The following is a 57,671-nucleotide window of genomic DNA, read 5'->3' on the forward strand; positions in this document are numbered from 1 at the left end:
CATTGGTTTTCCCTCCGAAATGGTCTGTTTGAACATAGTATGTCCCATTTTGATTCATTTCAAAGGTTCCACCTTTCATTTTACAGACCCATATTTTGCAAATCCGGCCGATGGGCTTCAAATTACGGCTGCAAAAGGCTCTTATTTTGGCTGAAACCCAATTTCGCGAGGAATAAGAGCTGCAAAAGACTGCTATTGTCCGCTGCTTTGCACTTGTCCGTGCATTCGCTGTTACTCCTGCTGCACTTGCGCCTACGCCTACACTCCTGTTTTGTTTCTGCTACAGTATTTCCTGATTACTCCTATTTACCTCCGACAACTCCAACTGCTGCCCGCCTTACCCCAATTCGCCGCACCTCCGCACTCCCGCTCTAGTCAATTTGCCAAACTCGCCGACCGCGCCGACTTCCCGACCGCCCCAAACTCCCCAAACTCCCCAAACTCCCCAAACTCCCCAAACTCCCCAAACTAGCCGTACTCTCCGCGTTCCCACCCGACCTGCACTAGCCTCACCCCCATTCCCCAGGCACCTCTCCTGCCCAACCGAAGTCAAGTTAACCCCTAACTTGATCAAAAGCCCGTGCTCCCGTGGCGGCACAGGAAAACTGTACCGCCCGGCTCCCTATGACAGCTCTGCCCCTCACCGCATAGCCCGGAAGTGGTCGCCCGGACCAGCCTCCGCGCATATCCCGGTAGAGATTTTTATCCCCCGATTCGAGAAATGTCCGTCTACTGGAAATTTGGTATCCTTCCTATAATTTGAATTGTAAGCGAATCCAAATTGGACGCTCGAACGAGGAGGTCTCTTCTAATTGCGGTGGCTTCCGGCTCGGCCGGCCTATGCCGGAATTGAGGAGGCCGCCATGAACAAAGTGCTGCGCAACCCGCTCGCTTATGTATTGTTTGTCGTCCCGGCGCTGGCGCTGTACATGACGTTTTATGTCGTCCCGATGCTCAGCTCGCTGAAATATTCGGTGACGAGCTGGAACGGGATCAATGAAGCGACGTTTAACGGCTTGGACAATTTTATAAAGGCGTTCCGGGACGAAAAGTTTCTGATCGCACTGAAAAACAACATCATCTTCGTGTTATTTTCCGTTTTCATCCAAATTCCGGCTATCGTAGGTTTGTCGATTCTCGTCAGCGGCGTGCGGCGGTTTCTCGATTTTTACAAAACGACGGTGTTTATGCCCAGCGTGCTCTCCACGGCTATCGTCGGGGTCATATGGAAGTTTATTTACCATCCGGATGCCGGACTCATCAACCAGGTGCTGCGCACGGTCGGACTCGAATCGTGGGCGCTCGGCTGGCTCGGGGAAGAAAATTTCGCGTTCCTTGCCATTCTCGTGACGAACGCTTGGCAGTGGACCGGTTTTTATATCGTGCTTGTGCTCGCGGCCATCTTCGCCATTCCGAAAGAGATGCAGGAGGCCGGTGAGATCGAAGGCGCCGTCGGTTGGCGCAAAGCGCGTTACTTGACGATCCCGCTCATCCGTCCGGTCATCCTCGTCATTATGCTGTTGTCGATTACGGGGGCGATGAAGGCGATGGATATCGTGATGATCATGACATCGGGCGGACCGTTCGGCAGCTCGGAGGTTATGGGCACCTATATGTACAAGCAGGCGTATTCGATGTCGCAGTTCGGTTACGCCAACGCGATCTCGATCCTCATTTTCCTCTTCACCTGCGTACTGACGCTTATTTTTCACCTGATCACGAGAAGGAGCGAGGAGGTCGAATACGGATGACGCTGCAGCGGACCAAATGGATCTCGCATCTTGTGCTGCTCGTGTACGTCGCTGTCGTGCTGTATCCGCTGCTGTTCGTGTTTAACTCGTCGTTCAAAGGCAACTCCGAAATTGTGCTCCGCCCGTGGAGCTTGCCCGGGACGTTCCAGTGGGACAACTACGTCAACGCCTTTTCGAGCTCGCATATCGGTACTTATTTTCTGAACAGCTTGTACGTCAGCGGACTGTCTACGATTATCGGCATTTTGCTCGCGACGGGGATCGCTTACGCAGTCACCCGAATGAAATTCCCGAACGTCAGCAAGCTCGTGTACGGCGCCCTGCTGCTGTCCCTGCTCATTCCGCCGGTATCTCTGCTGATCCCGTTGTATATTATGATTAAAGACATGGGGCTGTATAATACGCCGTTCGCGCTGCTCGTTCCTTATACGGCGTTCGGGATTCCGCTGTCGGTGTTCATTATCGCGGCGTTTCTGAAATCGGTGCCGAAAGAGCTGGAGGAGGCGGGCATCGTGGACGGACTGACGGTATACGGCTTGCTGGGCCGGATCGTATTGCCGCTGACGACGCCTACGCTCGTGACGGTGTTTATTCTTAATTTCATGAACCATTGGAACGAATACATCATGGCCAACTTGTTTTTGTCCAGCCAAAGCCTCCGGACGCTTCCCGTGGCGGTCGTGCAATTCATGGACAAATTCAATATGAACTACGGGGCGCTGTGCGCATCGGTGATGATCAGCTGCATTCCGGTAATGATCGTCTACGCCGTTTTACAGCGTAAAATTATCGAGGGCGTGACGGCCGGCAGCGTCAAAGGGTAGAGCGCCGGGAGGTTGTCTGTTTACCCGTCACCGGCTCTTTCGGGGTTGCTGACCGCGGGGAGGGGCGGACTGACAACGAGCGGTGAATCGGCTATGATAAAAGGAAAAGAAGCGGCAGGGGGGATCGATCGTATGAACCGGAGAGCGTCCGTCCTGCTGTCCTGCATACTCGGTCTCGCAGCCGTTGGTAGCGCTTGCAGCTTCGAAGGCGGGAGGAAGTCCGGAGATCAGGCGCAGCCGTTCACGATCTCGCTGCGTCATGTGCAGGTGCGCGACGATGCGCGGCCGAGGCTGAAGATGCTGGAGGACGTCGCTTCCCGGATGGAAGCGGCTGTTCCCGGCTTAAAGGTGGAGATGGAAGGGCTGGAGGACAAGGTGCACCGCTTCGAGAAGCTGCCGGCCGAGATGGCGGCGGGCGCGCCGCCGAAAATATTCGATCTGTTCGGCGGGGCCGATACGCACAAATACGCGAAGGCAAACCGGCTGCTCGACCTGACGCCGATTTTAAGCGAGCTCGGCTTGAAGGAGCAGTTTTTCAATCTCGACGAATTTACGGTCAATGGTAAAATTTATGGATTGCCCACAGCCGGCTTCGTCGAAGGAGTTTTCTATAACAAGCGGCTGTTCCGCGAGCTCGGCGCCCGGGTGCCGGGGACATGGGAGGAACTGATGTCCGTTGCGGAGAAGGCGCATCACCAAGGCGTCACTCCGTTCGCCCTCGCCTCCGCCGACGCCTGGGTGATCAATATGATGATGAATACGATGTGGGTGCGTATGGCGGGAACCGAGTCGGTGCGGGGCTTCGTGGACGGCACGAGGAAATGGACCGATCCGGACGTAGCCGAAGCGTTCAAGCGGTATGAGACGCTCGTCCAAAAAGGATATTTTCCCGAGCAGAGTCTGGGCTTGAAGTATGCGGATCAGCAGACCGCGTTCCGTCAGGGAGAGGCGGCGATGGTGTTCGACGGCAGCTGGGCGAATTCGGGGCTCGCGGCTCCGGGCAGGTCGGTCGTCGAGGACGATGTCGGCTTTTTTAACTTTCCGAGCATGGGAGGGCCCGGGGACGGGACGATCAATGCAAGCTACTCGAACGGGTACGGCTTCTCCGCCCATCTGAACGCCAAGGAGCTGGAGGCCGTAAAAGCGTTTATCCGGATCATGTTCAGCGAGGAGATGCAGAAGCGGCAGCTTGCCGAGGTCGGCATCCTGCCGGCGATGAAGCTGGCCGATCTGTCCGGCGTCCGTCCGATCGTCGGCGAGCTGCTGAAGGCGGCTGACACACGGACGTTTCCGGCGTTCGACTCGATCGTGCAGGCGAAGGTGCGGGAAGCGCTCGAAACCGGGATGCAGGAGCTGATCGGCGGCAAAACGACGGCGATCCAGCTGCTGGAGCGTGTGCAGCAGGCACAGGACAACGCCAACCGGGAGCTGCATAAACCGGTTCAGGACCGGTACGGCGGCGGCACAGGACCGTCCGCACGGTTGGAGACATCCCCGGGTTCGTCAGGCGGAAGCAGGGTGATCGGATGAATCTCCGCAATAAAGTATTAAAGGCGCTGCTCGTCGACGACGAAATCAACATTATGCGCAACTTGCAGACGGTTATTCCTTGGGAGGAGCTGAACTTCGGCGTCGTCGGAATGGCGACGAACGGGGTGAAGGCGATGGAACTGGTCGGGGAGTTTGCTCCCGACCTCATCCTGTCCGATATCCGGATGCCGGTAATGGACGGGATTGCGCTGCTGAAATGGCTGCAGGAGCAAAAGTACGAGGGCGAAGTCGTGATGCTGACCGGTTTCCAGGAGTTCGACTACGCCCGTTCAGCGGTCAAATACGGCGCCAAAGACTTCATTCTGAAGCCGATCGACTACGAGGAGCTCCGGCAGATCGTGGAAAGGCTCGCCCTGCAAATCCGGGAGAAGCGGATGGAACGGCTGAAGGAAGAGAAGACGTGGAAGCGGCTGTCCAGCCTCGCTTATGAGAAAATGCTGCATGACGTTCTGCTCGACTATACGTCGGTTTGCTCGCTGCATCTGCTTCCCGAGGAAGGCGAGCTGCCGGACCAACCCGCTTATACGCTGCTCGTCGCCGATCTGGACGGCTATTCGCAAATCGCCCGGCCGTGGAGCGAACGGGAGCGGAAGCTATGGAATTTCGCGGTCCGCAACGTGCTGCAGGAGGCGCTGGTTCCTGATGAACAGGCTTACGCGGTGCTGCAAACCCGCGAAGGCGAATGGTGTCTGCTCCTCGAGCATCGTCCGGACCGCGCGATTCCCGGAACGGAACAGATCCGTGTCTGGTCGCACTCGCTGCAGGCCGCTGTCGAACAGTACGCCAAGCTGACGGTCAGTATCGGCATCTTCGCGTCGCCGGTACCGATGGAGCGTTTGGCGGAAGCTTATAAATGCGTACAGCGGTCCCTTCAACTGTCGCCGGGGAAGCAGCATGTGGTGTTTGTAGACGGAGCCGGAGACGGAGGCGAGACGAACGAGCCGCTCTGGAGCGTGCTCGACGAGCTGGTAGCCGGGCTGAAGCAGAAGGACAGAGCCAAGGTCGAGCAGGCGACACAAGGGCTGCATGCCAGCGTGAAGGCGATCCTCGCATTTTCGGTGCTGCGCGGCGAGCAGATGCTGCACTTCGTCGTGCTTCATCTGATGCGGGAGATGCGGGAGATCGGGCTGCTTGAGGGCGAACAGGAAGAAGCGGTATGGGCGAAGCTGGAGAAAAGCGTCTGCGTCAAGGAGCTGCTCGATACGATCGACGGGCTGACGAGCGCCTGCATGAACGCCGGGCTGGCGAAGAAAACGGGTGAAGTGCTGATGGTGTCGGCCAAAAACTATATTCAGCGGCATATGTCCAGCGATCTCGGAATCGAAGAGGTTGCCGACTATCTCGGCATCAGCTGCAGCTATTTCAGCCTGCTGTTCAAGCAGCAGTTCGGGGAGACGTTCGTCGAATATTTGACCCGGCAGCGGATGGAACTGGCGAAGTCGCTGCTCGTCATGACCGGCAAAAGCGTTACGTCGATCGGGAATAAGGTAGGGTATGCGGAACGCCGCTACTTTACGAAGGTATTCCATAAATACGAGGGAATGACGCCGACGGAATTCCGGGAGCGCCATGCGGCAGGCGAGGCGGATGGCTGACGGCCGATGAACGGAAGGATTCAAGGCTTTATGTCAGCCATTCTTCCGCCTGCACCTCCTGCCTGTAGCCGCAGCTCTCGCAATAGGTCTGGTGCACGCACAGCCGGCGGTCCAGATCGGGGTATCCGTTCGTGAGCTTCAGGTCGTCGATGGCGCGATAAGGCGAATACGGGCCGAGGTAGTCGTCGAGGCGGCCGCCGTCGAACAAACGGTTTCCGCATTGCGGGCATTGCAGGTTGAGAGTGGTCATTCCGTTGCAGTAAGGGCATAACGAGGACATCTGCCATTCTCCTTTCCGGTTGGGACATCTTGATCGCGCATGATCAACGTCCCGCTATCGGAAAATCCCGATCCTAATCCGCCCATAGGTTTCCTCCGCACGGCGAAACCTATTCGGGCGGATGCGGAACGCCAAAAAAAGCGCCCGCGCGGATGGCCGCGGAGCGCTTCTATGCGTGCTATATTAAAACTTCATGTTGCTACTGTGGCCCGGGGAAAGCTTCGCATCCGGATCGATGTATACCTTGGCGTTGTTGATCGCGGTAGGGGCTTCTCCGAATCCGACCGCAATCAGTTTCAGCTTGCCCGGATAAGTGGTAATGTCGCCTGCGGCGAAGATGCCGGGAATCGACGTCTCCATACGGGAGTCGACAATAATCGAGCCGTTCTCGATCTCGAAGCCCCATTCGGCAATCGGTCCGAGCGAGGAGACGAAGCCGAAGTTGACGATGACCGCATCGACCGGGATGACGCTGGCTGCTCCGGATTTTACTTCCTTGATCGTAACCGATTCGATTTTGTCGGTTCCGTTCAAGCTTTCGATCTCAACTGGCGTAACCACCTCAACCTTCGACTGCTTCAGCAGCTCGACACTATGCTCGTGAGCGCGGAACTTGTCTCGCCGATGAATAAGCGTCACTTTCTCGGCGATCGGCTCGAGCATCAGAGCCCAGTCTACCGCGGAGTCGCCGCCTCCGCTGATCAGCACCTTTTGTCCGGCGAACTTGTTCAGATCGCTTACGAAGTAGTGCAGGTTTTTCTTCTCGAATTTGGCCGCTTCCGGCAAGTCCAGCTTCCGCGGCTCGAAAGCGCCGACGCCGGCCGTAACGATGATCGCCTTGGATTGGTGGACGCCCTGATCGGTCTCGACCTCGAACAGACGCTCGTCCTTCTTCGTCACTTTCAGAACCTTCTCTTCCAGCCGGACATCAACCGGAAAATGGCTCATTTGTTCGTTCAACCGGTTCACAAGCTCCTGTGCAGTCACCTTTGGAAATCCCGCAACATCATAAATATATTTTTCAGGATAAAGCGCTGCAAGCTGTCCGCCTAGCTGCGGCATGCTCTCGATGATTTTTACGGAAGCTTGGCGCATTCCTGCGTAAAATGCCGCAAACATCCCGGCAGGCCCGCCGCCGATGACGATAATATCCGTCACGCCTTGATTTTGTACATTCGCTGACACGAAAAGACACCTCCATAGCATTTTGTACAGCCTTGTTACATTTTCTCACACCACTTATTATAAACAAAGGAATGTGCAGAAGGGAAGCGATTTTGTCACAAATAACGACAAAATTTAGACAGTTTGTCGCTTGATATTTTCAATAGGAAGATATATGATTGCAGGTAACAAATATTGATAAGTATTGTCGAATATTGTACGAGCGGCCTTGCCGCTGCGGCAATTTGGGTCATATAGAGAGAGCTTGACGGTGTGCGTGAGGTTGCATGAACAGTCGGTGTCTGGAAAGCTTGAACTGAGCTTTGTCTGACAACGCTTGTGTAATTTTTCACAGCTATCGGACAGCCAACAAACCGGATATGGAAGGGATACGAAGATGAGTACAGTTCCAAGAATCGTCATATTGGGTGCAGGCTATGGTGGGGTGCTGACCGCTCTTAGACTGCAGAAAGAGCTCAATTATAACGAGGCGAATGTCACGCTGGTCAACAAGCACGATTATCATTATATCACAACTCATCTTCATATGCCTGCGGCAGGTACGGACAATCCGGAAAATGCCCGAGTCAGCATATCGAAGCTGATCGATGAGTTCAAGATTGATTTCGTCAAGTCGACCGTCGTTCAAATTAAGCCCCAGGAGAAAAAGGTCATTCTCGAAGACGGCACGCTGTCCTACGACTATCTCGTCATCGGCTTGGGCGGAGAATCGGAAACGTTCGGCATCCCGGGACTTCAGGAGTTTGCTTTCAATATTCGCAGCATCAACAGCGTCCGGCTGATCCGGGAGCATATCGAATACCAGTTCGCTAAGTTCAAGCGCGAGCCGGAACGCAAAGATTATTTGACGTTCGTCGTCGGCGGGGCCGGGTTTACAGGCATCGAATTCATCGGCGAGCTGGCCGACCGGATTCCGAAGCTGTGCAAAGAATTCGACGTCGATCCGTCGCTTGTCAAAATCTACAATATCGAAGCGGCTCCGACCGCTCTCCCGGGCTTCGATCCGGAGCTGGTCGAATACGCGATGCAGGTGCTTGCGGACAAAGGCGTCACGTTCAAAATCGCTACGGCGATCAAGGAATGTACGCCCGAGGGTGTCATTCTGGCCAGCGGAGAGACGATCAAATCGTCCACCGTCGTCTGGACGGGCGGCATCCGCGGCAACCGGCTCGTCGAGCAAGCCGGCTTCGAGGCGATGCGGGGCCGCGTGAAGGTCGATTCGTATTTGCGGACGGAACAGTATGAGAATGTATCTATTATCGGGGATTGCTCCCTGATCCTGAACGAACAGGGCAGGCCTTACCCGCCTACGGCCCAGATCGCGATGCAGCAAGGCGTGACGTGCGCTTACAATCTGGTCGCTTCGATTCGCAACCAGCCGCTGCGCGAGTTCAAGTTCGACAACAAAGGCGTCGTCGCCTCGCTCGGCAAAGGCGAAGCGATCGGGATCGTCTTCGGCAAGAAGCTGAAGGGCGGCACCGCCGCAATGATGAAGAAGCTGATCGACATGCGGTATTTGTACATGATCGGAGGCATCTCGCTCTTACTGCGCAAAGGAAAGTTCTAATCGTTAGGGACCGGGAGGCGTTGGCCCGTGAGACATTGCAGCGTTCAGGTACGGGGGTTGCTCACCCGTGAGGAATTGGACCGGTATAACGCGCTGATGGAAGTCGGATCGTATCTCGAGTCGCAAAACCGGTACGATCTCGCCTACACCGTGCAAAAAGAAGTCGACTTGCTCATCATGCCAGCCATCGAACGGCTTAAGGAAAAAGGCCGCGCCCGCGACAGGGCAGACGAAGAATATTTGCGCCGGCTCGCCGAGGGTGATGACGAGGACGACGATTAAGAATCAGCCAGTCTGTTGAAGCTCCAGCAGGCTTCCATACGTACCGATAACCTTCATCTTCGATGAAGGTTATTTGCTTTGCAGACGCCCATCAACATCCCGCGGACATATCCCGGCAGCCCAGCCTCGCTCCCGGCACTACGGTCGGCGATACTCCTGCCAGTCGGTTTCACGGAACGCTGTGGCGAAGTCGATCCGGTACGCAGACGGGGAAACGCCGCCATGATGCTTGAAAAATTTCGTGAAATAGTCCGGTAATACCCCGACCCGGTCAGCAATCTCGTTCATATTCAGGTTGGTTGTCCGCAGCAGCGTGCAAGCGCGGTCGTAGCGAAGTTTGGCAATATATTGCATGGGGGAAAAACCGGTCATCGATTTGAATACCGTTATGAAATAACGGGGATGAAAATGGGCCAGCTTCGCAAGCTCGTCTACGGACAATTTTTGCGCCAGATGCAAGTTGATATATTCCAGCACCCGGGTAATCCGCTGCACGTCCAGATGACCGGAATCGTTAATGATCAGCTTCGGACTTTTCTCTATACAATAACAAATCAGTTGCAATAACGTCGCTTTGGCGCGCAGAAGAGAGGTCATGCCATTGCCGTTATGCGATTCGTTCAGCTCCCGGAACAGCTCCCCCATGAGCGGTTTATCCTCCACATCGATCAATAGCGACAGCTCCAGCAAATCGAACAGGCGGGTTTCGCCGATCGTGGATGTAAAGTGGCAATAATACTTTCCGAAAACTTCCCCGTTATACGATGAAGCGGAAATCGTAGCACCTGCCGGCAGCAGAACGAGCTGTCCGGAAGTGGGCGTGATGACCGATCCGTTCACCCATATCTTGCATCTCCCGGAAACCATGTAATACAACAGGTTGAAATCGTATGTCAAATTGGAATGACTCCACTCTGCACCTAACATCCGATAAGAAGATCTGAGAATAGCGGTCTGTACATTGGCAAGATAGCTGGAAAAGTTCCCCTTTTGTCTTTGCGCGCTTTGCATAAACCGTTCCCCCCTTGATCGATTTTGGGTTACAGCGGTCGTGAGCGATCTGTGTCTGATTATAACCCACTTGTTCCGGCAGCGTATAGGGACGATGGGGACGGAAAGTCGGATCTGAGTTTTTTACAGATTGGCCTGACTGTTTTCCATTCCGATTCCGGCTTGAATTCTTATAATTCATAGTAAGAATCGAGTTAAAGGAGCGATCGGGATGACCAAACGAGTGCGATTGGCTGTCGTAGGCGGAAACCGCGGTTTTGCCTACCACAAATGCTGCGATTTTTTACCCGAACTTGTCGAAGTGAGCGCCATATGCGATCTGAATGAAGAGGTGTTTGCCAAATGGAAGCGGCAGTATCCGGCTATCCGCACGTTCACAAGCTTCGAGCATCTGCTCGACGATGGCGATATCGATGCGGTGCTGCTGGCCACGCCGATGGAGGTTCATGCCAGCCAGTCGATTCAAGCGATGAATGCCGGCAAGCATGTGTTATGCGAAGTTGCATCCGCGCAAACGATAGAAGAATGCTGGGAGCTGGTCCAGACGGTCGAGCGGACGGGGGCCGTCTACATGTTAGCCGAAAACTTCTGCTACACCCGGACGAACATGATGGTGCGGACGATGGCCGAATCCGGGGCCTTCGGGGAGTTGACCCATGCGGAGTGCGGTTACATCCATGATGTCCGGACAGCCACTCACGATGACCGGGGGGAATTGAAGTGGAGGGGGGAGATGATGCGCAAGTTCAACGGCAACAATTACCCGACTCATTCGCTCGGACCAGTATCGCAGTGGCTTGGCATCAATAGGGGGGATACCTTTGATTATATGACGACCATCGTGTCGAAGCCGGCGGCGCAAAGCGACTATTTCAAGGAAGTGTTCGGTCCGGATCACCCCGGCGCCCGGATGGATTATTGGCAGCAAGGCGATTCCTGCTTGTCGCTTATACGCACCAAACAAGGAGCCGTTATTTATTTGCGCAACGATTTTTCGTCCCCGCGGCCTTTCAACTACTTGTCCTACGAGCTGCAAGGAACGAAGGGAGCTTTCGTATCCGGCCGCGACACCGTGGAGGAGCCCCTGATCTGGCTCGATGGCAGCACACCCGGAAAATCGTACCTGGGCAATGTATCCTGGTCCAAGCTGTCCGAATACGCCGGGACTTTCGAACACCCGTGGTGGAGTAACGAGACCGACCGGGAGCAGGCCGTGCAGGCCGCCCGATTCGGCGACTATTTTGTCATGAAAGAATTCGCAACCGCTGTTGTGGAGAAGCGCCGGCCCGACTTCGATGTGTACGATTCCGTTGCCGTCAGCTCCATCATGCCGCTTTCGGCGCAATCTGCATCACAAGGCGGAAGTCCGGTCTATTTCCCCGATTTTGCCAAAAACAAGCGGTTGCAGTAGGAAGACAAAGGAGAGAAGCAAGCTTATGAAATTGGGGATCAGTTTGTATAGTTTGAAAGGTGCGATCGTATCCGGAGAAATGACTGTGACGGATGCCATCGAGTGGATTGCGGAAGTTGGAGGGGAGCATGTCGAGATCGTTCCGGTCGGATTCGATCTGCTGGAGCAGCCGGAGCTTGCAGACCGGATTCGGGACAAGGCGGGGCAGGCCGGGATCGAGGTGTCGAACTACTGCGTCCGGGCGAATTTCATTGCGGCCGATGAGCAGGAATATGAGCGGACGATCGACAGGGTGAAACGCCATGTTGAGATTACCCGGCGGCTTGGCGCGAAACGGATGCGTCATGACGTGGCCTCGCGTCCTCTCGGCGACATTTCCGTCCGCAACTTCAACCGCGATCTTCCGAAGCTGGCGGAAGCGTGCCGCACGATTGCCGACTACGCCGCTCCGTACGGAATTACGACAAGCGTAGAGAACCACGGCTATTACGTTCAGGCCAGCGAAAGGGTGCAACGTTTGATCCATGAGGTAAATCGCGACAATTACCGGACTACGCTCGACATTGGCAATTTTCTATGTGTCGACGAGTTGCCGCTTACCGGCGTCAGACATAATATAGCCCTTGCGTCCATGGTTCATCTGAAAGATTTCTATATCCGTACGCCGGACCGAAGCCCCGGCCCGGCTTGCCCCGGCTGGTTTCCAACGGCGGGAAGCAATTGGCTTCGCGGTGCGATTGTGGGCCAAGGCGACATCAACTTGCGCGAAGTGCTGAGGTTGATCAAGCAGTCCCGATACGACGGTTGCATGTCGATCGAGTTCGAAGGCGTAGAGGAATGCCGAAGCGCCACAAGGCAAGGATTGGAGTACGCCAGACGGGTGTGGGACGAAGTATAGAAGAACCGGCCTTAGCCGCACCAAATAAAATCTCTCCCGATTGGCAGTGTCCCTTTCTCGAGCTGTAACTGGGCCCTTAATGGAACAACGGAATCGGAGCCGGAATGGAGGTGATGGCTCATAGGACATGAGCGCTGCGGGATACGCCTATCGCGATTGTGAAGGAAAGCGGGTCTCACTATGAACAACGGGAGGAATACGGATGGTTAGAACATCGACGTCAGTGTTATTGTCTCTTATTCTAGTGGTGGTAACGATGCAAAGTTTCACGTTCGCGGCACCCGACTCTATGAACGGACAGGGGAACCAGATGATGCTGGCGAGCAACGGAAAAGGGAAATACGGGGTCTTCGTCAGCTCCAATGCCGATGCTCTTGAGCGCCATGCCGCTCAAGAGCTGGTAAATTACTTGACCCAGGTCACCGGAGCGCCTTTTCAGCTGTCCGAAGGTACGACTCCGCCGGCCGGTCCGCTATTTGTCGTCGGGAGAAACGCGTTGACCGAGAATCTCGTTCCGGAGCTGGCGGGAAATTCGCTTGGGGAGGACGGCTTTGTCATCCGCGCCGCGCAGCGGTACATCATCATTGCGGGCAGCGATCCGCGCGGAACGATGTATGGCGTCAACTATTTTCTGGATTATTATGTCGGGGTCAAATGGTATTCGCCCTCCTATACGTTCGTGCCGACCAACCCGAACTTGCGTCTCCGTGTCACGAACGACGTGCAGGTGCCGCGCTTTGAATACCGCGAAATGTACGTCAATGACGGCAATAATGAGCAATACCGCGCCCATAATTTACTGAACGGGAAGTATCGCGACCGGTCTATCCATGTTCCTCAGTCGGAGCCTTGGCTGGACAGCTGGTCCTCCTATTGGCCTTATGACGTGCACAACTTCAAAAAGATCGTGCCGCAAACTCCATATCACCACGGAAACCAACTGCTGGCGATGAATGAAAGCGTTCGCAGTATCGCGGCCGGCAATCTGGTCCAGCTCATTACCCAAAGGGTCAGTGAGGGAAAAGACGCTTCCTTCGGCTTCAGCCAAGAGGACACGACCTGGAATCCGGACCCGGACTCTCTGGCGTTCGCCAACCAGCATGGAGGCTCGCTTGCCGCGCCAGTTATGGATATGGTCGGCGATATTGCGACCCGGGTGAAGACGGAAATTCCGGATGCGCGGATCGGTACGCTTGCTTACATGTTTACAGAAGAGGCCCCGACCGGTATGACTTTGCCGGATAATGTGGTCATTACGTTCGCCCCGATCTATAAAGATCACGGCCGGGCGCTGAACGATCCCAAGAACAGCTTTTCCAAAGCGAATATCGAACAATGGGCGCAAATGTCGGACGATATTTTGTTTTGGGACTATATCATGGACTTTTCGGGCGGCGGCTATCTGATGCCTTATCCGAGTCTATATGCGATGAGCGAAACGATCCAGTATTTGGCGACTCTCCCTTCGGTCAAAGGTTACTTCGGAGAGCATATTGTCGGCAATACCGCACCGATCAGTACGGGACTTACCGATCTGCGCGCATGGGTCGGCGCCCGGCTGCTCTGGAATCCCGATCAGGATTACCGCGAGCTGATCGACGAATTTGTTAACGGGTATTACGGAGACGCCGCGCCGTACATCAGCCAGTACATTACGCTGCTGCATGAGGCGTTCGAGCAAAGCGATTCTACGCTTACGATCTCCACACCCATCACGTCTCCTTTTCTTTCGTTTGATCTGATGCGTCAAATCGACGGATTATTTGACCAGGCTGTGGCAGCGACGAACGATCCGGTATCGTTGAATCATGTGCAGCGGACGCGCATTGAGGTGGACTATACGATCCTGATGCGATACGTTGATTATAGGAGCGAAGCGCGCAAACGGAATATCCAATGGGACCCCGATTACGATAACCGGTACGCCCGGTTTAAAACGTACACGGCCGATATTATCAATTACAAGAGCAAGGGTACGATGGAATCGTTGTACCGCCTGATCGATATACGCCGGACGCTTCCGACGATCCCGGACTTTGTCAGCGGGTTGCCCGATTCGGATTGGATGGACTTCCAGGATCATATGTTCTGGCTATACGAACCTGCAGGGACGACGCTCGTAAGCGATGCGGCCGCTTCCGATCAAGCAGCGGCCAAGGTGAAGGGGAGCACGAATCAGTGGGCCATTCAATTGCACGATACGGTCCTGCCCCGCGAAGGCCAGTGGAAATTGTACGCGAACGTCCGTGTAGATCCGGGTACCGGCTCGCCCGGAACGACCGCATTTAACTTCGGCTTCAATTCGCCTTCGGGTGGAGGCCGGACGTCGATGGATTATGCGCATGTAGCCGACGGTGCGTACAGCTTCGTGGAATTTCCGTGGGTATACGAGTACAATCCGAACCAGCCCAACCGTTATTTCTGGCTGGCTCCGCCGAACTCCAGCGCCATCGCCAATCTGTACGTGGACCGGATCATCGCGGTCAGGCAATAAACGACGGAGGCAGCCGCAGGTAAATTTGCAGGCGCTTTCATAGTATCCAAGGGGGAAGCACAATGAAAATAAGAAAAGGCGCAGTTCTGCTGTCGCTATGCATCTTGGTGCAGGCAGGTCTGGTCGGTTGCTCGGGAGGCAGCGGCGGCAAGGCGGGAAACGAACAGCCAGGCAAGGGGGGGGAGCCGGCTGTTTCCCACGAACCGGTCACTCTTTCATTCAAATTGAACGTAGGGTCGATCACTTCGAAGGAAGGTTTTATGGCTGTATTCGGTGATAAAATCAAGGAGAAGTTTCCGCATGTGACACCTGAATTCATCGCGCCGGATATCACGCTTAAAGCGATTTTGGAAACTGGACAGCAACTGGATATTTATTACGACTCCTTCGCAAATACCCCTACGAATCTGCTTCAAAACGGGCTTCAATACGATCTGACTGGTCTGATGAAAGAGCACAAGTATGATTTGTCCCCGCTAGAGAAAACTTCTGTAGATGCGCAGCGCCAACTGGCGAGCGGGGGGATGTACGGACTTCCGGTTTCGATCGATTCGGTTGCGCTGATCTATAACAAAGGACTCTTCAATCAGTTCGGCCTTCCGGTTCCGAAGGACGGCATGACGATGGAGGAATTATACGACTTGACCCGCAGGATGAGCCGTCTGGTGGACGGCGTCCATTATTATGGTTTCGGCACTTCACTCGGCTTTGTGATGTCTTTGGACCCGCTTGCCCCGTCGTTTATCGATCCGGTGACCAATAAAGCGACGATGTCGTCAGAGAAATTCAAGCTGATCTTCCAGTCTTTGACCGGCTTATTTCAAGTACCGAACAACGAATACGACAAAACCACGCTGACTTATTCGGCTCAATTGAAGCTGTTCGGCGAACAGCGACTAGCGATGCTGCTTGGGCCCAATGCTTTGGGTACGCGATACTTCGCCGATAAGGACAAGACGCTGGACTGGGATTTGACCACCTATCCTACTTACAAGGAGGCGGCCAATACAGGACCTCAGAATGCGCCCGGCTATTTCTATGTGACATCCAACAGCAAGCATAAGGATGCGGCGTTTCAGGTTGCGGCCTACGTGACTTCACCGGAATTCCAGAAGCATCTGGCCCGTAAAGGATATGTGCCGGCGCTGCAAAACGCGGACACGGTGAATGAATTCGGCAAAGACCTTCCCTTTCTGAAAGATAAAAACGTGAAAGCCTTGTTTACGGCGAAACCGGCGCCAATAACGAGTCTGACGCGCTTCCAGGCAATAGCGCTGGCGGAAGTTCAGACAGCCTTCAACGACCTGCAGTGGAACGGAAAAGACATTAACACCGTACTTCGTGAAGCGGATGAACGCACGGATCAGAAAATTGCCGCCGAAATGAGTAAAAGCAAGTAACGGCTCTCTTTGCGGAGCGGCATGATTTTCGGTTTTCAGGATGGAGGAACATCATAAGATGGACAACACCACCGTTATATATGAGGCGGCGAAGGTAGGGGCCGCTCCGGCTCGCAGCCTGCCGGAACGAAAAAGGGTTCCCGCAGGCTGGTCGGCTGTACCGATTGGAGGTGCAGGCCACGAATTGAAATTAACGTGGGATGGCCCGGTCATGCAGCGGTTTCTGGACACCCTGCACCTGGCTGCAAGGCTGCGCATTACAATCGCTGTGGAAATGAGAGAAGTGTTGTTTGTTGAAGCGTACTTGCTCGATTCTGGAGAACGGCTGGGATCTTACGACATTCGCTACGCCTACGTATTTCAACCCTTTGAATTGCCGTTAACTCGTACACAGGTTCAAGCAGCGCTGCGGCAGGGCATCGGACTGCGGATCATCGAGACCGATTCGACTTTATGGGTGTTTGACGGCTTGAGTGCCGACGATAGCCGAAAGTTTTTCTCTCCTCATCTGATGCTGGCGGAGGAAGATCAGCGTATCCGGCAGTTCCGGCAACGGATGATGTCTCTGGACAGTTTGCAGCCTTTTGGCTGGCTGGAAGGATGCGTTCTCGACGGATTGTACGATATGCGCAGGGTGGGGGAAACGAATCGGGCCGAGCAAGTGATCGCCGGTCATTTGGATCAATATGTGAACGGTAACGGCCAATTGATTTACGAGGATCTGCACGGACTGCCGTCAGACGGGAGTTTTTCCGGAATCGAAAGCACCCTGCCGATCGCCGTTATCGCGAAGCTGACACCGGATCATCCGCTTGTAGGGCAGCTGGTTTCGTACTGGAACTCCCATCTTGTCGAAGAGAAAGGAATCCTCTCCGCGGAGACTTCCCTTACGGCGGAAGGCGCCTATACGATGGGGTATCCGATGGCGGTCATTGCGTCGAGACTCGGGAACGATCAGCTTGCGCAGACGGCTCTACGGCAGCTTTTGCTTCGCCGGAAGGCGCTTACGGACGGTCGCGACTTGTACGGCATCGTCTCAAGTAGCGGGCAAAAGCGGATTATGCGGAACTGGGCACGCTCCTACACCTGGTACATGCTCGGATTCGTCCGGACCTTTATGGAGCTTCAAGGTTCGCGGCGTTATGCCAAGCTGGCCGGTATGGAAGAGGTGTCGGCGGAATTCAGGCGTATGTCTGAAATTGCTTTATCACGGCGGGAGCCGGGAGGGCTGTGGTCTTGCTTTCTCGGGGAGCCGGAGACGGGCATCGAGACTTCCGGCTCGGCAGGGATTGCCGCCGCTTTGGCGCTCGGGGCGCGAGCCGGTGTGCTGCCGCACACAATGCTTGACGCAGCCCGGGAAGCGATGCAGGCACTGGAGACGTATTTGACGCCGGACGGGGTATTGCAGGGCGTCTGCCAGCATAATTGCGGGGGACTCCAGCTGCAGCGAGGGGGATACCGGGTTTTGTCGCAGATGGGGATGGGGTTGATGGCGCAGCTGTATGCGGCGGTTTACTCCGAACCCGAGCGGGGGACTGCACAACGTTAACCCTTCCCGAATGAATAAAAAACGAACTGCTGACGGGTAGCAGTTCGTTTTTTTTGTTGTCCGTTCAAGATTCGGCGTCCGTGGAGCGCTCGCTCCATGTTCTCCGGTATACCGAAGGGGAGACGCCCTTCAGATCGTTAAACACGCGCGAGAAGCTGGCGAACGAACGGAATCCGACCTCCATCGCGATGTCGGTTATCGTCATCCGGCTCGACTGGAGCAAGCTGCAAGCCTGGCGAATTCTCAGCTCGTGGATGAAGTCGATGAAGCTCGTGCCGAGATGACGCTTTAGCAGTTTGCTAAGATTCGGCACGCTGAAATGAAACAGCTTCGACAGCTCGGCGAGCGTTAACGGCTCCTGATAGTGCTGGTGGATGTAGTGAATGATTTCCCATATTGTCGAATGATCCGATCTGCGGGTTATGGCTGCCTCTATGGACGGTTCCGCCTGACAACGAATCCGGTCGAATCCGGCCAGCGCCTCGAACAGCATCGAGGTGAGCATCAGCCGTTTCCATCGCTCGTTCCGGCTATACTCCAGCTGCATCCGGTCGAACAAGGCGAGCATATCCCGGTACTGCTCGCGGCTGATCTGAACGAAAGGCGCGAGCTTCGTCTCGTCGTCATGCAGCAAGCAGTGGCCGAGCTCGCGATCGGGTGCGTTCAGCAGCAGTCCCATGTCGAAGTTGCATACGTAGAGCAGCAGATCCAGACCCTCTTCTGCATGAATCTCGTGGATTTGGTAGGGGAGAAGAAAGGTCATCGTCCCCGGTTCCAGCGTATGCGACACTCCGTTTACGAACTCGGTTCCTCTTCCTTCGACGACAAGGCAAAGCTCCAGGAAGTCGTGCCGGTGAGGGGGGATGTTATTATTTATTTTTTGGATAATGTAAAACGGAAACCCGTCTTTGTTCGGATAATCGGTTAGCACCGGCGGGAATACGGACGGCATGGGGGGCCCCCTTTGCTGCGTAATCAGTCTAGCTTCTGGTAGAATAAGAAGTTCGGTTTACAAAACGTACAGTGAAAATAATGAGAGGAATCGAAAAAATATAGGACGTATTCCAAAGTTAATCAAGTTATTCTGAATATAGCAAGAGGGAAAGCGCTTTAACAGGAGCTGCTATCTATCATAACACAGGGGGTTTTACTATGAAAAAAAGCTTATTAGCCGCCGCTGTCGTTCTGGCCGCCGCATCGGTCTCCGGCTGCGGAACCGGCGGAACAAGCGGGGAGCAGGGGCAGCAGTCGGCGGCGGTACCCGGCGATAAACCGGTAGAGCTTGTATTTACCGGTATCCCGATCACGGAAGAAGAGTTCCAGGAACAATTCGGCAAGCCGATTCGCGAGAAATATCCGCACATTTCTACGAAATACATTGTGCCGGGGAAAGGCACGGAATTGAAAGATCTGGTAGCCGCCGGGACGATTCCCGACGTGTATATGACCGCCAGAGTTAATTTGCCGATGTTTCTGGATTTGAAGCTCGGTCAAAATCTGGACGAATGGATTAAGAAGTATAATTTCGATCTGAACAGGCTGGAACCGAATGCGGTGCAGGCCATGCGTGATATGACGGCGGATCAGATGGTTTTCGGGATTCCTTACCAAAATGCCTCCTTGGGTTACGTGCTTTATTACAACAAAGACATTTTCGATAAATTCGGAGTTCCGTATCCGAAGGACGGCATGACCTGGGACGAGACGTACGAGCTCGCCAAAAGGCTTACCCGGGTCGAGGACGGCGTGCAGATCAGGGGATTAAGCGCCAACTGGTCGAATATTTTCGTGATCAATAATCAGCTTTCCTTGCTGGCATTGGATGGCAACGATAAGGCGGTCATCAACACGGATTCCTGGAAAATGGTGTTTAATAACGTGAAACGGTTTTATGAAATTCCGGGCAACCACGTCACGAAGGACACGCTCTCGGATCAGATTCAAGAACGCGATTTCCTTACCGGAACCGTAGCGATGACGGTAGGCGGTGGAGCGGCTGCAGCCGCGGATAAAGCGATCAACTTCGATTACGTGGCGCTTCCGACTTATCCGGAGGCTCCGGGTATGGGCACGAAGACGTCGGGAAGATACTTGTTGCCCACGAGTACGAGCAAGCATAAGGAAGATGTGTTTAAAGCGATCACCGTCATCACCTCCGACGAGTTTCAAATGAACGCGTCCAAGGATGGACGGGCAACGGCTTTGCAAAATAAAGAGATTCAAAAAGCGTATATGCAAAACAATCCGAAATTAAAGGACAAGAACAATTTCGCTTATTTCTACAATAAGTCTGCGTCTGCCCCGAAGATCAATCCGGAGCTGATCGGCATTAATGAATTCCATTTCGCCGCCGGGGAATTGTCGAAAGTGATATTGGGCGAGAGCGATGTGGCAACGGCTCTACGTACAGCTGACGAGAAGCTGAACCAGGCTGTGGAGGCTAAAAAGAAACAGTAAGCATCCGCGGCAAGAAGCGAAAGTGGGGATGAAGGATGAACCTGCAGCGTCCAAGCTACGGCGAATTGTTGAAGTTGAAAAGATGGAATACGCCGACCATCTACAATGGCTGGGAAGCGATCACGGAGCATGACATTACGACGGGGTTCAATCGGGAGGAAACGCGGGATTATATGCCGCAGATGGGACCGATGGCCGGTTATGCCGTAACGGTACAGATCGAGCCCGGGAACCCGGCGCATCCGCAAAGCAATCCGAATGCGTGGAGCGAATACCGGCACTACGTGGCAAGCCGCCCCGGTCCCAAAATCGTTGTCGTTCAGGATTTGGATGCACCCCGGGTAATCGGAGCGTTCTGGGGAGAGGTGAACAGCAATATTCACCGCGCTTTAGGATGCGTCGGTACGATCACGGACGGTGCGATCCGCGATCTCGATGAAATGACGAACGCCGGCTTCAAGGCGATCGCCCGCAGATTGTGTGTCGGTCATGCCTATAGCACGCCGGTCCGCTGGGGCTGTGAGGTTGAAGTATTTGGTTGTACGGTTAGGCCGGGCCAGCTCATTCATGCGGATAAACACGGCTTCCTCGTCATTCCGGAGGAAGATGAGCGCCGGTTGTTGGAAGCCGCCCGCTTCATGGACGATAATGAGTGCGATACGCTGATCCCCGCGGCCAGAAGTGGAGCCGGCAAGTCCGCCGGGGAGCTGCTTCAGGCAATCGATGCCGCGGGCGGCGAGTTCGGTCTCCGGACCAAGCAGGCTTACAGGAAATCCGGAGAATGGTAAGACGATTCAGCAACTAAAAAAAACAGAGACGGGATAGATAGGTGAGAGCATGCTGGCTTTAGAACGATTTCAAGGTATTATTCCGGCAATCCTTACGCCCTATGACGAATCGGGAAATGTAAGCGAGCGGGCGACCCGCCAGCTTGTCCGGCATTTGCTGGGGAAGCGGGTCGACGGGTTTTATGTAGGCGGAAGTACGGGAGAAGGGTTTCTATTATCCGCCGGGGAACGCGAATTGTTATTGGAAGTGATTATAGACGAAGTCCGCGGAACCGTACCGGTCATCGCCCATGTCGGCGCAATGGACACGGATACCAGCGTCAAGCTGACCAAACATGCGGCGCGGGCCGGAGCCGATGCGGTGTCGTCGGTTGCCCCTTTTTATTACAAGCACGGTGCGGAGCAGGTTCGCGGCCACTATCTCGATATTGCGCAGGCGTCGGACCTTCCGCTGATCCTGTACCATTTCCCCGCGATGACGGGCGTTCAATCGACGGTGCGGTTTTACGAGGAGTTATCCAAGGTGGACAATATCGCCGGAGTGAAGTTCACGTCCAAAGATACGTTTGAGCTGCAGCAACTGATCGAAGCGTGCGGGCCGGACTTCCGTGTCTTCAACGGTCCGGACGAATGTCTGCTGGCCGGGCTCGCGGTCGGCTGCTGCGGCGCGATCGGAAGCACGTATAACATCATGCCGAAATTGTTCACACAGCTGTACTCGAAGTTCAAGGCGGGGGACATGGCCGAGGCGCTCCGGCTGCAGGCGAAAGCGAACCGGGTGATCGCCGAGCTGCTGAAATACGATTTTATCGCCTTCGAGCGGGAAATTTTGCGGCTGCAAGGCATCGACACAGGGCGGCCGAGAAAGCCGATTCAGCAACTAACGGAGGAAGAACGGCAGCAGATCCGTCTGTTTGCGCAGCAGTTCGATTTTTTGGGAGTGAAGGATTAAGGAGCTGAAGCTTATGTCGAATACAGGGATTCAATATGTAGTAGTCGCCGAATCCGGAGCCGGCAATCCGCGTAACGATACGGCGAGTATCGTGGCGCTAAAGGACGGGCGCTTGATGCTCGTATGGCATAAATACGAGGAGGGGCCGGGGGGAGGCAGCGATTTCGGATTGTGCCGCATCTACTCCAAAACTTCGGCTGACGGCGGGATCACCTGGGACGGGGAACGAATGCTCGTCGACGTATCGCCGGGCGATCATAATGTGCAAGCTCCGGGCTTGTCCCGGCTGCCTTCCGGCGACTTGCTGCTGCACTGTCTGCGCGGGCATCACGGCGCGAGCAGCTCGAGTATGATCCTGTTCCGGTCCTCGGACGAAGGAGAGACTTGGCAGGAAGCGGGAGCCATATGGGAGCGGAGCGCGGGACAATGGCTGCAGGGCGGAGCCAACCATATGAACGTATTAAGCAATGGCCGTCTGCTGCTGCCGTATCATTTCGGTACGGGGCATCAGGGAGGCCAGCACAATACGATCAGCTGCTTCTTAAGCGACGATGACGGGGTGAACTGGCGGCGGGCGAGCACGGTTCTGGATTTGCCGATGAGAGGCGCTATGGAGGCGTCTGTGGCCGAAGGGGACGGCGGGCAGTTGCTCATGTCGATCCGTACGCAGCTGGGTGCGGTGTTCCTGTCGCGCTCCGAGGATTACGGAGAGACTTGGTCGATGCCGCAAACTTCCGGCTTGCACGCTCCGGAATCGTGTACGTGTCTGCGGCGAATACCGGGCACTTGCGATCTGGTGCTGTTTTACAATGCCAGCAAGTACGATCCGACCAGACATCACTACGGACTGCGCACGCCTCTGACCGCCGCCTTGTCCCGCGACGGCGGAGCGACATGGAGCAAGGTCGGGGATATTGAGACGGGGCCGTACGAGTATATGAACGTAAACTGCATGATGACCGAGAAGGGGGATGCGCTGCTCACCTACGCAAAGGTGGAGGACCCGCAATTGATCCGGCGTGATCCGGCGCTTCCTTTCCAGCGGAAAGGGATGGACCTGTGCCTCGCTTTGATCGACCGGGAATGGTTTGGCGGGTAACATGTTAGTTCTGCGAGGGTTATAACGGATAATCGTCTTGTTGCTTGCGTAATGGGAAAATACCGAAAAACCGCTCAGGCTGATGTTCAGCGCCGGGCGGTTTTCTTTGTTTGCTGTCTGCCCGTTTGTGGTTGTTAACTTTGTTTCTCGTTGATGCGGGTCACATTGACTTTGTGTATGCTTTTGGATTCGCTATGCATATCTGCAATAAAGATCAGTTGATAAGGCGCTAAATTGTAAATCAGGTAGTAGCCGCCGTATGCTTCGCCCACATACTCGATGTCGGGATTCCCCAATGCCAGCTTTACGTCCTCAGCTGTCATCCGGATCTGCAAAAACTCGGCAGTCACTGAAATTTTATTAAGCGTGGTTTCCGGCTTCAGAACATTAAGCCCGTCCGAACAGGAGTCATGATGAAAATAAAAAGCGCCTTCTGTCCGGGTATGACCATACGAATACGTCAAGCATTCTTCGTTCGAGATGCCTTCCGGCTCGCCATAGGTTTGAGCAATCTCTTGAAAAGTCGAACCCAGCGGCAGTTTGATTTCTTTCATTCGGCCTTGGAGGGCTGCTTTTTTTATGTCCTGAATCGACTTCAGCTTCAACGAAGCGCTCTCCTGATGTCCAGGCCCAGCTGTATCCGGCTGCATATGCATCGTACAGCCAAACAATAGACCGGCTATCGCTAGCCATAGGAACCAAATGTATGATCTTCTCATCCAATCCCCCGCAAACTCCACCCATATGGAAGGTATTCTCTATTATTAAAACACGGGAATACAAAGGCAGGTTGCAGATTAGCGTGTAAAAGACTACAAAGTCCATTGACAGAAAGCGGAAGCCGGTTTACATTGAGGTTACCGGTAACCTCAAAGGAGGATTTCAATGAGTCAAATGAACGAAAAGCTAACTTATATAAAGCCGGCCAGAAGCTGGGTCGAGGGGCTGCCGATCGGCAACGGCAGGCTGGGAGGCATGATATTCGGCCGGACGGCCGAGGAGCGGATTCAGCTTAATGAGGATTCCGTCTGGTACGGCGGTCCGAAGCAGCGGGACAACCCGGAGGCGATCCGACATCTTGGGGACATTCGCCGCCTGTTGTTCGAAGGCAAACCGAAGGAAGCGGAGCGTCTCGCCAGAATCACGATGAGCTCGATGCCGCATCATTTTGCCCCGTATCAGACGCTTGGCGATTTGTCTCTGTTCTTCGAAGGGGTGGAGAAGGACGTTCAGGACTACAAGCGGGAGCTGGATCTGGCGCGCGGCGCGGCGGTTGTCGAATTTGTCAGCGGAGCGGCAGCATTTCGGAGGGTCCAATTCTCAAGTGCCGTTGACCAGGTTATCGTAATTCGGCTTACTGCCGGTGCACCAGGGGCACTTACCTTTACAGCGGACTTGAACCGGCGGCCGTTCGACGGGGAGATCTCGCTGATCGGATCGGATACAATTGCGATGGGCGGACAATGCGGTCCGGACGGCGTCGTTTACTCCGTCGTATTGAAAGCGGTTGCCGAAGGGGGGAGCGTCCATACGATCGGCGGCGTTGTGTCGGTGGAAGGGGCGGATTCCGTTACTTTGCTGGTGGCGGCCCAGACGACGTTTCGGTGCGGTGATCCGCGCGGGCTGTGCCTTGAGCAAGTGGAGGCCGCGGCACGGAAAGGTTATGACGCGCTGCTTCGCGATCACCAGGACGATCACCGCTCGCTGTTTGACAGAGTGGGGCTTGAGCTGGACGACGGGCAGTCGGAGGAGACGGCGGACCTGCCGACTGACGAACGGCTTCGCCGCGTGCGGGAAGGCGGAAGGGACATCGGGTTGGAATCATTATTTTTTCAATACGGACGTTACCTGCTTATGGCCAGCTCCAGACCGGGCTCTCTGCCCGCCAACCTGCAAGGGATCTGGAATGAGAGCCATACGCCGCCTTGGGAGGCCGATTACCATATCAATATCAACCTGCAGATGAATTACTGGCCGGCGGAGGTCACCGGACTGGCCGAATGCCATGAGCCGTTGTTCGATCTGCTGGACCGGCTTCGGGAGAACGGGCGGCGTACGGCTCAAATCGTATATGGAGCCGAAGGCTTCGTCGCTCATCACGCCACCGACCTGTGGGCGGATACTGCCATTCAAGGCACGTACATTCCGGCCGTGTACTGGCCGACGGGCGGTGCGTGGCTGGCGCTGCACGCTTGGGAGCATTACCGGTTCGGCTTGTCCGAGTCGTTCCTTGCGGAGCGGGCATACCCGGTTATGAAGGACGCTGCGTTGTTTTTCCTGGACTTTCTGATCGAGGATGATCAAGGCCGGCTCGTAACCGCTCCTTCCTTGTCTCCGGAGAACCAATACCGGCTGCCGAACGGCAACACCGGATGTATGTGCGTCGGGCCGTCGATGGATACGCAAATTGTGCGCGCCTTGTTTACAGGCTGCGTGGAAGCATCTGTGCGGCTGGGCATTGACGGGGATTTTCGAATGCGGCTAGCGGAGGCGCTGGGCAAGCTTCCGGAGCCGGCGATCGGCCGTCACGGTCAAATTATGGAGTGGGCGGACGATTACGAGGAGGTTGAGCCCGGTCATCGGCATATCTCTCATCTGTTCGCGCTGCACCCCGGCGAGCAGATTACGCTTCGGGGTACTCCGGAGCTGGCCGAGGCGGCGCGCATCACCCTGGAGCGGCGGCTGAAGCATGGCGGCGGCCATACGGGCTGGAGCCGGGCTTGGATTATTCACTTTATGGCTCGTCTTGAAGACGGAGAGCAAGCGTACGACAACTATGCGGCTCTGCTTAGACACTCGGTTCATCCGAATTTGTTCGGCGATCACCCGCCGTTCCAGATCGATGCGAATTTCGGCGGAACGTCTGCGGTTGCCGAGATGCTGCTGCAGTCGCACGGCGGAGAGCTGCGGCTGCTGCCGGCGCTGCCTGCGGCATGGCCCGGCGGGCGTGTCCGCGGACTGCGGGCAAGAGGCGGCTTCGAGGTCGATATCGAGTGGAGCGAGGGCAAGCTGACCCGGGCCGCCATCCGTTCGAGGAGCGGAGGCTTGTGCGTTGTCCGCAGCGATACCCGGTTGGTTGTGAGGGACGCGGAGCGTCCGGGCGGCGTGCTGGCGCAAGGCGGGACGCTTGTCCGCTTCGAGACGAAGGCGGGGCATAGCTACACGTTGAGCTGCGGCGATTAAGGCAGGCGGGGGGCGGGCGGTTTGGCGGTTCGCCTTTCGTGCTTGCATCGGGATAGGGAAGCTCTGCACCGTATGAAAATGGGACGGGAGGCTAACTTGTTTGAGCCCAAAATGGTTTAGGCGAAGTAAAGGCTGCCCTAGCTGCACAGATAGGCTCACTGCTGTTGTGGTGCGTCTGTGTATGGGGGGAGGCTGGAGCCGGATAAGAGTTGTTTGTACGTCATAATTTGTCTGAAACCGTCTTGGTTGGGGGAATAAGAGCGGTTTGGGGAGCCTAATTTCCGCGAGATCAGTGCAGAGCCGGTCAACTGGTTGAAATAAGAGGTACAAACCGCCTTTATTCGCTTCTGTTTGCCTAATATGCTGAAAATAGAAGCTGCAAAAAACTCTTATTGCTTTTTGGAGAGCCAGTCACGGGTATGAACACCCATAAAAGAAGCGCCCATGTAACGCTTTCCCAGTTGTTAAAGCCCTGCGGGGCTTTTTTCTTTTTCGGGAAATGTTTTATCTTTCCATGCGATTGAAGTGATAATTGCGTTTAAATAGCCGTGTCGGTAACATAAGTCGCGGTGCGGAGCGTTTGGCTCGTAAGGCTGAAAGCGCATTAATTCGTTACAGGGGCGTTCTACCAGGCGAATAAAGCCGACGGCGAATGCGCGTTACATGTAAGCGGTTGCGAAATGTTCCGGCTTTCAAACCTGTTCCGATAAGGAGTGATGTCAACGCGGCCAGCCGAAGGTGAGTGTGCGTAATAAGGAAGCTGTATCGGCAGTTTCCGGTGTGTAAGGCATGGAACTATCGAGAAGGAGGTTCTTTTATGCGTTGGAAATCCAAAATGACCGGATTGCTCGTATTCGTCATGGTGGTGGCGCTGCTGCCGTTCGGACCGGCCTATGCGGCCGGAGATCCGGGAGGGTCTGCGGGGGATACCGTAACCAACCTGGTGTACAACAAGCAGCCGGTATTGTCGGTCGAATCCGGGGATGCGGCCGTTCGGACCAGCGAGCAGGCGAAGGTGAAGTTTTTGACGGACAGCTTGCTGGGTACCGGGGATTGGGGCAAAGAGGGCTCGACCCGGTATGCCAGCTTTTTCCGCAACATCGGCAGAAGCCTGGTCATCGATCTCGGTCAGCCGTCCACGCTTCGGGAAGTGAACGTGCGGGCGCTTGACGACCCTTCCGCCGGGATCTACAAGCCCGACTATCTAGCCGTATCGGTATCGAACGATGACGGGCAGTCGTGGCATTTTCTCGGGAAAATTCCGAACAGCGCGGCGGTGAAGCTCGACGCGAAGCAGTATGTGTATACGCTCGGAGGACTGAACGTCAAAGCTTCGAAAATCAAAATCAGCTTCGAGGTTGACGTCTTTATTTTCCTCGATGAGATTGAGGCGCTTGGTCTGACACAGGTAGCTGCAGACGCCGTTGTTCCGGCCGGACCGGACTTCAGCCCGTATCTGCCTAACGAGGAGCACAAGTTTCCGGCCCCCGGCTCGGCCCAGGTAGGAGGTTTGAAGCACGAGTATTTGCTGTACGGAGGCTGGCATACGAACGGCACTGTGTATTTGCCGAGGACGTATCAGGATATGCTGCCGGTTGTCGCATACATTGACGGCGACGGGGTGATTCAGGATTGGTTTTACGACACGATCCTGTTCATGAACTATGCGACCAGCTCCCAAAATCGCTCGTATATCAGTGCGAGTACGGTGACCTCCGCCGCCTACGCCTCGAATAAGGAGGACTGGCAGGAGTACGCCGACCTGCTGTTCAAGCCGGACGTTCAGCTTGCCGCTTTGGAGCAAGCGGTTGCGGACGTCAAGACGAAGCTGAACCAGCCGGATTACAAGTACAAAGTATATATCTCCATTCCGAAGGCGCTTCCGATCCAAAACCATTTCGGGGTCGTCAACGGCAAAACGCTCAATTTCGACCATAACGCCGTTGGAGACGATCAAGCGCTGGACAATCGGATGGCTGCCGTGAAATGGTATGTCGATCTGTTGATGCAGAAATGGGAAGCCGCCGGCTTCAAACATTTGTCGCTTGAGGGCTTTTACTGGTACGACGAGGCGGTACATAATTATGCGAGCAACCGGGAAGAAGAGCTGGTGAAGCAATCGACGGCCTACGTACACGCGAAAGGCAAAAAGATTCACTGGATTCCGTTTTATCAGGCGGCGGGAGCGTTCCGCTGGAAGGAGCTTGGCTTCGACTTCGCTTTTATCCAGCCGAACTACGCTTTCTACACCAGCCCGAAAACAAGACCGACGGATACGGCGGATCTTGCGAAACGGTTCGGACTCGGCGTGGAGATGGAAGTGCACCATAACATTTTCAGAGACGAGGCACTGCGGACGAAGTTTTACGATTATCTGGACCAGGGCGTCACAGCCGCATATATGAAAGAGTCGGCGCTCGCCTGGTATTGGGCGACCGATACGTTCCAGCTTGCTTATAAGAGTAAGGTTGCAAGAGACCGGAAAATTTATGAGGACACCTATAATTTCGTAAAAGGCACGTATCCGGACAAGTATGTTCCGCCTGTTATCGAAAACCCGGGCAATAACCCGGATGACGGTACGGACGACACGCCGGGCAGCGGACCGGTTAGCGGAGGCTCCGGCCCCGGACCTGGATCTGGACCTGGACCGGTGACGGTTCAGCCTTCGACTCCGGATGGGGAACGGCAGACGATTGGCCGGGAGCAGCTTGGCGGCAGCCGGGACGGACAAGTGACGATTCAACTGCCGGCCGGCGTCCGCGAGGCAGTCCTGCCGGCTGACGAACTTGCGAAGCTGGGGGACGAACGGCTGGTGTTGCATTTCGGAGCCGCTTCGGTACTAGTGCCGGCTGCGGTTCTGAAGCAGATTACGGAGCTCGCAGCGGACGGTAACGGTGCGAGAGCGGAAGCGATCGTTACGGCGCGTCCGGTTGCTGCCGACCAAGCCGGTGACAAAAAGCCGGCTGGAGCAAGCGGAGGGCTGGCTGTCACTGCGGCGGGCGACCTGTACGAATTCGCGATCACGATCGTACCGGCCGGCGGCCAAACGTCGGTAGAACTGGACCGGTTCAGTGAACCGGTTAACGTCGAAGTGCCGTACCGCAAAGGAGCGGTAAACGAAAACCTGATCGGTTTGTATGTATACAATGAAAGCACTAAGGAATGGGACTATGTCGGCGGCAGGGCCGATGCGAGCAAAGGTGTCGTGACCGCCGCGCTGAATCACTTCAGCACGTATGCCGTTCTGGAATATGACAAGACGTTTGCCGATGTCGGCAAAACGGATTGGGCGTATGAAGCGATCCGGAGCTTGTCGGCGAAACATCTGGTCGAAGGGGTGTCGGCTCGCGCCTTCGAACCGTCCCGCAGCGTGACGCGCGCCGAGTTTGCGACGCTGCTCGTGCGGATGCTCGGACTTACGAAGGACGCTTCCGGAGCCGCTCCGGCGTTCGCGTTCGCGGATGTAACGCGGTCCGACTGGCATTACGACGCGATTGCGGCGGCCTCCGACGCCGGATTGATTCAGGGCCGATCGGCTGACGCGTTCAAGCCGCAAGCTACGATCTCCAGAGAGGAGATGGCGGCGCTGATGGTGCGGGCGTACGCGTACGCGTCGGGCACACGGCCGGCCGGCACGGCAGCCGAGCGGTATTCGGATGAGTCGGATATTTCCGAATGGGCGCGCGCAGACGTATATGCCGCCTCGGAAGCCGGCTTGATGCAGGGCACGGGTGACGAGCGGTTCGCAGCGAAGTCGGCTGTAACCCGGGCGGAAGCCGTACAGGCGATCTACAATTTGGTGAAGCAGCGTTAAAGAGTAACGAAACCGCAGCGCCTCGAGCCGTAGTAGCTCGAAGCGCTGCGGTTTTTTTTGAGCTCGGAGAGGAGAGTCGAACGTCGCTGCCTGCATTTGGATTGTAAAACAAATTTTCATGATATATTTTTAATATTGAAATATTATTTCAGAGTGTTATAATGGGGCTGTGGTTGAAATAAGGTTTACGAGCGTTAGGAATTGCACAAACTAGGAAGCGGAATTTTTCGGAAAACAGAAACGATGTAAGCGATACCAAGAAGATAACGAATGGAGGTCGTTCAATTGGAACGTCTCACGCGGCATCCTTCCGTGATAACCGGAGCCGATCGGCTGCAAGATTCGGCGGAAGCTTATCTGGGCGGAAAACGAATCGGACTGTTAACGAATCCGACAGGAATCACTACACATTTTCGTTCTACGATCGACGTATGCGCCGGTGTATCCTCGGCCCAGTTGACCGCCTTGTTCGCGTGCGAGCACGGCATTCGGGGAGAGCGGCAGGCCGGGGTTTATTTCGAAGACGAGCCGGACCCGGGTCTTGGCATTACGGTATTCAGCCTCTACGGCACACACCGGGCTCCGACTGCGGAGATGCTCGAATCTTTGGACGCCGTCGTATTTGATATTCAAGATTTGGGCGTAAGATTTTATACGTACTTAACGACGCTGGTGTATACAATGCAGGCTTGTGCCAAGGCGGGCAAGGAACTGATCGTATTGGACCGGCCGAATCCGCTTGGCGGACGGACGGTAGAGGGAGGCGTCCTGCGAGACGGCTACCAGTCGATGGTTGGCGTCTGGCAGGTTCCGTTCCGGACCGGCATGACGATCGGGGAATTCGCCAAGCTCGTGAACGACCAATCGGAGCCGAAATGCCGGTTGACTGTTGTTCCGCTCGAAGGCTGGACCCGGGATATGGAATTCCCGGAGACGGGGCAGCCGTGGATCATGCCTTCTCCGAACATGCCGACGATGGATACCGTGCGCGTCTACTCGGGCACTTGTCTGTTCGAGGGAACGAATCTCTCGGAGGGGAGGGGAACGACGAAACCGTTCGAAATGATCGGCGCCCCCTGGCTGGACGGCAAAGCGACGGCCGAGGCGATGAACCGGCACGGATTGCCCGGCGTTGTCTTTCATCCGGTATATTTTACCCCCATGTTCTCCAAACATAAGGGAGAGTTGTGCGGCGGCGTTCAAGTGCATGTGACCGATCGGGCGGAGTACCGGGCTGTACGGACCGGGTTGTATTTGCTGAAGCAGGTACAGGACCTGCATGCGGACCATTTCGAATGGCTGCCGCCCTATAAGGAAGGCTCCAAGCCATTCATCGACTTGTTAACCGGCAACGACCGGGTAAGGCTGACACTGCACGAATCGTCCGCCGAACGGATCACGGACGACTGGGACCGGGAAGCCGCCGAATGGTCGAAAACCCGGGAAGCTTATTTGATCTACGAGTAATTGGCAAAGGAGAATCTGAGATGACGTCAATCGTCTACCGTTATTACGAGTCCGGCGACGAAGCGGCTATCGTCAAGCTGTGGAACGAATGTTTACGCCACGATCCGGTAACGCCGCTAAGGTTCCGCAATATGGTGCTGCTCGACGGCAACTTTGACCCGGAAGGACTGCGTCTGGCGTTTGAAGGAAAGCAGCTCGTAGGGGCCGTGTACAGCTTGCGCAGATTGCTGCCAATGATCGGAACGGAGCTGGAGCCGGACAACGGGTGGATCACGTTTTTCTTCGTAGCCCCCGAGATGCGCCGTCAAGGCGTCGGAACCCGGCTCATGCAGGATGCATTCGAATTTTTGGCGGCGCGGGGCTGCAAGCAGGTGTTTTTCTCGTCGTATGCTCCGAACTATTTCGTACCGGGCGTCGATGAAGAGAGCTATCCGGAAGGGTATGCGTTTTTGACGGCACAAGGCTTTGCCCGCTTGTACTCGCCGGTTGCGATGGATTATTCGCTCGTCCGTTATGCGTATCCGCAAGAGGTGAAGGCGCTCAAGCGCGAAAGAGAACGGGAGGGCTACGAGTTTGGTTTGGCCCAGGACCGGGATCTGATCGAAGTGATCAAGCTGGCTGCGGATGTGTTTAACCCCGATTGGGGCCGGGCGATCCGTGAAGGGCTGCTGCGGGGACTGCCGATGACCGCGATCCATGTCGTCCGGCATGAGGGAAAGCTGGTCGGGTTTTGTATGCACGGCGGCTACGAGGGCGTCCGCGAAAGATTTGGTCCGTTCGGCGTCGATCCGTCACAGCAGGGCAAAGGGCTCGGCAAAATACTGCTGCACGACTGCCTTGCCAACATGCGCGCACAAGGGCTGCACGGCGCCTGGTTTTTATGGACCGGGGAGGCGACGGCGGCCGGCCAGCTGTATATGAAGCTCGGCTTCAAGATTACGCGGCGGTTTCATGTGTGCAAGAAAATATTGTAGATCGATGAGCGAACGGACTTGGCTTGGCGTTATGCAGACATAAAGGAGAGATCAACCATGGCTGGAGAAGGTAAAAAACATATTCTGGCGATCAGCGCCCATGCCGGCGACCAGGAACTAACAGCCGGAGCGACGATTGCGAAATACACGCAGGAAGGCCATAAAGCGACGTTTCTGCATCTGACTCCCGGGGAGAAAGGGCATCCGCGGTTGACGCCCGACGAATATGCGAAGCAGAAAATCGAGGAAGCGTACAAATCGGCCGAAATTCTCGGCGCGGACGTCCGTTTCCTGCAATACAAAGATGCGGAAATTCCGGTCAACGACGAGATCAAATACGAGGTTGCGGACATCATCCGCGAGGTGAAGCCGGACATCATTATTACTCACTGGAAAAACAGCATCCATAAAGATCATGCCAATACGCACAAAATCGTCGAGGACGCGCATTTTTATGCCGCCTTGAAAACGATCGAGCGCGATCTGCCTTCCCACTATGCCGGCAAGCTGTATTTCTCGGAAAACTGGGAAGATATGCACGAGTTCGTGCCCGAGGTGTTCGTGGACATTCCGGAGGATGCGTTCGAGACGTGGATTAAAGCGCTTAGCGTGTACGCTTTTGCGAGGGGAGAGACTTACGGCTTCCCGTACATCGATTATTATAAATCGCTGACGGTCGTTCGCGGAGCGCCGGTTTATTTCAAAAGGGCGCAAGGGTTTATGGTGCCGCGGGGCGCCTTGAACCAGCGGCTCCAGTGGTTTTGAGCAGACGGAGATTGACTGAGGTATCGGGATAGCGGGATAACGGGAGTCCTTGACACTGTCGGTGACGGTGTCGGGGGCTTCTTTTGCATATCGGCGAAAAAAAACGAAAGTTTCGCTGCTGTCGATCATATGTTACTTTGTGCCGTAAAATGCGAGGGGTCCGAGGACGTGCGGTGCGAATTCGATCGAACATGGAGGTATGGTGTCATGCCCACAAGTTCAGAGTTGCGTGCGGCGGGAAGAAGAAGCTTGACCGGTTATTGGTGGAATGCGGTTGGTCTGACCTTGATTTACTCGCTCATTCTCGGGCTCGTCGGTTCGATTCCGGGGATCGGATGGATCGGGGTTCTGCTGCTGGGCGGTCCGTTAACTTTTGCGATGTACGTTTTCTTCCTCAGGCTGCATAGGGGAGAACGTCCGCTAATCGGCTCGTTGTTCGACGGCTTCAGCCGGTATGCGCCGACCATGGCTCTTTATTTGCTGATGTATGTATTGATTATTTTGTGGTCGCTTCTGCTGGTCGTACCGGGCATTATCGCCGCTCTCCGCTATTCGCAGGCTTATTTTATTATGCAGGACGATGCGACAATTGGTCCGCAGGATGCGATTGAGCGAAGCAAAGAAATGATGTACGGGCATAAGTGGCGATTGTTCGTTCTGTATGTGTCCTTTATTGGCTGGGCGCTTCTGAGCGCCATTACATTCGGCATCGGCTCGTTGTGGCTGGTTCCTTATATGCTGGCGAGCCAGGCGGCTTTTTACGAGGACTTGAAGAGCCGGTCCAGCTAACGGAATCTCGGTCTGTCTTGACACATTGCTGTATCTATGGTATTTTCAGGAAGGAATCGTTTGAAATGAGCGGAAGCACCGCCATTATGCACATCTGAAGAGATGCGCGTAGTGGCGGTTTTTTATTGTGGAAATATGTGGACGAGAATGAATATTTTATGTGATACTACTGCTGATGGATGACTTTGGACCTATGCTACCGATAAAAGGGGAGATTGATGATGAATAAACATTGGATCACTTTGAGCGCTTTGTTGTTAATTGTTTCGGCCTGCGATTCGACGACCACGAGTGCAAGTGCCCATACGGGCTTGAAGGCGGAGCCTGCTGCGGCGGCGTCTTCTGGCGCTGCCAAAAACGTCGTGCTGACAGACATTAGCGGGCATTGGGGCGAGACAAGTATCCAGAAGGCGGTCAAGAAAGGGTATGTGGATGGGTACGAGGATGCGACGTTCCGTGCGGAAAAAGAGGTATCGCGCGCAGAGTTTATTAAGATGGTGCTTACGGCGATGGGACCGGATACGACGGCGGCGAAGCCGGCAGTTGATTCGAAGCAGGCGGGTTCAGCGAAGGAATTGACCGTATCGGCGGGAGAGCCGGCCAATTGGTACGATTCGTATGTGCAGAAGGCGCAGGAGATCGGCATTCAGCGCAAGGAAGATTTCAAGGAAGGCGACATGAATACCTCTATGACCCGGCTGGAAATGGCCCGGATCGCCGTTCGCGCTACTGACCCGACCCTCCAAAAGCCCGAAGTTCGTATTGACGACCGTTCGGTCATGTACAATGCGACGAAGAAAGGGTTAATACAAGGATTGGAAGCGGGAGATCTGGCTCCGGACAACACCACGACGCGGGCGCAGTCGGTCACGATCATCGAGCGGGTTTTGACCGTGAACAGCGGCGGTACGCTGGAAGTGGATAAGTATGCGCTGGGAAATGCGGAGCTAGCGCTGAAAAAGACGAATATTTTTACAGTTATGCCGGAGTTTTTTGGGGGCAAAGGATTTCCATGGAATATGGACAATTTGACGATTGAAACGAGCGATGGATTGTATAAAGGCGTCGTAACCCGTGTTGTTGCTGTGGATTTGGAGGATCCGAATGACCCGAATCGGGGAATTATGGGGGATTTGAATGAGCTGGTTTGGCGTGGGGGAGGAAATGAATACTTTAATGTTCTGGATTATCCGGATAGCTATCTTTTCGTAGTTGAGACGCATACAGAGTTTAATAATGATGAGTCATACACACTATACCCAAAAAGAGCAAACGGGCTTGATTTCTCACTTTATGGCATTCTTAGGCCTGATTCGAGCGCTTTAAGTGAAGGGAAATTAAACTCATGGGCACGTCTTTATAATAAAAACGATACGCAGAAAGCGCTCAAAGCCATGATTTTGCCGAAACACGGAATACAAACTGATGGGTCCATAACATTACGCTTGCGGGTTACCTCTCATCCTTCTGCAGGGCCTAATTACAAAGACGTATTCGAATTAGTTACGCCAAAACTGATTGAGTAGGCGGTGGACAGATGTTTCGAACTCTCAAGAGGCGGATCGCCTATCTCTGCCTGGCTCTCATGATTGGTAGTCTTCTACCACTTGACCTTATTATTCCGGAACTGCGTTCATTATCCAGAGCAGCACAAGCGGCAGGGGAAACCACTGAAATAGTTATGTTGAACTATAACGGTACAGCTCACTGGGAAGGGTATTCGAAAGAACAAGTCCTTAATCCAACAACTCAAATCGAATTCAGACAAGGAAAGAAAATTAAAAACGCGGTATTCGTAAATGGAGACGGATCAACTAAGCCCATCCCGCAGGCTATTGGGCAGGCTAGTTGGTCCGGTAGTATAAGTACGACAGGGCTGGAGATCAAGGTCACATCAACCAACAATTCCGAGACACATACGTTTTTCGCATGGTACCGATACAGCTATACTAATCCTAAAAAGGGCTGGTATGCAAATAAAGAAGATATGCACGGAAATATTAAACAGGTGTACTGCGAAGGCGGTAAAACAGAGTATTATGGCGGCGTTGAGATGTACGAGTTTCCTTCTTGTACACAGGAACTGGAGTTCCCGGCTAATCGAACAAAGGCATTCTACGATAGTACTCAAAAATATTACGACGATAATCATTTAAAGGTTACAAGTTTTAAAACTCCTAAAGTGGAAGAAGAGGTCGAAATTGAAGGCCCTGAAGGCACATATGGCACCTCAGAAGGAATAGGGACGAAAAACAAGATTAGTAACGCGAGACTTGTCCAGAAAGATCCAAGCGATGTGAATAGCTTCTATATCCGATACTCACAGTCATTCTTAGATTATCCTAACGATGGAACACCGCCACCCAGCAGCGCCATCAAAAACCCTGGCGCCCTTGGAGCCAGGATGATGGCCTACTTTGCAGCCTTTACCTTTGATTTAGAAGGCCGAACATACCAGCACCCAACTTATATCACCGTCACCTACGAGGACAACGTCCTTCCGGAGCCGGACATTGCAGATATTAAAGTGACCGCCGCACAGAGCTGTATCTTGGTCGGCGTCAACATGAGCTTTTACGTCAGCGTGACGAACCACGGAGCGCCTTACTCCGGGGCGTTTAATGCGAAAGTAAGCGTGGACGGGACCGTCATCAAGACGATTCCGTTTAACGGCATCGCGAACGGGGAAGTGAAGAAGGACGAATTTCTGTACAAGTTCACGGCAGCCGGATCGAAAACATTTACCGTAACGGTCGATACGCTGCCCGGAGAGAAAAACACCGGGAACAACTCCAAGACGTTCTCCTTTGAGGGGAAGGTGTCCTGCAGTGACCCCGGTCCCGATCCGGAGCCCAATGATGGTCCGGAAGTGATTACAGGGGACTTTATGTTTGTATACCCGTCCCCGGTCGAGTACGGAAAAAGCCAAGTATACCGGCCGCTGGATGTATCGGTGAAAGGGAAGAAAGACGGAAACGTGTGTACGCTTGCTCAATTGCTTTGGACCTCGACTCAAGGGAGCAAGGTCCATACGGAAGATGCAGGATCTAGCATTTATTCGGGGGGGATCAGCGGGCCGCCATACCCGGCTGGCATCGGGGGTGGAATCGTAAATGTTACGATGAAGATAACGTCCTCCTGTGGCTCTACAAAGGTCGTGACGAAGCCGTTCGAAATTGTCGTACCTTCCGGCAACAGTCCTCCCGTGTTCTTTCCGGGCTGGTTTGCAGGCGGCAACAGCTTTGCCTTTCCCTCGATCAGCCAAGTTGTAGTCGGCAGTTATGTCGATCTCGGCATCATCCATAATCCGCTGGACGATCCGCCTACTCCTTACGATCCGGAAGGCGACGGTATTATCTACTATTTCGATTTCAAAAACACGACCAGCACTTGGCTGAAACAGCTGTACGAAGATCGGGGGTTTTGGTCGTACGACGAGCATTTCCGGATGCTGAAAGCGGACGTGCTCGGGTCTCATTCCATCAACGTTTGTGCTCAGGACGTCCGCGGCGCGGACGCCGGATGTAAAACGACTACGCTGAATGTTGTTCCACCGGAACCGATTCCGGTCATTACAGGAGGGGATAACGCCGTTGAAGGCCGTCCGATCCCGGTCCCGTTCAGTTGCGCGGACAGCTATACGCCATTTGGAGAAATTACAAGCTGTCTGTGGGGTGGAGACAAGCGTACGATGTATCCGGAATCCGGCTACTACACGGTGTACCTCGACGTGTTTAATAGCGCGGGGCTGAAAAACTTGCCGGAGGATCAGGCGTCGAAGACGATTTATGTCAGACCCGACTTGCCGCCTGTTCCGGACTTGGATAACCCCGGCATCGGCATTCGCAACGTGGCACTCCATTTCAGGGAGAAATCGTACAGTCCGGATGACGATCCGATGTTCATCTCCAAAGTGAGTCTGATGTATGACAGCAACAATGACGGTTCTTTTAGCGACGAGGCGATCGAGCCGGTCGAGCTGGATACCGGTCGAAAGTTTAGCTTCACGCCGACGAAGGTAGGGAAGTACGCGATTCGGGTATTCGCCCAAGAGTCGGTAGGATACAAAAAATCGGCGACGAAAGACTTTTATTTTGAAGTGATCAACGAAGCGCCGGAAGCGCCGTTTTACGTCAAAGGATCAGACTTCCAACCGCCGCAGGTTGAATCCAAGGCATTCAGCCCGGAAACGCTGCTATACGATCCGAGCTGGACCGCTTCTTCGATCTCGATGGCCGCAAAACCGAAGGAATACAATATCAACAGCAGTGAGAATGCGCTGGAAGTGCCGGGCACACCGATTTCGCAAGGGTTAGCTCCAACCAATAGCAATGTCACCAGCAAAGTGCTGACTTGGGGTTGCGGAGATATTCTTTACGGGAACTGTTGGGGCCTTGGCTCCATGTTGAAGCCGTATGTATTTACCGGTTCCAATGCGAACGGCTGGCTGAACCTGAACAGCACAGCATCGAACATCTCCCGGACACAGGCGATGCAAAATCATAGTTCGGAAAGTATATGGCCCAACAGCTACGTCGTGACCCCCAATTTTGAAACCGGCCGGGTGATGTTCCGTTCCAACAATCGATGTACTTGTAATACGTACGGCTACTATTATCACACCTATGTATTTAATATTTCGGACGTCGAAAACGCAGCCTTCCGGGCGCAAGGAGGAGGGACACCGGCATTACCGACACCGCTGTACTTTAGAGAATATTTCGTATCGTTTAACACGCCGAATTACGATAAAGTGCTGCCACCGGACCCGCCAACAAATATTTGGACCTATCCGGCAGCCAAGCCGATGTACGAGATTGGTCCTGTATCCCGAATGGAAGGGCTGCCTGTCGTGACGGATCAAGTCGTTCAGCGTGTGAAGTCTTATGCCAATAGCCGTAGTTACGGCACAGACTACAAGGGAAATCCGTATGTGTATGCTTGTTATTTAGACAATGACAATAACACGAATTGGCAGTTTCCCTACGCTTGCGATTTACAAAAGAAAGACCGGAACGGCAATCTGCTCTGGACCATACCGAAAATAAAACGTCTGTATCGGTATGATTCGCAAATCCAGAACGGAGTGGTCGAATATGTAACGGCCGATAACAATAAAGCAATCATAACTGTTCCAGGTAGCCCTGGCGGCGAGCGAGCCAAAGTATTTGATAACAACACGGGGGCTTTACTCTATGAGATCCCGCAGCGCGATTACGGCGGTGCGAGTCAACTTGTAACCGTGCATGACAAAGTCATCTACTGGACCACCACCATTAAAAGCTCAGATGGCGATGTTGTCAACTACTACAATTACATGAACATTCTTGATTTGAACACCTTTTCAATCGTTACTGTGTTGGCCGGGGAGTCGCGCTATTACAATGAAGATTCCTACTTCATTTATGGCGGCCTCATGCTACCAGCAACCGTAACGGCGGACGGCAAGATTTTATTTACTAACCATATCGGCCTTCAAGTGTACGATCTGAACGGAAACAAACTTACAGAATATACGAAACCAAGCAATATCTATGGATTCACAGATCGCGCCCCACTGGTTATGGAAGACGGAACGGTCGTAATTGAATTCCGGTATGATTCCGGTTCGACCTTCTGGGCCTGGGTGGTTAAAACGGATGTCGATCCACATACAGCAGATCTGTACAATTTCGGCCAGTTGAGCAATCCGAATGAAACGCTGGATAACGGCGAGGTAGCAGCAGGCTTTAAACTCAATCACGAGAACTTTGCAAATACGGTTTCCTTTGGATTAGCGGCCCGGATGGTCGATCACCGGAACATGTACAGACTGGAGGTAACGGACGAGAAATCCAAAATCGTAAAAATCGTAGATGGCGTGAAAACGACGCTGCAGGAAGTCTCTTACCCAATCAGCAAAGGTAACTATTACGATGTGAAGCTGAAACTCAGCGGGGACCGTCTGAAGGGGTATGTAGGCGGGGTACCTCTCCTGGATGTTACGGATTCGACGTTTTCCTCCGGGATGATGGGGCCGTATTCGGAAGTAACGCATGTTTTGATCAAAGGTTTCCATTACACGAAGTACATCGGCAACGAGGGCAGCACGAAGAACACGGCCATTGTAGGCGCTCCGGTAGAATATGTGATCAGCTATTCCGACCTGGAGAACGATCCGGCCATAACCGACTGGAGCCGGTGGACGTTCGATCATGTGGAGCCGAACAAGTTTTTGGATGCCGGCGACGGCTACTCCGGGTTATCCGCGTTTCACGGTCAAATGGTGACATCGCCGCATCTGATCATGGATAAAGTCGGTCGGTACAAAGTTTCCTATCAGGTTCCCGACGATCCGTCACCAGCCGGATACGAGTATCCGAATGGGACGTTCGGCAGCTATCGCAAATATTCCGATCTGCAGACGGAATTCGTCATCATCCACCGCCGGCCGATCGCCGTATTCACGGTCGCTCAAAACCCGGATTATACCATTGGCTGGACCGACACGAGCTACGATCCGGACCGCTGGCTGGCGCCATGGCACTATTCGACGGAAGCAACCGGGATCGATTATGCGGCTACCCGCGGCGTCATCGAGCGCAGGTACAATTACACCGATCCGGACGGCATCACCCAGTTCGGGAAACTGACAAGGCCGTCGAAAAAAGGAGCGTACACCGTACGGCTGGCCGTCAAGGACGAGTACGGGGCTTGGAGTGATTGGGCCGAGCAAATGATCAACGTATCGCAGCCGGTGCCGAACACCCCGCCGACCGTGTTGCTGACGTTCCCAAGCGGAAGCCAAACAAGTCCGTCTTACGTGAACACGCTGCAGCCGACGCTGACATGGAACCAGCACGACATCGATCCCGATACGACGTTCGCTGCGTTCCACTTGATCGTCCGGGACGAATGGGGCACTGTGGTCCGCGATACCGCCATCAAGCCGCAAGGGACAACCTCCAATACGGCACAGTGGACGATGGATACAAACCTGGCGATCGGGCAGAAGTACCAGGTTCAGGTGAGGGTGAGCGACGGCAATGATTGGTCGGACTGGTCGAATATCGGCTGGCTCGTGACGAACCGGCCGCCCGAAGCCGTGATGACGTACCCAGACGGAACGCAAGCTCAGCCGACGGTCGTGAGCACGATACGGCCGGTGTTCCAGTGGTCGCAGACGGACCCCGACCCAGGCACCACGTTCCATTACTTCGAGCTGGAAGTGTGGAACGAGGCTAACGATACGCGTCTCCTGACATCGGGACAGCACTGGCAAGGTTCCACTCTATCGGCGGGAACATGGACCGCTGGCAGCGATCTGCCGGGCGGACAGAAGCTTCGCGTACGCGTCAGGGTCCATGACGGTTACGTCTGGTCCGGATGGTCCGCGGATACTTGGCTGTATGTGAATCGGGTGCCGGTCCCGGACTTTGACTGGGCCCCAAAGCCGATTTGGGAAGGGGATACCGTTTATTTGAAAAATATGTCTTCCGATCCCGATGGCGATGTACTGACTTCCCGCTGGGATATTGAAACGCCGGTCGGAGACAGGTTCGTACTGATCTCGACGGACGCCTTGTTCATCTTCTCGGTACCGGGTGTTTACACCGTCACGCTGACCGTTAGCGACGGCTATGAGACTGTCAGCACAACTAAAACGCCAGTTGCCGCGCCGCTGACGATCTTGTCCGATGTCAGCCATACGCCGCAGTGGCGCGACATTCATGAAGCCAAAGGTCACAATACGACAGCCGCGCCCAAAGACTTTTATTCCGGCGAAGTGTTCGTCGTTCAGACCGAAAGCTCCCCGGCGCCCGTGGCCGAAGCGGTTGCCTGGATCGATACGGTGGGGAAGGACGGCGGCCGCTTTTTTGTCAGCGAATTGCTTATTGTGGAGGACGGGTCAAGCACGCGATTCTCCGGACGGCTTTTCGATGAGAGATGGATGTCGGTTACGCAAGGCTTCCCGGAAGCTGAACAGATCGTCCATTTTCGCATCCGTTACCAGAACGGCGTCGTCAAAACGGAGGACATCCCGCTCCGAATCATCGGCAATATCCAGGAAGCGGTCCAGGTTCACCGGAGACAATAATACCAAACGATACTACCAAACGGCCTGATTCCGCGAATGCTTCGCGATTTCAGGCAGTTTGTCCGTCTTACCGTTACAGATGATAGTTCGCCGGACCAGATGCAGAGAGGCTTCGAACCGGGGGTTCGTTTCTTTACGAGGGACTGCCTACTTCCCCAGCCATCCCTGCTCCTGTTACGCTCATAGCTCCGTAGGGTCCATAGCGGGCTGCCCGGCGGGACCCAACGTCAGTTCCTGGAACTGCTCCTTCCACGGCGACAGAGCGGGCAGCCCGTCCAACGTTTCTACGGCCTTTTGCATAAACAGCGACTGGATCACCTCGGTATACTCGGCGCATCCCGATTCGGCGATGTACGCCATGCATGCTCCCTTGTGCTGCAAAAACTGTTCCCGGGTCATCGCGCCCGAGTAATAGTCCTGAATCGGGGCGAACCTGCCTTCCGTATCGTCCCCGAGCAAGTACAAGATCGGCAACGTCTTTTTTCGGTGCAGCAGGTCGTTTTTCAGATCGTAACGCAAGACATCCCGCATATCGTTGGACAGTTGATACACAACCCCGACGTAACCGGCCAGCAGCTCCATCTGCTCGGCGATGTCACCGCCTGCGGGAGCTGCCCCGTAACCCATGTAATAGGCTAACTTCAGCAGCATGCACGATTTGTGCTGCACGACGGAGATGTAATCCTGCTCGGTTTCGATATCGTTCGTTAAGTCGCGATACTGTCCGTTTACCGCATGCATGACGATTTGGCTAATCTCACCGGGCTCGGGAAACCGCTCCTCCGGATGCTCCGCCTGCAATCGGCCCAACTCGGCGATCGCTCCCATCAGCAGACCCATCACTGCATTCAGCGCCAGCTCGGGCGGGCATTTCATCCAGCTTTTGTCCATATTGTCGCGGTCCTGCAAATCGTCGGCGATATCCAGCGCGAGCACGAGCAGCTCCGTCAAAGCCGCCAGCCGGTCGATATGGGGCGAACGTCCGCCATACATGAAGTGGGCCAGCCGCGTCGATTGTCCCCAGCGCGACGTTTCCCCCGCCTTGTCGGAGGCGAACGCTTTCAGCAAGGCGTTGAAATCCGCTACCGGTACGAGCCGGTCGATCGTTTGCTCGATTTCGTTCAACAGGGCAGCCTGCATCAATTAGGGCTCCTCCGGAAGATCGGCGTACATCGGACTCCGCACAAATTTCTCGATCGCCTGAATGCGGGTGGAGACGCCGAACTTGTCGTATATTTTTTTGAGATAATTGTCTACCGACCGTTTGCTGACATGGATCTGATCGGCGATCTGTTCATGGGTAACGCCTTTGACCAGCAACGACATAATTTGCAGCTCGTCGGCGGACAAGACGACCGTTTCCGTCTCGGCGGGGCGGGGCACCCGGTTCGTTACCCGCATCTGCTGATACAGCGGGAGCGGAATCATCGTATGGTTGTCGAGAATGCAGCGGACGAGGTTCTGGATCGTCGTCTCTCCGGACTCTTTCGAAATGATGCCGCTAACCCCGATCTCAAGCAAGTGGTTGTACAAGTCGGCGACATCGATTCCGGTAAAAATGACGATGTGCGTCTGCGGGTAGCGCCGCTTCACTTTCTCGGCGACCAGACTGCCGTACTGGTCCGGCATATGGTAATCGAGAAACAGCAGCTCCGGCTGATGCTCTTCAACCAGCTCCAGACATTGTTGTCCGTTCGACGCAACTCCTACGACGGTGATGCCTTCCACCTGCTCCAAAATCAGTTTCGTCGCCCGAGCTACAACGGGATGATCGTCTACGACTACCGTCCTGACGGTTCGTTTCATGCAGTCTTTCCCCCTTTCATCGGAAACGAAATACGGATACTGACTCCTTCCCCTTGATGAGCGTCCAGCTCCAACTGGCCGTTCAGATGAAGAACACGGCTACGAAGCTGTTCGATCCCGACTCCGGACGTGCCGATATCCGGCGCCGTCATCTCTTCCGGGTCGAAGCCGACGCCGTCATCCTGGTAATGCAGAACGACTTGTCCGCTTATCGTGGTGAGCCGAAGCGAGATAAAGGAAGCTTCTGAATGCTTCTTCGCGTTATTGATTAATTCCTGCACGATTCGGAAAATATGGCGTTTCGTTTCCAGATCGCGGCGTTCGACCGCAATCGCGCCGGAGGCGTCGAAGCGGATCTGGAACGGGCTGCTGAACGATTCCCGTTCAATAATTTTTTCGATCGTCCGGACAAGCCCGATTTCCTGCAGCAGATAAGGGTTAAGATCGAAGCAGCTTTGACGCAGGTTCACATTGATAATTTCAATATAATCGACGAGTCCGTGAATCGTCTCCTTGGCGTCGGCCGGAAGTCCCAGCCGTTCCCCAAGCGCCGTCAGCTTGCGCTTCAAGAAGAACAAGTCCTGCATTGTCGTATCGTGCAGATCGGAGGCAATTCGCACCCGCTCCTGTTCCTGAAGCTCGAAGGTCAGTTTGCGGAACCAGTTGAAATCGTACGCCTCTTGCTCGTTCGGCAGCTGGGAGGCGAGCCGGTTCAGCTTCACGGTCAGCTTGCGGATCAAGTAGATGTTCTCCAGACTGACGGCCAAATACGAGATAATAAGACTCAGCCATTGCACTTCCTCCAGACCGAGCTTGGTATTCGACTTTTTCTGGGTCATGATCAGGTAACTCGTATATTCCTCGTGCCGGTTGATTTCGAATTTCATCAGGTTCGGGTGTTCCGATGACGGTTCGCTGGCTACTATTTTCTCGACTTCCTCCTGATTGATGTCCCCTTCGCGGATCATTTCGATACTGTCGCGATGACGGAACACGATGGCGCCTCCGTACACCTGCAGCGTATTCACGATATCGCTCAGAAAGAGATCCTTCAGATCGCGGAAGCTGGATATGGACGTCAGGTCTTTCGATATTTTTTTGAGCGCTTCCTGCAAGTAATGTTTACGCGGAAACATCACCCGCTCCAGGCGCGTGTACATGTTCTCGACGGAATATAGAACGAAAGTTAATATAACCAAGACAACGATAAAGGAGAAGAAAAAATATTTAAGGTTGATATAGTCTTGGAAAATCAAGGCGTTGACCAGTACGATAGCTCCGCTCGGCAGCAGCGCGACAATAACGGTGAACAAAAGCCGGCGAAGCACGATATCGATGTCGTATAATTGCTTGGTTAACAATAGATAGGCGAACGAAAGCGGGAAAAAAAGCACAAACCATCCCATATACAGCGAGCTGACCCACTCTACGTTATACAACACAAGCGGGAGAAAGGATAAAGTGACGATCGGAATGAAAGAGATGATCAGCGCAACCCAGACTACTTTTATAATGGTGGATAAATAGGAATTGCTCTTATAATTTTTGATATATAACCCGGCTAGCACGGCGAAACTTAACGAAATCGAAAGGATAAACATAATAATATTGATCATGGAAGTGATGCGTGTCATATAAAACGCTGCGAAGCTTTCGAAAAAAAAGGTGCACCGGAACAGAAAATTGACGGCAACCGATATGTATAAATATTTCAAGTATCCTCGCGGCAAATCCTGATCGCCTTTTTCTTTAAAAAACTCGATTAAGAAATGCAAGAAAACGACCGGTAATAAGACGAGAAACGTATTGATTAAGTTTTTGCCAAGCGCGTCTCCGCGTATGGAGGCCCCAAGACTCATAAAAGTGATCCCGATACAGACGAAAACAAGAGCAAGAAGAGTAGCGGATTTGGAAAATTTGATCCGGGAATTAATGAACAGCGCTATGGTAAAGCAGACGATTTCGGCTATGAAGGGCAGCAGCGAATAGGAAAGCGAGTTCGAGACGCCTTCCGTAGTAACGGTGAGCTGTTGATGGTTCCGTTCGATTATAATTTCATCGACCTGTTCAATCGAGCCCCACTTTTTGATAGGAGGATGTTCGGAGGGAGGAACTCCGTCTACCGAAACGATCGTATCTCCGATTCGGATGTCCAGATGCTGGGATACGCTTTCCGGATCGAGACTTTCTACCACCCATTCACTGCCAGGATTTTTAGCCAAATTAATCCCTATATACGGGTAGCGGAAGGTCAGGTAGGCAAACCAGATTTGAATGCCGATGAGAGCGAGGATGATAATCGGCAGTTTTCGACCCCTCAAAAAAAAAAACATATAATCACCTACAATTTGGTATTTGAACTTCCATAATTTTCTGGTACTATTGGATTAGTAACGGATTATAAAAATAAGGAGGAATATCCTAAGTATGCAAACTTTAACTTGGTCCCCGCAACTGCAACTGACTGTTAGAAACTCGAGAAAAGAAAGCGTTACCGAAAACAAAATGTTGTCGCCGTCCGAGAATGCAGCTGTCCGTACTGTGCTGAATAAAGAAGGACTCAAGGCCAAAGTCCAACAATTGTGGTGGTCCTAAGAGGTGCTATTATTTTAACAAAAAAAAGAGAGGTTGTATATTTTCATATACAGTCTCTCTTTTTTTGCACGTATTTTGTCAGTGCCGCGCTCTATCGATTTCGCTTCTCTATGAAATGCTGCTAACTTCCGCCGTTTACCGGCAACCCCCATTCTTATTCAGGCTCGCCGTCCAGGTCGGGCAGCTGCATCACGTAGTGATCCGACAGCCGGAGCAGCATCAGCGCCCGCTCGTATTCGTCCTCCGTCGCGGAAGGGTCCGGCAAGCCGATCTTCGCGAACGGATACAGGCTGCCGTCGTCATAACCGCTTCCCGGAATAAAGATCGTCTCTTCGTTCATAAACGAACCGGAGGGCAAATAATACCGCTGCGGCAGCAAATTGCCGGTTTGATTCAGCAGATCCTGGCCGAAGTAAATCTGGTCCTGCAGAGGAATACCCGTCAAGCTCGCGATCGTTGGCAGCAGGTCGACTTGTCCCCCGAGCTTATCGAGCACAGCCGGCTGGGTGATTCCCGGAGCGGCGACGACGAGCGGGATGTTCAGCATATCCGGATACGTATATTCGCGTCCGAGCAGGCCGTTCATCAGCTCTTTTTCCCCTCGCGTCAGCATGTACACCGGCAGTCCGAGATGGTCCCCGTATACGACGATCAGACTGTTCTCCCAGAGGCCGCTCGACTGCAACTTGTCGATAAAACGGCCGAGCGCCGCATCCGCGTAATGCTGCGCCAAAATATAGTTGCCCACGAACGTGTCCTTGTAGACGTCGGGAAGAGGGAACTTCCGCTTGTCCGGCGGAATCGTATACGGATGATGCGCGGTCATCGAGATAACTTGGGCGTAAAACGGCTTGTCCTCCTCTTCCTGAACCCGTGCCAGCTCCCGGGCTGTTTTGTCATACAGCACATCGTCGGAGGAACCGAAGAAAACCGGATCGTCTTCGCCGAAAAAGGCTCTGTCGTAATAACGGTCAAACCCGAGAGAGCGGTATAGTTCGCGCCGGTTCCAAAAGCTGGCGTCGTTCGTATGGAACGTCAGCGAGCTGTACCCATGCTGCTTCATCAGCTTCGGCAAGCTGGGCAGCTCTTTGCCGGCATACCGCTGTGTCGCAGCCTCCTGAGGCGGGATGTAAAGGGACGTATTCACGACAAATTCGGCGTCGGACGTATTGCCGGGACCTACCTGCTGATAAAAGTTGGAGAAATAGAGATGCTCCCGGGCCAGCCCGTTCAGGACAGGCGTAACCTCCGTGCCGCCGACCTGCAGTCCGATCAGAAAGTTCTGGAACGACTCGAGCTGGATCACGATGACGTTCCGTTGCGAAGCGGCTCCGGCATATTCCGGCGCCTCCGGGACGAGAGTCCGCTTGAGGGCGTCGATATCGGCTTGTACGACAGGGGGGCCCGAGGCGGCCTGCCGCTCTTGTTTCGTGAGCAGCGTGTAAGCTTCGTAGCCGAGAATTCCCATTTCTTCGGCTTGTTTGAATTCGCTCATGCTTGCCCGGTTCGGCATAATATTGAATAAACAGATTGCCAGCGATACGGTGAACAAAAACGTAGCCGCTTTGCGGTTATGGACGAGCGCGAACAGCTGCATGTGCGGGTTCTGTTTTTTGCTGCGGATCAGCAGCATGCTGATGACGACGATGTCGAGAAAAATAAACAAATAGTAAGGATGCATCAGCGAGAACACGCTGCTTTTGACGGCCGTCACTTGGCCTAGCATTTTCAAGGCATGATAGGTGACGATGACACCGTAATACTTGTAGTACATGATAACGGCAAAAAAGACGGCTGTAAGCGTAACATTTACGGTCATATACCAGGCGAGCTTCCGCTTGGTCGCCAACATCTCGATTAAACCGAACAGCATCCAGACGAACGGGATTTCGGTCAGCAGCGGCGCCCACGACCAGCTGCCCTCGGAGATGACCAGCCAGGTGAGACCGCTTTTGAGCAGCATAATCAAGGAGAAAAAGAGAAAGGGCTTCATCCGCTTCGTCAAATTTCCAGCCTCCCGTGCTTTAGTCCGATTCCTATAAATCTCGTTAAAAATATTATGCAACGGCGGAGCGAGGAAGTCAAAAACTGGAACGAAAAGGAAAACCCAACCGCTCAAATTCGACAATATCCCGGTATAACGATCGGTGAAACGGATTCCGGAAAGCGGAAACAAGCCGCCTTGCGTCCGAGTGCAAACCGATTTGCATTCAAATGCAACAAATTTGCGCTGAATCCCGGGCCGATTCCGGATAACATAGAAAGTGTATAAATATGGAAGTGTCGTCGGTGTTGATACTCGCCGCGGACTTACATCCTGGGAGGGGACGAGAGATGAAGGTGAATCAAGGAGACGAACGTTTCTTTGCTTTGGCGATTCAAACCGTGCTTCACAGCAACAAGCACCGCCTCTATTTACTGACCGATACTGGGGAATGCGATTCCTTTCTCCGCGAAATGTCCGACGAGATTTTACATAGAGCACAAGCGTTCAAGCGGATTACCGAAACGGCGGTTCGCGAGCTGGATCACGAAGGCTTTTACAGGGAGGGAGTCGTGTGAAGAGACTGCGGGATGACATTCTGGTCGACTGTTACGTCAAGTCGGTGGAGTGGCAGCTTGAGCAGGACTTCATCGATATCTTGCGCCAGGAGATGGAGAAGCGCAATCTGAAGGTGCCCGACTGCAGCTCTGTGCTGGCGGTTCCGGCAGCTTCAGGGTACAGCCGGCTGCAATCGTCGTAGCGATTTTGTTAAACTGCAGCAAAGTGAAACATGGTTTTCCATAGCAAAGCCCGGTCCGCAACGGACTCGGGCTTTTTTTGAACGAAATACAACAGCAGAGCAGGGGGCTCCGTAGAAGGAACCAAAGACTCGTCTTTGTCAGAGCCGGCGTGTTTGTGCGTTCCCGTGTGCATATGTTATGGCGAAGGCGAACACAACCCGCCCACTAATATCTTCTGATGAGACTGTCGATTAAATGTGAAGAAGTGTTATCTGGCCGTTCCAAGTGAAAAGTTGCCTTCTTCTGCTCAGACAGGTTGTCCGGAATCCCTTACAGGTGACTTCCCCTGACGGTGCTTTTCATAAATCCGGTTTGAACCGGTTCAAACCACGTTTCACTTATACGCGGAGCAAGCTGCGGCATTTGTCCGAATCGAGAAGGTTGCCGACGTAAAAAGCGCCGAATTCGCCGAAACGGGCGCTTGCTTCGTCAAAGCGCATCTCGTATACGAGCTTTTTGAACGTAAGCGGATCGTCGGAGAACAGCGTAACGCCCCACTCCCAGTCGTCCAGACCTACGGAGCCGGTGATGATCTGCTTGACCCGTCCCGCATAGCTGCGGCCGATCATGCCATGGCTGCGCATAAAGCCGCGGCGTTCTTCCATGCTGAGCATATACCAGTTGTCGTCGCCGGAGCGGCGCTTGTTCATCGGATAGAAGCAAATATGTTTCGCTTTCGGCAAAATCGGCTTCAGACGAGCCATAATTTCCGGGTCCTGCATCGGATCGGTGCCCGGCTTCGCCATATAGCTGCTAAGCTCAACGACGGAGACGTACGAATAAACGGGAATCGTATATTGGGCGAAAGTCGTCTTGTTGAACGCCGTCTCAAGCTCGTTTAATTCGTCGAACGTTTCACGCAGATGCATGAAGACGATGTCCGCTTTTTGACCTACTATCGTATAAAATGCCGTGCTGCCTGTCTTCTGCTGTTCGACTTCGTTCCACTCGGCAAGCAGCGTATACAGCTCGTCCTCCGCCTTGGCGCGTTCTTCGGGGGATATCCGTTTCCAGGCGTTCCAGTCGATCGCGCGGAAATCGTGCAGCGCATACCAGCCTTCCAGCGTTTGTACCGCTTCGCTCATAGGTGCAGCTCCTTTCGTCAATCCGTTCGGATTATCGGTTTACGCCATAATTGTAGCGAAACGGAGCCCAAAGGGCAAACGCTTCACAGAGTTGACACAAACCGTTCAGGACCGGCTGAACAGAGCGGTCTGTCAACAGCCGGTTCCCGTGACGGATTTCGCACAGTTGGCGGTTAAGCCTTTACTTCGCCGCCCATTTCAACTACAATTGACGTGAAAAACGGGAATCAAGCCCGGGAGGTACTTCGCATGATCGATATCATTCAGCTCGTTATCGCTATGGTGCTTGTGTTCGTGCTTATGTACGGTATCGGCTTCATCTTTAACATGCTGCTGAAAACTACGCATTTCCCCATCTACCTGTACACGCTGGCGGTCATCGGCATGCTCGTTTATTGGGCGTGGCACTCCGGTTCGCTGCTTTCGCATCTGGCCGAATTAAGGGGCGAATATTTGTTGTTTATTTGCGGGCTGCTCGGCGCGATTTTGAGCGGCAAGACGATCCAATTTTTGCGGCTGCGGGGATATAAAATGTTTTGATCGGGCTTCTCCGTCGGGAGAGGCTTTTTTTCTCGTTAATGACAAGCGAAGGCTCGACTCGGAGATCGGCCGGGACAGGCATGGAGAGGATAAGCGGCATGAAAAAAAATATAACGATGAAAGATATCGCCGATTATTTGGGCGTGGATCGTACGACGATTTCGAAAGCTTTGGCCGGGGCGCCCGGAGTTTCGCCGAAAACGATCGAGAAGGTGAGGCAGACTGCGGAACAGCTCGGCTACCGGAAAGACATTTTTGCAAGCGGTTTTAATACCGGTAAAAATGCGGTGCTCGGTCTGCTGCTCGCCGACATGACCCGGGGCATCTACGCCCCGCTCGTGGAGAGCTTTCAAAGAACGGCGCTCGGGCTTCACTACAGCACGATCCTGTTTTATTTGAACCGGAGCGAGGAAGAACTGGCCAATGCGGTCGAACTGCTCAAGCAGCAGCGGGTGTCCGGCGCTACGTTTATTTCCGCCGCGGCGCCGGCGACGCTGACGAAATATTTGACTGACTTTGCCGAGAACGGCTTGGCGGTGAATACGCTGGAGCGGAGCTTCGTCGAGCGCGATGCCGATTGCGTTGCGTTTAACCATGTCCGGGCGGGTTACGATTTGACGAATCATTTCATTGACCTCGGGCACCGGAACATCGCATTTATGACCTATCGGGATATCGGCGGCACGCCCCAAGGCCGGTTGAAAGGGTACATGGAAGCGATGCGCGGCGCGGGGCTGTCTCCCCGGGTTATCGCCGAAGACAATCCGGTCTCCCATCGGGCCGGGGACGAAGTGCGGATCGCGTACGAACGGCTGCATCAAGCGTGGGACCAGACGGACATGCCGACCGGATGGATCGGGGTCAACGACAATTTTGCCCTCGGTATCCTGCATGCCTTGAAGGATAAACGGATCGCCGTCCCCGGCGACATGTCGGTGGCGGGTTTCGACGATTTGAACGCGACGCTCGGCATTCCTCAACTGACGTCGATGCGCATGCCCATGGACCGGGCGGGCGAAGCGCTGGCCGGGCTGCTCGTCGAACGGATCTCCGCTGCTACCCAGACGGCTTCCCAAGTAACGCTCGATTACGAGATAATCGTCAGAGACTCGACCGCTCCTTGCCCCCCAAGTTGAATCGCCTTCTGTAACGGAATATACAGACAAGTACGAGGAATGCCGAGCGATTCGGCATTTTTTGTTGTTTTAAGGACGATGAGCCTTCCTAAACGATGGATGAAATGCCCCAGCCATGTAAGCGGCCCCAAAATGGAATTGACAGGCGGAAAATGCGGGGGATATAATGAAATCGTAATTTCAACCGAGTGAAATATATGAAAAGAGGAGGTAATTCTATGAAACGACGATGGTGTCTGGCCGCTTTGTCCGTGATGATGCTCGGGGCGGCCGCCTGCGGTGCTCAGACGGGAACCGGCGCGGAGCCGGGCGATTCGCAGTCAAAAGGGGACGGCGGCCCTGAAAGCAAGCCGAAGCAGCCGATCGAGCTCTACATTCAAAATATTTACTCCGGCAGTCCGACCGCAGAAGAGTTTACAGACATGTACGGCCGGCTCATTCAACAAAAGTTTCCGCATATCGAGAGCATTCATTACTACAGCAACGCTACCCGCCCTCTCGACCAGGTGCTGGTCAACAAAGATCGGATGGATATCGTCATTACTTCCCAAGCCACCTTCCAATCCGCATTCGTCGCCAATTCCCTGCATACCGACATCTCCGGCTATATCGCCCAAACGAAATACGACGTAAACCGGCTGGACGCTTCCTCGCTGAACCTGGTCAAGCAGCTGGGAGGAGGCAAGCTGTACGGATTGCCCGTTGATGCCGGAGGCACGTGGCTGATCTACAACAAAGATTTGTTCGACAAGTTCGGAGTGTCCTATCCGAGCGATTCCATGACGTGGGAGCAATTTGAAGATCTGGCGAAAAAGCTGAGCCGGACGGACGGAGGCGTAAAATATCACGGCGCTGCGCTGCCTCCGGTCAATTACCTGATCCGCAATCCGTACGGGCTGAACCATATCGACGCCGCCACCGGCAAAGCGAGCTTTCAAGATCCGGGGTGGTCCCGTTTCCTGAACCGGATCGCCGACCTGTACCGGATACCCGGGAACGAAAAGGACGCCCAGCAGCTCGGAACTTCCGGGGCGCTTAATCTGTTCCGTAAAGACAAAACGGCCGCGATGTACTCGCCGATCGTCAGCAACGACATTACCTTGGCCTTCGGCCTAGAAGACGTGAACTTCGATTTTACCCGGTTCCCTTCGATGAGCGACGCGCCGGGAGGCGTGCAGACATACCCGAATATTTACGCATTGTCGGCTACAAGCCCTCACAAGGAAGACGCCTTTGACGTAATCGCCTACATGACATCCGAGGAAGTCCAACTGGCCAAGTCCAGACGCGGCGGGTTCGCTTCGTTGAACAACGACTCGATCCGGGCGGCGTTCGGTCAGGAGGCGCCGGCGTTTATCCGAGCGAAAAATTTGAAAGTGTTTGCCGAGCCGAACCGGTACGTCACCCCGACGTTTTTCTCGGAATATGTGAGCATTGCCAACACCGAATTAAATGCGGCATTAACAAGCGTTGTTACGGGTGGAACGGATATGAATACGGCGCTTCGCCAAGCGGCGGAGAGCGCGGACCGTAAAATCGAGCAGGCGAAGCAGGCAAAAAAATAAAGCGGCAGAAATAGGAATGAATACGGGTTGCCAAAACGGCACTACGGGCAGCCGAAAAGGAGAGAAGCGAACATGCATATCAAAGAGTACCTGCACCAAATGGCGTGGAAGGCGGACGAAAGAGCGCTGCCGTCCTTCGGATCGGCGGATGAATTCGAGGTGTGGCGGCGGCAAAGACAAAAGCGCTTTCACGAAATGCTCGGCATCGATGGTTACCTGGCCGAGGAACGGACGCCGCTGCGTGTCACCGTGACCGGGTCTGTCGACTGCGGGACGCACCGGATCAACAAGCTGCATTACCAAAGCTTGCCCGGCCTGTACGTCGCGGCCAATCTGTATGTGCCTGCCGGGCTGAAGGAGCCCGCTCCCGGCATCTTATATGTGTGCGGCCATAGCGCGACGCAAAAAATCCAGTATCAAGAGCACTCCCGCCGCTTCGCCCAGGAAGGCTTCGTGACGCTGGTCGTAGATACGATCCAGCATGGAGAAGTGCAAGGCATCCATCACGGCACGTATTCGCGCGGCATGTTCGATTGGGTGAGCCGGGGGTATTCGCCGTCGGCTGCGGAAGTGTGGAACGCGATCCGCGGGCTTGACGTATTAAGCGAACTTACAGAGGTGGACGCCGCCCGCCTGGGCATCACCGGACATTCCGGAGGCGGATCGATCAGCTGGTGGGCGATGTGTGCCGACGACCGGATCAAGGCGATGGCTTCGTCGTCGGGGACAGGCCATCTCACTTCCCATATCCGCGACCGGACGCTCGACTACCATTGCGACTGCAACTTCCCGAACAACCCGGACGGCTGGTCGCTGACCGAAGCTTATGCGCTCGCCGCGCCGCGGCCCGTGCTGATCGTCGCTCCCGCCCGGGACCGGGTATTCCGCATCGATTCCGTTCGTTACGTACATGACAAGCTCCAGGCGTTGTACCGGAACATCGGAGCGGAGGGACGGCTCGGCCTGTTCGAATTTCAAGCGCCCCATATGTATACGCCGGAGTCGCGCAAGCACGTGTTCAGCTGGTTTTTGACCCATCTGGCGGGACGCCCGGTCACACCTGAGCAAGCAACCGATTTCGACGGCGTGAAGCTTCCGGTCGAGCAGTTGCTCGTATTCGGGGGCAAGCCGCCGGCGGACGACCGTTCGACGACAGTGGAAGGCGGGTTCGTCCGGCTCCCCGTGCCCGCGGATATCGAGACGATGGAGCAGCTCGCCACAGAGCGGACACGCGTCATAGCCGCGCTGCGCAAGGAAAGCTTCGCCGCCTTCCCGCAGGAGCCGATTCCGCTTGCGGCCGAACGCGAGCACGAGTACGACTTGATGGACGGCAACTGCTCGCGCAAATTTTCGTTCTCGTCCGATTCGTATTGGAGACTGGAGGGGGAGCTTCGCGGAATCGACGGCGGTTCGCCGCGTCCGGCCGCGGTTGCCCTGAGACGGTCGGTTCATCGGAAGGAAGACGAACCGTTCGACATCCTGAAGCAGTTGGGCGCCGGATGGATCAAGGCGCGTATCGATCCGCGCGGGACGGGCGATTCGACCTGGGGGCCGGAATTGAATTGGCATGTCCGGCGTTCCTCGGCTCTGATCGGTCATACGGTCACCTCGATGCGGGTATGGGACACACTGCGCGGTTTAGAAGTGATCCGGGCGAGACCGGAGGTTGACCCGGCCCGGGTATTGCTTGCCGGCAAAGGAGAGATGGCGGTCGTCGCTCTGCTCGCGGCTTTGCTCGACGGAGAGGTCGGCACGCTGGTGCTGGAGGATATGCCGTCCTCGTTTCTGCAAGCCGACGACGATCCCGCTCGCCTCGGGGAAGGGTTCGAGGTCATTAATGCGCTTCGCATCGCTGATCTGCCGCAGCTGGCGGCGTTGTTATGGCCGGTGAAGCTTATCGTGACGGGGAAACGCTGGCAAGGCTACGAGTATGCCGAGCGTCTGTACGCCCGGCTCGGCGGCCCGGGACGTATCATGTACCGTACCGATACGAACGGCTGGCCGGCGGACGAGGTCCGATTATAAATTTCGGCTGTCCCGGGAAACGTAACCAAGTAAGTTGAACGAATGAAATTGCGTTCATTTCATTCAACTTATCCAGGTAGAACGGTTATTTTTTCCGGGAGGTAAGCACGATGCCAACAGCCAATATAAACGGAACCGACTTGTACTATGAGAAACGGGGAGACGGGCTTCCGATTATTTTCATACACCCGCCGCTGCTCACCAGCGCGAACTTCCGCTACCAGCAGGTGCAGCTGGCCGGGCAATTTACGGTGATCACGTTCGACATTCGCGGACACGGGCGGAGCGGGGCGTCCGAGGCGCCGGTCACCTACGAGCTGATCGTGGAAGATATGCTGCGGCTGCTCGATCATTTGAAGCTACCGGAAGCTTTCGTCTGCGGATACTCGACCGGAGGCTCGATTGCGCTCGAAGCGTTGTTGACTAACCCGGACCGGTTCACCGGGGGCATTCTGGTCAGCGCGATGTCGGAAGTGAGCGACTTTGTGCTGCGCAACCGGATTCGCGTAGCGGTAGGCATGTCCAGATGGAAGCCGCTGATCCGGGTGCTGATGTGGGGCATTACATGGGGAAACGCCGACGGGAGACAAACGTTCCACAATTTGCTGCGCGACGCCCGGCGGGGGAATCCGGCGAATATTCACCAATATTACCGGTTCAGCCTGACCTACAGCTGTACGAAGCGATTGGCCGGATTGCGGGCGCCGGTGCTGCTGTTGTACGGGAACAAGGACGGAGGCTTTACTCTTTACCGCAAAAAGATTCAAAGCATGCTGCCTCATTACGATCTGCACATCCTGGAAAACGAGAAGCATCAAATTCCGACAAAAGCGGCCTCCGAAATGAACGATGTGATCGGCAAATGGATTCGGGGGCTGCAGCGTCCGCGGGAGAAAGCCGCTACCGGGCGGCCGGCTGAGCCGGAAGCCGGGATCGGCACAACCCCTTACGCCGCCCTCCCCAAAGAGCCGGCGGAGCAGCAGCCGGAAGTGTAAAACGGCGGCGATTGTACAACCTTGCCTGATTCGGGCAAGGTTTTTTTTCGATACATGCAGAATGTTAAAGTTCTTCACAGTGTTAAAGCGAAAAGAGATCAGGGTTGAAGTTAGAAGACTTGTCACTTGTCGAGTCGGCTAATGTCGCAAATTGCTTATCGTGGCTGTTCGGTACTCTGCCCTGCTACTAGCTAGAGAAGGGGGCGGATAAGAGCGGTTTGCACCCTTTATTTTGTCCGAAAACTGGATTGGACGCGGAATACGAGCGGTTTGAAGCTGCTAATATCGGTGAAAACGGCACAGACCCCTTCAGGTGGTGGAAATAAGGGGTACAAACCGCCTCTATTTGTTTATTTCTTCTCGAGGTACCAAAAATCGGAGGTACAAAAGACCCTTATGTGATTAGTTAGCCTGTACGCATGTCGTCTCAGAGAAGCCCAACGCGATCGGTTCACAAGAAACGGGTTTGCGGACTTCATTCAGAGGGGGGGCCGCACAACCTCATCGACGAGCGGCTGGAGCGAAGGTACCCACTCCCTTCCAACATACAAACTATGGGTTTGCACGTCAAAGGACCGTCGGGCGTCTTTATCGGACGGTTTTTCCTGATGCGGACCGAGGGCCGCTTCTCTATCAACGGAACTCCGAAACCAACCTAATGTTACCTCTTATAAAACTCCCTGCTTGTCGGTTTTTGTGATAGAATAGAGAAACGGATTTGATAGACCGATTGGCTTTGCCGCCCGAACGAGATTGGAGATACATTGATGCGTATTACGAACATGCTTCATTTTACGGAAAATCACCGGTTTTGCGTATACCGGGATTTTTCGCTTAGCGGGCTGGATTACCGGATGCTGTCCGGCATTTATCAGCCTATGATCGGAGCATTTGCGATCAGCGTCTTCCAGACGATGTATCAGCAAGTGCCCGGAGATAAGACGGGATACTCGGAGCTGGAGCAGCAGCGGAAG

The 57,671-nt window shown here is 54.4% G+C and carries 41 protein-coding genes (1 of these 41 running past the window's edge); 31 read left to right on the plus strand and 10 right to left on the minus strand.

The window, feature by feature from the left end; genetic code table 11:
- The first annotated feature begins 863 nt into the window (after positions 1–863).
- The 4 genes from IDH45_RS14975 (at position 864) to IDH45_RS14990 (ending at position 5,721) form a co-directional block, all read left to right on the plus strand.
- On the plus strand, positions 864–1,751 hold the full coding sequence (locus IDH45_RS14975; RefSeq protein ID WP_190928929.1) for a carbohydrate ABC transporter permease: 888 nt from the start codon (positions 864–866) through the stop codon (positions 1,749–1,751).
- Positions 1,748–2,575 (plus strand): carbohydrate ABC transporter permease, encoded by an 828-nt coding sequence (locus tag IDH45_RS14980; RefSeq protein ID WP_190928930.1) that lies wholly within the window; start codon positions 1,748–1,750, stop codon positions 2,573–2,575. The genes IDH45_RS14975 and IDH45_RS14980 overlap by 4 nt, the downstream gene beginning before the upstream one ends.
- A gap of 93 nt (positions 2,576–2,668) precedes the next feature.
- Entirely contained in the window at positions 2,669–4,105 is a 1,437-nt protein-coding gene (locus tag IDH45_RS14985) for an extracellular solute-binding protein (RefSeq protein WP_223836679.1), read from the plus strand.
- Positions 4,102–5,721, plus strand: a complete 1,620-nt coding sequence (locus IDH45_RS14990; protein WP_190928931.1) for a response regulator transcription factor — start codon at positions 4,102–4,104, stop codon at positions 5,719–5,721. The genes IDH45_RS14985 and IDH45_RS14990 overlap by 4 nt, the downstream gene beginning before the upstream one ends.
- Positions 5,722–5,749: 28 nt before the next feature.
- On the opposite strand, the gene IDH45_RS14995 is transcribed toward IDH45_RS14990, so the two are convergent.
- Both IDH45_RS14995 and IDH45_RS15000 read right to left on the minus strand, forming a co-directional pair.
- On the minus strand, positions 5,750–6,001 hold the full coding sequence (locus tag IDH45_RS14995) for a hypothetical protein (RefSeq protein WP_190928932.1): 252 nt from the start codon (positions 5,999–6,001) through the stop codon (positions 5,750–5,752).
- Positions 6,002–6,184: 183 nt separating this feature from the next.
- Positions 6,185–7,120, minus strand: coding sequence for an NAD(P)/FAD-dependent oxidoreductase (locus IDH45_RS15000; RefSeq protein ID WP_223836685.1), 936 nt, complete (start codon positions 7,118–7,120; stop codon positions 6,185–6,187).
- 442 nt (positions 7,121–7,562) lie between these two features.
- On the opposite strand from IDH45_RS15000, the gene IDH45_RS15005 reads away from it, so the two are divergent.
- Together IDH45_RS15005 and IDH45_RS15010 are read left to right on the plus strand one after the other, a co-directional pair.
- Positions 7,563–8,753, plus strand: a complete 1,191-nt coding sequence (locus tag IDH45_RS15005; RefSeq protein ID WP_190928934.1) for an NAD(P)/FAD-dependent oxidoreductase — start codon at positions 7,563–7,565, stop codon at positions 8,751–8,753.
- A 27-nt stretch (positions 8,754–8,780) separates the two neighbouring features.
- A complete protein-coding gene (locus tag IDH45_RS15010; protein ID WP_190928935.1) occupies positions 8,781–9,035 on the plus strand; it encodes a hypothetical protein in 255 nt (84 codons plus the stop codon).
- Between the two features lie 138 nt (positions 9,036–9,173).
- On the opposite strand, the gene IDH45_RS15015 is transcribed toward IDH45_RS15010, so the two are convergent.
- Entirely contained in the window at positions 9,174–9,875 is a 702-nt protein-coding gene (locus IDH45_RS15015) for an AraC family transcriptional regulator (RefSeq protein ID WP_190928936.1), read from the minus strand.
- Between the two features lie 382 nt (positions 9,876–10,257).
- Between IDH45_RS15015 and IDH45_RS15020 the strand changes: the two genes are divergently transcribed.
- The 5 genes from IDH45_RS15020 to IDH45_RS15040 all read left to right on the plus strand — a co-directional run bounded on the left by IDH45_RS15020 (position 10,258) and on the right by IDH45_RS15040 (position 17,798).
- Positions 10,258–11,457: a Gfo/Idh/MocA family protein gene (locus IDH45_RS15020; protein ID WP_190928937.1), complete on the plus strand. Its 1,200-nt coding sequence runs from the start codon at positions 10,258–10,260 to the stop codon at positions 11,455–11,457.
- Positions 11,458–11,482: 25 nt separating this feature from the next.
- A complete protein-coding gene (locus IDH45_RS15025) occupies positions 11,483–12,355 on the plus strand; it encodes a sugar phosphate isomerase/epimerase family protein (RefSeq protein WP_190928938.1) in 873 nt (290 codons plus the stop codon).
- A gap of 202 nt (positions 12,356–12,557) precedes the next feature.
- Positions 12,558–14,849 carry a DUF4838 domain-containing protein gene (locus IDH45_RS15030; RefSeq protein WP_190928939.1) on the plus strand — a complete coding sequence of 764 codons (2,292 nt, stop codon included), beginning with the start codon at positions 12,558–12,560 and terminating at the stop codon, positions 14,847–14,849.
- 62 nt (positions 14,850–14,911) lie between these two features.
- Positions 14,912–16,249: an ABC transporter substrate-binding protein gene (locus IDH45_RS15035; RefSeq protein ID WP_190928940.1), complete on the plus strand. Its 1,338-nt coding sequence runs from the start codon at positions 14,912–14,914 to the stop codon at positions 16,247–16,249.
- Positions 16,250–16,307: 58 nt separating this feature from the next.
- Positions 16,308–17,798 carry a glycoside hydrolase family 88 protein gene (locus IDH45_RS15040; protein ID WP_190928941.1) on the plus strand — a complete coding sequence of 497 codons (1,491 nt, stop codon included), beginning with the start codon at positions 16,308–16,310 and terminating at the stop codon, positions 17,796–17,798.
- 64 nt (positions 17,799–17,862) lie between these two features.
- Here IDH45_RS15040 and IDH45_RS15045 read toward each other — a convergent pair whose 3' ends face one another.
- Complete coding sequence (locus tag IDH45_RS15045; protein ID WP_190928942.1) at positions 17,863–18,750, minus strand: AraC family transcriptional regulator; 888 nt, start codon at positions 18,748–18,750, stop codon at positions 17,863–17,865.
- 200 nt (positions 18,751–18,950) lie between these two features.
- Between IDH45_RS15045 and IDH45_RS15050 the strand changes: the two genes are divergently transcribed.
- Genes IDH45_RS15050 through IDH45_RS15065 form a run of 4 tightly spaced genes read left to right on the plus strand, consistent with a single transcriptional unit; the run spans position 18,951 to position 23,094 of the window.
- The gene (locus tag IDH45_RS15050) at positions 18,951–20,255 is read left to right on the plus strand and encodes an ABC transporter substrate-binding protein (protein ID WP_190928943.1); all 1,305 of its coding nucleotides are present in this window, start codon (positions 18,951–18,953) and stop codon (positions 20,253–20,255) included.
- A gap of 35 nt (positions 20,256–20,290) precedes the next feature.
- Positions 20,291–21,043, plus strand: a complete 753-nt coding sequence (locus tag IDH45_RS15055; RefSeq protein WP_190928944.1) for an RraA family protein — start codon at positions 20,291–20,293, stop codon at positions 21,041–21,043.
- Positions 21,044–21,092: 49 nt separating this feature from the next.
- Positions 21,093–21,995, plus strand: coding sequence for an N-acetylneuraminate lyase (locus IDH45_RS15060; protein ID WP_190928945.1), 903 nt, complete (start codon positions 21,093–21,095; stop codon positions 21,993–21,995).
- A gap of 13 nt (positions 21,996–22,008) precedes the next feature.
- A complete protein-coding gene (locus IDH45_RS15065) occupies positions 22,009–23,094 on the plus strand; it encodes a sialidase family protein (RefSeq protein WP_190928946.1) in 1,086 nt (361 codons plus the stop codon).
- Between the two features lie 134 nt (positions 23,095–23,228).
- Here the strand turns inward: IDH45_RS15065 and IDH45_RS15070 are convergent, their stop codons facing one another.
- Complete coding sequence (locus IDH45_RS15070; RefSeq protein ID WP_190928947.1) at positions 23,229–23,699, minus strand: DUF4309 domain-containing protein; 471 nt, start codon at positions 23,697–23,699, stop codon at positions 23,229–23,231.
- 280 nt (positions 23,700–23,979) lie between these two features.
- Between IDH45_RS15070 and IDH45_RS15075 the strand changes: the two genes are divergently transcribed.
- From IDH45_RS15075 to IDH45_RS15110, 8 genes are all read left to right on the plus strand, one after another.
- The gene (locus IDH45_RS15075; RefSeq protein ID WP_190928948.1) at positions 23,980–26,277 is read left to right on the plus strand and encodes a glycoside hydrolase family 95 protein; all 2,298 of its coding nucleotides are present in this window, start codon (positions 23,980–23,982) and stop codon (positions 26,275–26,277) included.
- 817 nt (positions 26,278–27,094) lie between these two features.
- On the plus strand, positions 27,095–30,094 hold the full coding sequence (locus IDH45_RS15080; RefSeq protein ID WP_190928949.1) for a DUF4855 domain-containing protein: 3,000 nt from the start codon (positions 27,095–27,097) through the stop codon (positions 30,092–30,094).
- A 285-nt stretch (positions 30,095–30,379) separates the two neighbouring features.
- Positions 30,380–31,561 carry an exo-beta-N-acetylmuramidase NamZ family protein gene (locus IDH45_RS15085; protein ID WP_223836680.1) on the plus strand — a complete coding sequence of 394 codons (1,182 nt, stop codon included), beginning with the start codon at positions 30,380–30,382 and terminating at the stop codon, positions 31,559–31,561.
- A gap of 20 nt (positions 31,562–31,581) precedes the next feature.
- Positions 31,582–32,535, plus strand: a complete 954-nt coding sequence (locus tag IDH45_RS15090) for a GNAT family N-acetyltransferase (RefSeq protein WP_190928951.1) — start codon at positions 31,582–31,584, stop codon at positions 32,533–32,535.
- A 57-nt stretch (positions 32,536–32,592) separates the two neighbouring features.
- Positions 32,593–33,300, plus strand: a complete 708-nt coding sequence (locus IDH45_RS15095) for a PIG-L deacetylase family protein (RefSeq protein WP_190928952.1) — start codon at positions 32,593–32,595, stop codon at positions 33,298–33,300.
- A 207-nt stretch (positions 33,301–33,507) separates the two neighbouring features.
- A complete protein-coding gene (locus tag IDH45_RS15100; protein ID WP_190928953.1) occupies positions 33,508–34,089 on the plus strand; it encodes a DUF975 family protein in 582 nt (193 codons plus the stop codon).
- A gap of 221 nt (positions 34,090–34,310) precedes the next feature.
- Positions 34,311–35,615 carry an S-layer homology domain-containing protein gene (locus tag IDH45_RS15105; RefSeq protein WP_190928954.1) on the plus strand — a complete coding sequence of 435 codons (1,305 nt, stop codon included), beginning with the start codon at positions 34,311–34,313 and terminating at the stop codon, positions 35,613–35,615.
- Between the two features lie 881 nt (positions 35,616–36,496).
- Positions 36,497–42,166 carry a CARDB domain-containing protein gene (locus tag IDH45_RS15110; RefSeq protein ID WP_190928955.1) on the plus strand — a complete coding sequence of 1,890 codons (5,670 nt, stop codon included), beginning with the start codon at positions 36,497–36,499 and terminating at the stop codon, positions 42,164–42,166.
- A gap of 180 nt (positions 42,167–42,346) precedes the next feature.
- Here IDH45_RS15110 and IDH45_RS15115 read toward each other — a convergent pair whose 3' ends face one another.
- From IDH45_RS15115 to IDH45_RS15130, 4 genes are all read right to left on the minus strand, one after another.
- Positions 42,347–43,306: a polyprenyl synthetase family protein gene (locus IDH45_RS15115; RefSeq protein ID WP_190928956.1), complete on the minus strand. Its 960-nt coding sequence runs from the start codon at positions 43,304–43,306 to the stop codon at positions 42,347–42,349.
- A 3-nt stretch (positions 43,307–43,309) separates the two neighbouring features.
- Positions 43,310–43,972, minus strand: coding sequence for a response regulator transcription factor (locus IDH45_RS15120; protein ID WP_190928957.1), 663 nt, complete (start codon positions 43,970–43,972; stop codon positions 43,310–43,312).
- A complete protein-coding gene (locus IDH45_RS15125) occupies positions 43,969–46,305 on the minus strand; it encodes an ATP-binding protein (protein WP_190928958.1) in 2,337 nt (778 codons plus the stop codon). Before IDH45_RS15125 ends, IDH45_RS15120 begins: the two co-directional genes overlap by 4 nt.
- 416 nt (positions 46,306–46,721) lie before the next feature.
- Entirely contained in the window at positions 46,722–48,560 is a 1,839-nt protein-coding gene (locus IDH45_RS15130) for an LTA synthase family protein (protein WP_190929056.1), read from the minus strand.
- A gap of 341 nt (positions 48,561–48,901) precedes the next feature.
- Between IDH45_RS15130 and IDH45_RS15135 the strand changes: the two genes are divergently transcribed.
- On the plus strand, positions 48,902–49,129 hold the full coding sequence (locus IDH45_RS15135; protein WP_190928959.1) for a hypothetical protein: 228 nt from the start codon (positions 48,902–48,904) through the stop codon (positions 49,127–49,129).
- Positions 49,126–49,311, plus strand: coding sequence for a sporulation histidine kinase inhibitor Sda (locus IDH45_RS15140; RefSeq protein ID WP_190928960.1), 186 nt, complete (start codon positions 49,126–49,128; stop codon positions 49,309–49,311). The genes IDH45_RS15135 and IDH45_RS15140 overlap by 4 nt, the downstream gene beginning before the upstream one ends.
- Before the next feature lie 378 nt (positions 49,312–49,689).
- Here the strand turns inward: IDH45_RS15140 and hemQ are convergent, their stop codons facing one another.
- The gene (gene hemQ, locus IDH45_RS15145) at positions 49,690–50,436 is read right to left on the minus strand and encodes a hydrogen peroxide-dependent heme synthase (RefSeq protein WP_190928961.1); all 747 of its coding nucleotides are present in this window, start codon (positions 50,434–50,436) and stop codon (positions 49,690–49,692) included.
- A 249-nt stretch (positions 50,437–50,685) separates the two neighbouring features.
- Between hemQ and IDH45_RS15150 the strand changes: the two genes are divergently transcribed.
- The 6 genes from IDH45_RS15150 to IDH45_RS15175 all read left to right on the plus strand — a co-directional run.
- A complete protein-coding gene (locus tag IDH45_RS15150; protein WP_190928962.1) occupies positions 50,686–50,976 on the plus strand; it encodes a YuiB family protein in 291 nt (96 codons plus the stop codon).
- Positions 50,977–51,074: 98 nt separating this feature from the next.
- Positions 51,075–52,112, plus strand: a complete 1,038-nt coding sequence (locus IDH45_RS15155; protein ID WP_190928963.1) for a LacI family DNA-binding transcriptional regulator — start codon at positions 51,075–51,077, stop codon at positions 52,110–52,112.
- Between the two features lie 218 nt (positions 52,113–52,330).
- The gene (locus IDH45_RS15160; RefSeq protein WP_190928964.1) at positions 52,331–53,677 is read left to right on the plus strand and encodes an extracellular solute-binding protein; all 1,347 of its coding nucleotides are present in this window, start codon (positions 52,331–52,333) and stop codon (positions 53,675–53,677) included.
- A gap of 72 nt (positions 53,678–53,749) precedes the next feature.
- Complete coding sequence (locus IDH45_RS15165; RefSeq protein WP_190928965.1) at positions 53,750–55,702, plus strand: alpha/beta hydrolase family protein; 1,953 nt, start codon at positions 53,750–53,752, stop codon at positions 55,700–55,702.
- Positions 55,703–55,812: 110 nt separating this feature from the next.
- Positions 55,813–56,697 (plus strand): alpha/beta fold hydrolase, encoded by an 885-nt coding sequence (locus IDH45_RS15170; RefSeq protein ID WP_190928966.1) that lies wholly within the window; start codon positions 55,813–55,815, stop codon positions 56,695–56,697.
- 767 nt (positions 56,698–57,464) lie between these two features.
- On the plus strand, positions 57,465–57,671 hold the beginning of the coding sequence (locus IDH45_RS15175; RefSeq protein WP_190928967.1) for a DnaD domain protein. Its footprint extends 1,293 nt past the window's final position; 207 of the gene's 1,500 nt are visible here — the first part of the coding sequence; its start codon is at positions 57,465–57,467; the stop codon falls past the right edge of the window.

Origin of the sequence: Paenibacillus oceani (assembly GCF_014705615.1) — a bacterium.
GTDB classification, from domain to species: Bacteria; Bacillota; Bacilli; order Paenibacillales; family NBRC-103111; genus Paenibacillus_AB; species Paenibacillus_AB oceani.

Excerpts from the sequence above, each read along its gene's own strand:
- IDH45_RS14975 (WP_190928929.1), top strand. The coding sequence starts at position 864 with ATGAACAAAGTGCTGCGCAACCCGCTCGCTTATGTATTGTTTGTCGTC.
- IDH45_RS14980 (WP_190928930.1), top strand. The coding sequence starts at position 1,748 with ATGACGCTGCAGCGGACCAAATGGATCTCGCATCTTGTGCTGCTCGTG.
- IDH45_RS14985 (WP_223836679.1), top strand. The coding sequence starts at position 2,669 with ATGATAAAAGGAAAAGAAGCGGCAGGGGGGATCGATCGTATGAACCGG.
- IDH45_RS14990 (WP_190928931.1), top strand. The coding sequence starts at position 4,102 with ATGAATCTCCGCAATAAAGTATTAAAGGCGCTGCTCGTCGACGACGAA.
- IDH45_RS14995 (WP_190928932.1), bottom strand. The coding sequence starts at position 6,001 with ATGTCCTCGTTATGCCCTTACTGCAACGGAATGACCACTCTCAACCTG.
- IDH45_RS15000 (WP_223836685.1), bottom strand. The coding sequence starts at position 7,120 with ATGTTTGCGGCATTTTACGCAGGAATGCGCCAAGCTTCCGTAAAAATC.
- IDH45_RS15005 (WP_190928934.1), top strand. The coding sequence starts at position 7,563 with ATGAGTACAGTTCCAAGAATCGTCATATTGGGTGCAGGCTATGGTGGG.
- IDH45_RS15020 (WP_190928937.1), top strand. The coding sequence starts at position 10,258 with ATGACCAAACGAGTGCGATTGGCTGTCGTAGGCGGAAACCGCGGTTTT.
- IDH45_RS15025 (WP_190928938.1), top strand. The coding sequence starts at position 11,483 with ATGAAATTGGGGATCAGTTTGTATAGTTTGAAAGGTGCGATCGTATCC.
- IDH45_RS15030 (WP_190928939.1), top strand. The coding sequence starts at position 12,558 with ATGGTTAGAACATCGACGTCAGTGTTATTGTCTCTTATTCTAGTGGTG.
- IDH45_RS15035 (WP_190928940.1), top strand. The coding sequence starts at position 14,912 with ATGAAAATAAGAAAAGGCGCAGTTCTGCTGTCGCTATGCATCTTGGTG.
- IDH45_RS15040 (WP_190928941.1), top strand. The coding sequence starts at position 16,308 with ATGGACAACACCACCGTTATATATGAGGCGGCGAAGGTAGGGGCCGCT.
- IDH45_RS15045 (WP_190928942.1), bottom strand. The coding sequence starts at position 18,750 with ATGCCGTCCGTATTCCCGCCGGTGCTAACCGATTATCCGAACAAAGAC.
- IDH45_RS15050 (WP_190928943.1), top strand. The coding sequence starts at position 18,951 with ATGAAAAAAAGCTTATTAGCCGCCGCTGTCGTTCTGGCCGCCGCATCG.
- IDH45_RS15055 (WP_190928944.1), top strand. The coding sequence starts at position 20,291 with ATGAACCTGCAGCGTCCAAGCTACGGCGAATTGTTGAAGTTGAAAAGA.
- IDH45_RS15060 (WP_190928945.1), top strand. The coding sequence starts at position 21,093 with ATGCTGGCTTTAGAACGATTTCAAGGTATTATTCCGGCAATCCTTACG.
- IDH45_RS15065 (WP_190928946.1), top strand. The coding sequence starts at position 22,009 with ATGTCGAATACAGGGATTCAATATGTAGTAGTCGCCGAATCCGGAGCC.
- IDH45_RS15075 (WP_190928948.1), top strand. The coding sequence starts at position 23,980 with ATGAGTCAAATGAACGAAAAGCTAACTTATATAAAGCCGGCCAGAAGC.
- IDH45_RS15080 (WP_190928949.1), top strand. The coding sequence starts at position 27,095 with ATGCGTTGGAAATCCAAAATGACCGGATTGCTCGTATTCGTCATGGTG.
- IDH45_RS15090 (WP_190928951.1), top strand. The coding sequence starts at position 31,582 with ATGACGTCAATCGTCTACCGTTATTACGAGTCCGGCGACGAAGCGGCT.
- IDH45_RS15095 (WP_190928952.1), top strand. The coding sequence starts at position 32,593 with ATGGCTGGAGAAGGTAAAAAACATATTCTGGCGATCAGCGCCCATGCC.
- IDH45_RS15100 (WP_190928953.1), top strand. The coding sequence starts at position 33,508 with ATGCCCACAAGTTCAGAGTTGCGTGCGGCGGGAAGAAGAAGCTTGACC.
- IDH45_RS15105 (WP_190928954.1), top strand. The coding sequence starts at position 34,311 with ATGAATAAACATTGGATCACTTTGAGCGCTTTGTTGTTAATTGTTTCG.
- IDH45_RS15110 (WP_190928955.1), top strand. The coding sequence starts at position 36,497 with ATGGCCTACTTTGCAGCCTTTACCTTTGATTTAGAAGGCCGAACATAC.
- IDH45_RS15115 (WP_190928956.1), bottom strand. The coding sequence starts at position 43,306 with ATGCAGGCTGCCCTGTTGAACGAAATCGAGCAAACGATCGACCGGCTC.
- IDH45_RS15120 (WP_190928957.1), bottom strand. The coding sequence starts at position 43,972 with ATGAAACGAACCGTCAGGACGGTAGTCGTAGACGATCATCCCGTTGTA.
- IDH45_RS15125 (WP_190928958.1), bottom strand. The coding sequence starts at position 46,305 with ATGTTTTTTTTTTTGAGGGGTCGAAAACTGCCGATTATCATCCTCGCT.
- IDH45_RS15130 (WP_190929056.1), bottom strand. The coding sequence starts at position 48,560 with ATGAAGCCCTTTCTCTTTTTCTCCTTGATTATGCTGCTCAAAAGCGGT.
- IDH45_RS15135 (WP_190928959.1), top strand. The coding sequence starts at position 48,902 with ATGAAGGTGAATCAAGGAGACGAACGTTTCTTTGCTTTGGCGATTCAA.
- hemQ (WP_190928961.1), bottom strand. The coding sequence starts at position 50,436 with ATGAGCGAAGCGGTACAAACGCTGGAAGGCTGGTATGCGCTGCACGAT.
- IDH45_RS15150 (WP_190928962.1), top strand. The coding sequence starts at position 50,686 with ATGATCGATATCATTCAGCTCGTTATCGCTATGGTGCTTGTGTTCGTG.
- IDH45_RS15155 (WP_190928963.1), top strand. The coding sequence starts at position 51,075 with ATGAAAAAAAATATAACGATGAAAGATATCGCCGATTATTTGGGCGTG.
- IDH45_RS15160 (WP_190928964.1), top strand. The coding sequence starts at position 52,331 with ATGAAACGACGATGGTGTCTGGCCGCTTTGTCCGTGATGATGCTCGGG.
- IDH45_RS15165 (WP_190928965.1), top strand. The coding sequence starts at position 53,750 with ATGCATATCAAAGAGTACCTGCACCAAATGGCGTGGAAGGCGGACGAA.
- IDH45_RS15170 (WP_190928966.1), top strand. The coding sequence starts at position 55,813 with ATGCCAACAGCCAATATAAACGGAACCGACTTGTACTATGAGAAACGG.